This is a genomic window from Flavobacterium sp. LC2016-01 (assembly GCF_009711135.1).
Classification (GTDB): Bacteria; Bacteroidota; Bacteroidia; order Flavobacteriales; family Flavobacteriaceae; genus Flavobacterium.
This window is the reverse complement of record NZ_WMIC01000006.1, coordinates 346,029-403,699: the sequence shown is the minus strand read 5'-3', so window position 1 is coordinate 403,699 and position 57,671 is coordinate 346,029. Positions and strand designations below refer to the sequence as shown.

The following is a 57,671-nucleotide window of genomic DNA, read 5'->3' as shown; positions in this document are numbered from 1 at the left end:
CCTTGAATACATTAAAGCCAATGCTAAAAAATTAGGTTTATCAACTGAGCTTTTTCAAAAATATAATATCCACTTGCACGTTCCTGAAGGAGCAACTCCAAAAGACGGACCAAGCGCAGGTATTGCAATGCTAACTTCTTTGGTTTCTCTATTAACTCAAAAGAAAGTGAAGAAAAGTCTTGCGATGACGGGAGAAATAACGTTGCGCGGAAAAGTTTTGCCTGTGGGCGGTATTAAAGAGAAAATCTTAGCAGCAAAAAGAGCAGGAATTAAAGAGATCATTTTATGTCACGACAATAAAAGTGATATCGATGAAATTAAAGCTGAATACTTAGAAGGACTTACTTTTCATTATGTAAAAGAAATGAGTGAGGTTCTGGCCTTAGCTCTTACAGACCAAAGCGTAAAGAATGCTAAACAATTGAAATAAATTTCGATTAAAAAACTTAATATTTAATTCCAAATTCCAATTTTATTATTGGAGTTTGGAATTTTTTTATTGGAATTTATTTACGTTTTAATTTTATTTTTGCTGTTATATAATTTTATATTTGTATTTGCGTTATTCCCATATAGGAATCGCCCCAAAAGCATGTTCAAACGATTTGTTTTATTTTTAATGTTGTTAATTTGTTCGATATCTTTCGGGCAAGTTGGAGGGCGCTACACCTATCAGTTTTTAAATTTAACGTCTTCGCCAAGGCAGGCAGCGTTAGGTGGAAAAAATATTACGATTTATGATGATGATGTGAATCAGGTGATGTTTAATCCGGCAGTATTAAATGAAGATATGGACAATCATCTTGCTATGAATTATGGCAGTTATTATGGAGAAGCTTCTTATGGAACTGCTTCGTATGCTTATACCTATGACAGACACATTCAGACATTTTATGCTGGTGTGAGTTATGTAAATTATGGCAGCTTTGAAGGTTATGATGAAAATGGCCAGGCAACATCAGATTTTACAGGGAGTGAAGGTGCTCTTACGCTCGGATACGCATACAATATTCCTTATACAGATGTTCATATTGGAGTAAATGGAAAGCTAATAACTTCGACTTTAGAAAGTTATAATTCAATTGGAGGAGCAATTGATGTGGGAATTATGTATCAAATTGAAAAAAATAATGTAAATTTGGCCCTAGTATTTCGTAATATTGGAACTCAATTTACAACTTACTCAGGAATAAAGGAGAATTTGCCCTTTGAAATTATTGCAGGTGTCTCACAAGAATTAGAACACGTACCGCTTCGCTGGCATCTTTCATTAGAAAATCTGCAGCAATGGAACATTTCTTTTTCGAACCCCGTTCGTGGAGAGACCAATATTGATGGATCAACAAGTGACGAGAAAATCTCGTTTGCAAATAATGCTTTAAGACACGTAGTTTTTGGTGTGGAACTTTTTCCACAAAGAGCATTTAATTTGCGTTTAGGATATAATTTTAGAAGAGGAGAAGAATTGCGAATTGATGAACAGCGTAATTTTTCTGGAGTTTCATTAGGATTTGGCTTAAGAATGAATAAATTAAAATTCAACTATTCTTATTCAAGGTATACATTGGCGGCTAATACAAGTCTTTTTGGTTTAACTTTAAATTTTCAGTAATAATATGAAAATATTTACTTTATTTTTGTTCATGACTGTGAGTGTTTTTACGGGAGCTAAACACTATTTCAATGAAGATGAATCTACGATAACCAATGTCGAGATCGAAAGAATCAACAGCAGAATAACAGACATAAAAAACTTAATTAATCAGGATAGCAAATACAATACTAAAATTGCTTTTTTGATTGATATGAAAGTTCCTTCTGGAAAAAACCGTTTTTTTGTCTATGATTTAGAAAAGAACGAAGTTATAGATCAAGGTCTTGTAGCTCACGGTTCTGGTTCTGAAACCGGTATTAAAGGCATGCTTAAATTCAGCAATATGCCAAATTCTAATTGCACTGCACTTGGAAGATATGCAATTGGAAAAACATATAAAGGAATTTTCGGGAAAGCTTATAGATTAGCAGGTTTAGACGAAACGAACAATAAAGCTTTAGAAAGAGCTATTGTTTTACATGCTTATTCTGCAGTTCCATTACAAGAACAGGATTATTACATTAGCAACAGCCACGGATGTCCAATGGTAAACGAAGAGTTTTTTAAAAGAATCCAAAAGTTAATTGATAATTCTAAGACGAATATCGTAATGGATATTTATTATTAAAAATAGGTATTAAATTTATAGTCCTTTATGGTTGTAAACAGTTTTGTTTTCGATTATAAAGGATTTTTTTTGTCTTGATTTTATATGAAAAAGATTTTTTTTACTGTACTTTTTATTTTTTTTGGTTTTATTATTTACAATCTTATCTGTAAAAAAGATCATGAAGACACCCAAATAGACAAAAGGATTGATTTTCAGGTAAAGGAAGTAAAAAAGCTGATCAAAAGTAATTCGAAATACAATAAGGATATCGCATTTTTTATTGACATGAAGATTAGATCGGGAAAAAATAGATTTTTTGTTTACGATTTAAAAAACAATAAAATTATAGATAAAGGTTTAGTGGCTCACGGTTCTGGTTCTGAAACCGGGGTTAAAGGAAAGCTTCAATTTAGCAACGTGCCAAATTCTCTTAGTACTTCATTAGGAAGTTACTGCATAGGAAATTCATATATAGGAAAGTTTGGGAAAGCCTATAAAATGTATGGTTTAGATAAAAGTAATAATAATGCATATAAAAGAGATATTGTTTTTCATTACTACTATGATGTTCCGTATAAAGAGAAAGATGGTTACATTTGCAACAGTTTTGGCTGTCCAATGGTCAACAGAAAGTATTTTGAAAGAATAGCAAAAATAATAGATCATTCAGAATCAAATATTTTGATGAAAATTTATTATTAAACAGCTATAAAGAATAAAATTTAAAACATAAAAAATTGAAAAAAATTACAATTGCTATCGACGGATTTTCATCAACAGGGAAAAGTACTTTGGCAAAACAATTGGCAAAAGAACTTGAATATGTGTATGTAGATACGGGAGCGATGTATCGTGCGGTTGCGTATTTTGCTATGCAGAACCAACTTATTACAACTGATTCTTTCGATAAAAAAGCATTGATTGAAACTTTGCCTAAAATTCAATTAGAATTTAAATTCAATGCCGATTTAGGTTTTGCAGAAATGTATTTAAATGGTGAAAATGTAGAGAAGCAGATTAGGACTATTGAGGTTTCTAATTTTGTAAGCAAAGTAGCAGAAGTTTCAGAGGTACGTTCTAAATTGGTAGAACAACAGCAGGAAATGGGAAAAAATAAAGCTATAGTGATGGACGGAAGAGATATTGGAACAGTAGTTTTTCCTGATGCCGAACTTAAAATATTTATGACTGCTAGTGCAGAAACACGCGCACAAAGACGTTTTGATGAATTACAGCAAAAAGGTGACGATGTTACCTACGAAGAAGTGTTGAAGAATGTTGTTGACCGTGATTACATAGACACGCATCGTGAAGATTCTCCTTTAGTAATTGCCGACGATGCAATTGAAATAGATAATTCCTACTTAAATAAAGAAGAACAGTTTGCTGCTGTTTTAGAGTTGATAAATGATGTTGTTAAAATAGATTAATTTTTTGTAGATATTATTTTTAATGGTAGTTTTACCGCTTCATTTTTACTAAAAAGACAATTTCACTATATGGGAATTAAAAACAGGTTAATCGTGATGAGCTTTCTTCAGTTTTTTGTTTGGGGAGCTTGGCTTATTACTATTGGGAATTATTGGTTTGGTACCAAAAATTGGGAAGGAACACAATTTGGTTTAGTATTTGGAACCATGGGAATTGCTTCTTTGTTCATGCCTACATTAACCGGAATTATTGCCGACAGATGGGTAAATGCTGAAAAATTATACGGAATTCTTCATATTCTTTATGCTGTAGTTTTGTTTGGAATTGCACAAGTAACGACTCCTGATAATTTTATTGTTGTGATGCTTTTGGCAATGTGCTGTTATATGCCAACAATTGCTTTAAGTAATTCTATTTCATATACTTCGTTGAAATTAAATAACAAAAATATTGTAAAAGATTTTCCTCCAATTCGTGTTTGGGGAACAATAGGTTTTATTGTTGCTATGTGGATTACGAATTTAAGCGGAAGCAAAGCAACTGAATATCAGTTTTATATTGCGGGAGTTGGTGCTTTAATTCTTGGAGTTTACGCTTTTACATTGCCAAAATGTGAACCACAGCGTTTAATAAAAGAAAATGCAACTTGGATTGAAACTTTTGGTTTAGAGTCTTTTAAATTGTTTGCAAACTACAAAATGGCTCTGTTTTTTGTTTTTTCTATGTTTTTAGGAGGAGCATTACAATTGACAAATGCTTATGGAGATGTGTTCTTGGATGAGTTTAAACACTTTCCTAAATATGCAGATTCTTTCGTTATAAGGTATTCTACCATTATTATGTCGATTTCTCAGGTTTCTGAGACGTTATTTATATTGGCAATTCCGTTTTTCTTAAAGCGTTTCGGAATTAAACAAGTTATGCTTATTAGTATGCTGGCTTGGGTTTTACGTTTCGGATTATTTGCTTTTGGAGATCCTGTAGGAGGATTATGGATGATTATCCTGTCTTGTATCGTTTACGGAATGGCATTTGATTTCTTCAATATTTCAGGTTCATTATTCGTAGAAAGCAATACTGATTCTAAAATTCGTTCTTCTGCACAAGGTTTGTTTATGATGATGACCAATGGAGTAGGAGCTGTTTTAGGTAGTTTAACTTCTGGTTGGGCGATTGATCGTTTCTTTACAAAATCATTTGCTAATACAACTGAGTTGGCTGGGTTTTTACAAACCGATACAACAAACTCTAAAATGTTAGAATTTGTAAAAGGTCAAGGGAATTCAATTTCTGCAGATGGAATTTTTTCAAATCCAATTATGATGAAAGACTGGCATACGATTTGGCTTTCATTTGCGGCTTACGCTTTAATAATTGCAATTGCTTTTGCTTTGCTGTTTAAGCATAAACATGATCCGAAGGAAATTGAGAATTTGAGTCACTAAGAATAAATAGTATAAAACAAACCCGATAAATTTTTATTTGTCGGGTTTGTTGTTTAAAAGAATGAAATTGAATCAAAAAACTTATTTTTGATTTAAAGATTAAATTTATGATTAGACAAATTTTAGCTGTAATAGCAGGTTATGCCATTTTTGTAGTTACATCATTGCTTTTGTTTCAAATTTCAGGAGTTAAGCCACATTCAGATGCTTCAGGATTATTTATGGTTTTGACATTTGTTTACGGGTCTGTCTTTTCTTTTTTAAGTGGGCTTGTTACTCAGCTTATTTCGAGAAGCAGAAATTTAAAAATTAATTATATTCTTTTTGTTATTATAGCTGGTTTTGCCACTTTTTCGCTTTTTAAATCGAGTGGTAGTTCCTGGACGCAATTGTTGGCGATTTTTGTTTTTGCGCCTGTTTCGGTTTTGGGTGGATATTTTTTGATCAAGAAAAAACGATAAAAAAATGAAATGTTTTAAAATTTTCTGTGTATTTATATTGTTTGCTCTTATAAGTTGCGAAAAGAAAATGGAAAATTTTATTCCAACAACAAAACTAGATGTAATTCTTAAAAATGATAATCTTGGTAAAGCTTATTATGATTTCAGGACAGAAAACCCTTATTTATCTTATTTACTTAAGGATCGAGCAAGTTTTAAAAAATTTGTGAGTGAAGTTGAGGCTAATAATTTGGTTTTGTTGACTGAATGTGAAAAACCAATGGTTCGTTGTTTTGCTTTTAAAGCATTAGTGGAGCAAAATTATCCTAAAATTAGAGAAATATTATTTAGACACAAGTTTGATAACCAAGAGGTGAATTATTTGGCAGGGCGATGTATTAGAATGGATATATCAATAAAAGATTATATGTTGCAACAACTTAGTCCGTTTTCAGGAAATGAATATTCTTTTAGTAGAAGCGAATATAAAGAAATTCAGAAAGAGTTTTGGGAAAAGTAAAAAAGTACTTTGTTCTTTTGGGAATATCATTAATTACACCCGACAGGTTTTAAAAACCTGTCGGGTTTCGTTTCCAAGGTTCTTATGAAAACAAAACTTTCTAGTCTAGCCCCGATAGAGCGGTTATCCTTTTATGGTGGGGTTCACCATAAAAGATAAGAGCGAAAGCGGGACTTTACGCCTTGAAAAACCCTAAATCGTCTGCTCTTGAACAATTGACTGATAATCATTTAGAATTGTTTTGCAATTACAAATATTTGTAGTAATTTTGCAAACCTTTTGGCAAAGAAGAGTTTCCTTTAGGTATCAACTATTTATGTAAAACAACTTCTGTTTTTTCTACTGCTTTATGAAACTCGAGGAAAACAGAATACAAATTTTTTATCAGCATGTCTGAACAATTAAAATCACAAGAAGAGTTTTTAGCAAATTTTAACTGGCATAACTTCCAAGAAGGAATTGATGCAGTAGATGAGAAAAACTTACAAGAATTCGAAGAACTAGTTTCAAAAACTTTCATCGCTACAGATCAAGAAGAAGTAGTTGAAGGTGTAGTTGTTAGAATTACAGATAGAGACGTTATCGTTGATATCAACGCAAAATCGGAAGGTGTTATTTCTTTAAACGAATTCCGTTACAACCCGAACTTAAAAGTTGGTGACAAAGTAGAAGTATTAATCGACATCCGTGAGGATAAAACAGGTCAATTAGTATTATCTCACAGAAAAGCACGTACTATTAAATCATGGGATAGAGTTATTTCTGCAAATGAAACAGGAGAAATCGTTAATGGTTTTGTAAAATGCAGAACTAAAGGTGGTATGATCGTTGACGTTTTCGGAATTGAAGCTTTCTTACCTGGTTCTCAAATTGATGTTAAGCCAATTAGAGACTACGATGTATATGTAAACAAAATGATGGAATTCAAAGTGGTAAAAATTAACCACGAATTCAAAAACGTTGTTGTATCTCATAAAGCGCTTATCGAAGCTGATATCGAAGTACAGAAAAAAGAAATCATCGGTCAATTACAAAAAGGACAAGTATTAGAAGGTGTTGTTAAAAACATTACTTCTTATGGTGTGTTCATTGACTTAGGTGGTGTTGACGGATTAATTCACATTACTGACCTTTCTTGGAGCAGAATCAACCACCCAAGTGAAGTTCTTGAATTAGACCAAAAATTAAACGTTGTAATCCTTGATTTCGATGATGAGAAAACAAGAATTCAATTAGGATTGAAACAATTAAACGCTCACCCATGGGATGCTTTAGATGCTAATTTAACTATTGGTGATAAAGTAAAAGGTAAAGTAGTTGTAATCGCTGATTACGGTGCATTTATCGAAGTTGCTGAAGGTGTTGAAGGTTTAATCCACGTTTCTGAAATGTCATGGTCAACTCACTTACGTTCTGCTCAGGACTTCGTGAAAGTTGGAGATGTTGTTGAGGCTGTTATCTTAACTTTAGATAGAGATGACCGTAAAATGTCATTAGGTATCAAACAATTGACTCAAGATCCATGGACTGACATTACTTCTAAATACCCAGTAGGTTCTAAACATACAGGTATCGTTAGAAACTTTACAAACTTTGGTATTTTCGTAGAATTAGAAGAAGGAATTGATGGATTAATCTACATTTCTGACCTTTCTTGGACTAAGAAAATCAAACACCCATCTGAATTTGTAAATGTTGGTGAAAAACTTGATGTAGTTGTATTAGAATTAGATGTTGAAGGACGTAAATTATCTTTAGGTCACAAACAAACTACTGCTAATCCTTGGGATCAATACGAAGATTCTTTCGCTGTAGGAACTATCCACAATGGTGAAATTTCTGAAATCGTTGACAAAGGAGCTACTGTAGAATTCGGAGATGATATCGTTGCTTTCATTCCTACTCGTCACCTTGAAAAAGAAGACGGAAAGAAATTGAAAAAAGGTGATACTGCTGATTTCAAAGTAATCGAATTCAACAAAGAATTCAAAAGAGTAGTTGCTTCTCACACTGCTATCTTCCGTGAAGAAGAAGAGAAAAATGTGAAAGCTGCAACTGAAAATACTTCATCTAACTCTACTACTAATGCACCAGCTGCAACTTTAGGAGATAACAATGATGTATTAGCTGCATTAAAAGCTAAAATGGAAAAAACTGAGAAAAAATAATTCTTAGATTTTTTATAAATAGAAAGTCCCACAGCAATGTGGGACTTTTTTTTGTTTCAGGTTTTCTTTGTTTCAAGTTTCACGTTTGTCAGTTCGAGCGGAGTCGAGAATCTTGTTATAATTGGAATTTGGAATTTTTAAAATTGTTATTTCTATTTAAATTAGAAGCTATTTCCTGCTCTTCGCTATATCTTTTCCTGGCTAAAGAAGCCAGAAAAAGGATGCCGCTTCGATCAGGGCTAGGGCACATGTTTTCAAAAGAAGATTTTGTGTCATTCTGAGGAACGAAGAACCACACAAGAATTTCCGCATGCAAGATCGTCAATCTTTGTCGAGTTACTGTTGTGATTCTTCGTTCCTCAGAATGACAAACATTTCGGAATTATTTTGAAGCTATTAATTTTGACTCTTCGGGACTAAATTCAGGTACAACTGAATAAGAATCTATATTGGCAATTTTCATTTCGTCTAACATGTCAACTAAATTTTTGAAGTTAGATTTTTTGGTTGGCTTTATAATTACTGAAATTCCTCTTCCAGGTTTTCCTAAAGCAGCAGAATATTCAAGCATACTTTTATTTCTTTTTAGTAATTCTTGGCGAATTCCATCTTTACCATATTTAATTTCTTTAGGAGCAATTATGGGAGAACTTAAAATTCCCATATAATATATTAGTTTATCATTTTCACCTAACATAACGGTTATCGATCTATTTTCCTCATAGTGTGGAATAGGGCAATCACAACAATCATTTCTACTCAAATCAATACTTTTTGGTTTAGACAATTCTCCAACAACCATAAAAAATATAATCAGTAAAAAAGAAACACTGACCATTGCGGTTAAATCAACTCTTGAATTTAATTTTTTGCTTCGAACTTTTTTGGGAAGGTTTTGCATAGAATTAGTTTTAAGTAAATAAGAAATTATTTTGAAGCTAATAATTTTGTTTCTTCAGGCGTAAATTCCGAATCAATATTATAAAAATCTATGTTTGCTATTTTTAATTCATCAAGAATTTCTATAAGATTTCCATAATTTGAATTTTTACTTGGTTTAATCATAACCACAACTCCTCTCCCTGGTTTGCCATGTTTAGCTGAATATTCGAGAGCCATTTTGTTTTTTTCTAACAACTCTTTTCTAATTCCATTTTTTCCATATTCCATTTTTTTAGAGGTATTAGCAGGAGTAGGTATTAATCCTGAATAAGAAATTATTCTATTATTTTTATCTAATAAAATTGTTAGACATCGGTTTTCTTCAACATAAGTTGGGAAACAATCATCACAATCAAGATCTGGTAAATTTAAATCCATCACTTTTGGTTTAGACAATTCTCCAACAACCATAAAAAATATAATCAGTAAAAAAGAAACGCTGACCATTGCGGTTAAATCAACTCTTGAATTTAGTTTTTTGCTTCTGATTTTTTTAGGTAGATTTTCCATAAACTTTTTAAATTAATCTAAGATGTTTATTTTGATGCTAATAATTTTGATTCTTCTGGAGTAAATTCATTTACAATTGCATACGTGTCAATATTTACAATTGCCATTTCATCTAAAATATCAATCAAATTTTTGAAGTTTGATTTTTTGCTTGGTTTTATAATTACAATTGGGCCATTTTTTGGTTTTCCCAGCGCTGCTGAGTATTCCAGAATTGTTTTCTTTTGACTAAAAAGTTCTTTTCGAATTCCGTCTTTCCCATAGTTTATTTCTTTTGGATCTTTAAGCGGATTAAATAAAAAACCAGTATATGTAATGATTTTATTATTCTCATCTAATAAAACTGTTATAGTACGTTCGTTGGAACCACTACCACAACTGATAAAATGACTCCATTCATCATCAACATATTTTTCTGGTAAACTTAAATCCATTGCTTGAGGCTTCGACAATTCCCCAACAACCATAAAAAATATAATGAGCAAAAAGGAAACGCTGACCATTGCGGTTAAATCAACTCTTGAATTTAATTTTTTACTTCTTATTTTTTGAGGTAGATTTTGCATAAGAATCTGATTTTGATTTTAAAGTTAATTAAAATTTTATTCAGAAAATCAATCTAGTTTAAATAAAAAGTATTTTTTAAAGACTAATCTATTTGTACGAAATAATTACAGATGCTGCATTAGATTCTAATTTAACCTTTTTACCAAAAGTCATCGCATGATTGTTTCGGATGTGTCCTGCTGGAAAATCGAAAATTACGGGGTAATCGTACTCTTTTACAGCATTTAAAATGATTTCCCGGTGCGTTCCTCCAAACAACATATTTTCTTCTGTTTTATAATCAAAATCACCAACAATAATTCCCTTTAAATCTTTCAAAAAGCCATTTCTTTTCAGCGTGTACATCATTCTGTCTACTCGGTATAAATCTTCACCAACATCTTCGATAAATAAAATTTTTCCTTTTGGGTCAATATCAGAATTACTGCCCAGCATCGACATAATAATGGATAAATTTCCGCCTATAAGAACTCCTTTACTCGTGCCTAATTTATTGAGTGGATTAGTAGGTATTTCATAACTCACATCTTGGCCAAACAGGGATTTATAAAGCGTTTCTTTAGCTTCGGGTGTTGCTCTTCTCATTCCTCCAGGCATTGTAGCGTGAATGGATGCAAACCCCAATCTATGAACTTGTTCATGAAGCGTAGTAATATCTGAATAACCAATAATCCATTTTGGGTTTTTCTCAAAAGCCGAAAAATTCAATTGATCAACAATTCTGACAGTTCCATATCCGCCTCTGGCACACCAGATTGCCTTGATGTTTTTATTGTCTAAAGCTTCTTGCAAATCATTTTGTCTTTCAAGGTCTGTTCCGGCAAAATGATTGTGTCTTTTGAAAAGATTTTCGCCTAATTTAATATTAAGTCCCCAACTTTTTGCGAGTTCAATTCCCTGATCAATTTCTGTCGAATCAGCCAGAAAGCCTGCTGGAGCGACGATCATTATGGAATCACCTTTTTTGAGATAAGGCGGGATTGTATATTCTTTAATTGATTTATCTGCTTCGGAAAGGTAATTTTCTTGATAATTCATTTTATAAGCTGGGGTTTTACATTGAATAAAAGTTAGTAAGACTAAAATAGAAAAAATCGTTTTTGTGTGGTTATTAATTATCATTTTGTGGTTAAATTATAAGTGTATTTAACTTTTTGGTTTTTATTTTTTCAGGCCGATTTTGCGTAATAAATATGTTTTGAATTTAATAATAAAAGATGCAAAATCCGCTTGGATCGTAAAAATATTCAAAAATATTTTTTACAATCAATGAGCTGTTTTACAGTGTATTTTGAGAATATTTTAATATTTTTTAAAATTATTTTGATTTTTCGTAAAACCAAAACAAATATAACGTCGTAAATGAGCTTATAACTTAAAATATTAATTATGAAAACTAGAAAATTTTTAGCCACAGCAATTTTAGCTTTAGCATTCGGATTTACATCATCAGCTCAAAAAACTGTAATGGTAGGTGGAGCAGCAATGTATCCTAACAAAAATATTATTGAAAATGCCGTTAATTCAAAAGATCATACTACACTTGTTGCAGCAGTACAAGCTGCAGATTTAGTAGAAACTTTAAAAGGCAAAGGTCCTTTTACAGTTTTTGCACCAACAAATGAAGCTTTTGACAAATTGCCAAAAGGAACTGTTGAAATGTTATTGAAACCTGAAAACAAAAAAGCACTTCAGAATGTTTTGACGTATCATGTTGTTGCTGGTAAATGGAATGCAGCTGCCATTGCAAAAGCAATTAAAGCCGGAAAAGGGAAAGCAACTATAAAAGCGGTAAATGGCGGAACATTAACAGCTTGGATGGACGGGAAAGATCTTTACATAAGCGACGAAAGCGGTAACAAAGCTAAAGTAACAATTGCAGATGTGAATCAGTCAAATGGTGTGATTCATGTTGTTGATACTGTGTTATTGCCAAAAAAATAATTTTCTCTGAAAGAATTCGCATAAAAAAAGCCCAGTATTTATTGGGCTTTTTTATTCGAATTTGTGTCTTAAAATGTATGTAAGTGATAAGGTATTAAGCGAGAAAAGGAAAGCTAAAGTTGTTCTCTCAATTCCTGCAAAGTTTATCAAAAAAAGAATATCTATTATGGCGATAAGAATTACTAGACTGTAATTTATTTGTTCTTTAATTAAAAGTATATTTTTCGTAAGAAAGAAAAAAAGAAGACTACAAATTAAAATGATAATTTGTGTTGACATTAAAAAAAGACCCATAATCACAGATGTCCTAAGGTCAAAAGCCCCAAGAGAGATAAACCAGGCTATTATCCAAATTAAAATAGAAATGAAATAAATTCCATTAATAGCTTTAATATATTGTAGAAAATCTCTATTCATTTTTAGATTTATCTTTTTGCTGTCAAAGTACTTCCTGCCGAAGCAATTACAACACATATGACGGCTAAAATCTCAGAGAATCTTAATTTTTCCTGTAAAAAGATAAAGGCACAAATAGAAGCGGCAGCAGGTTCCAGGCTCATTAAAATACTGAAAGTTCTTGGAGGAAGCTGACCTAAAGCTTTCATCTCTAAAGTAAACGGAATTGCACTCGATAAAAGTGCCAATGCAACACCCATCCCGAACAGTTTTGGAGTAAGATTGACTAATCCGTTTTCAAATAGTCCGAAAGGCAAAACTAAGATTGCAGCAAATAACATTCCTGTTGAGACGGCTTGACCGTCATTCATTATTTTTGAAATTTTTCCTCCAAAAACAATATAAGCGGCCCAAAGTGCTCCAGCCAGAAGTGCAAATAGTACGCCTAGAGAATCTATACGTTCGTTTGTCCAAGGCGCAATAAGTAAAATTCCTACTGCAGCAAGTAAAACCCAGCAATAATCGACTAAACGTTTTGAGCCGGCAATTGCAAGCAATAACGGGCCAACAAATTCTAAAGTTACAGCTAGACCAATTGGTATTCTTTCAATTGCGAAATAAAAAATCAGATTCATAGCTCCTAAAGACAATCCATACGGAATTACGATTTTCCATTGCGCTGGTGTGATTGCTTTTAAATTTGGCCTATAAGCCAGCAATAAAAGTAAAGCCGAAACTCCAATACGTATAGATGCTGTTCCCGCCGCACCAATCGCTGGGAAAAGTGTTTTAGCAATTGCTGCTCCGCACTGCACACTTATAATTGCTAGTAGAACTGCTGGAACAGGAGGAAGGCTGATTTCTCTATTTTTCATAAAAGTAAAAATGCAGAGAAATAATAAAGCTATTATTTTCTGCTAAATAAAGTAAATTAAGTTTTCGAAATTTATTATCCTAAAGCTTTTTTTGTCACAAAAGCACGATAGCCAATAATAGCCATTTGCCATTTTTTGGCTTTTGAAATGTCTAAACCTTGTTTGGTAAAACTTGGCAAGAGAATTTTATTCAATTTGGCTAAAATTTTATACATAGCAGATTTGTTTTTTCAAAGATATAAAAAAAGACTTTGTTTTTGAAGTAAAGTCTTTTGTGCATGAAACAGTGAAAATTCAGATTTTAAGAATCAGGTTATGATCACCTTCCGTTTCTCTGTTTATAGCATTTTTTGGTGCTTGAATCCAGCCGGTTTTATTAATGACAAACTTAAATAGATGTGTTTTGTTTTTTTCGAACTTGGATTTTGGAATGGTCAATTCAAAGGTATTTTTGCTTTTTTGAATCATTTGAAAATTTACATCATTCGGATTCCAATTGTCAAATGAACCAGCAATAGATACACTTTTAACCAAATCTGATTTTAAATTTTTATCATGTTCGTAACTAAAAACGATATTATCGTTAACGATTTTATAGCCATAAATGCCAGTTTGTTTTTTATTTTCTTCAAGCAAATCATTAGAAAGTTTTATGATTGCTTCTCCTAAAGCATTGGCGGTGTTATCATCACTTATATTTACAATAATCGAAAGTCCGAGTTGACGTTCAGGATAAATTACAAGAATATTTTGAGTGCCAAATGCCCCGCCGTGTTTCCAGCAATTTTTACCATCTTGATCTACTTGAATGTAATCCCAAAAATAACCATTCCAAGTTGTTGGACTATTTAAAAGATTTCGCTGTGATTCTTGAACGATTTTATTTTTAGTATTTAGTTCATAAACAATAAATTTAGTCAAATCACCTAAAGTAGACTTTAATCTTCCAGCAGCGCCCCATAAATTATCTGAAATTCGAGGCATTAAAACACCTTTTAAGTTATAACCATTTGCAATAACTATTTTTGGATCTAAATTTATTCCAGTTGATTTCATATCTAGCTTAGAAAGAATATTTTCTTTTAAAAGTGTTTCGTAACTTTTATTATAAACGTTTTCTAAGATATGTGCAGCTAAATTAAGGCTTCCATTACTGTATTTAAATTTAGTTCCAGGTAAGGTGTCTAATTTTATGGTTTTAAGATTCTCAAAGAAATTTTCACGAGTGTAAGCTTCATCTAATTTTTTAAATGCTAAATAACTGCTGTCGCTGCGGTTTTTTCTTAATTCTGCAGTATTGGGAAGATCTTTGTTAAATCCGGTTCTAAAAGAAACTAAATCTTCAATGGTAATTGGTTTTCCGTTATATTCTAAATTAGGATAAGAACCAGTAATGTATTTTCTAATGTCATCGTCGGGATTTAGCTTTCCGTCTAAAACCGCTTGAGACATTAATAATCCAGTAAATAATTTAGTAATTGATGCTACTTCAAAAACGGTATTATTGTTGGAGATATTTTCTTTTCCTTTATCAATTTCTCCGTAATGACGTGTATATATTTTTCCATTTTTAACGACTCCTATAGAAATAGAATTAGCTTTTGATTTTTCTAACAATATAGAAGCCGTTTTATCCATCAAAATAAAAATAGTTTTTTCATCGCTGTTTTGTTGCGCTAAAATGGAGAGACTGAAGAATAAAAAAAGAATTAAAATATTTTTTTTCATTTGAACTATTTTAAAAATTAGAACTTTTTATGAATAGAAAAACCAGTGACGAAACACTGGTTTTTGGATGTTAAATAAAGTAAACTAAGCTTTTCTGTTTTCTCTTTCTGCAGCTCTTCTATCTCTTTCTTGTTGTTTCATGTCTTTTGCATGCTGTTTCATTTGTTTGGCATGTTCTTTCATTTCTTTTTCATGCTGTTTCATGTCAAGTTCATATTGTCTCATGTCCAGCTCATATTGCTTCATGTTGTTTTCATATTCTTGAGAGTCGCTGCCAAACTTCATTTTTATGTCCATATTAAATTTGTCCATATTAGAAGTAAATTTCTGCATGGCAATTTCATATTGTTCCATTTGTTTTTCAAAAATAGCTTCACGTTTAGACATAATTTCGTCTACTGCATCACCATATGCCGACATAGCCTCTATGTTAGGCTGGAATTTTTCCATTTTTTTCTCAAATTCAGCCATTTCTTTTTCAAACTGAGCCATTGCAACTTTATCCTTTGCATCTCTTGGCGCTCTAGGAGGTTTAGGCATTTTAGACATGTCAATTCCAGGAGCTGGAGGCAGTGGTCCTGTTGGAAAAACCGGTGCGACAGGAGGAACTGGAGCAATCATTCCTGGAGCGCCTGGAGCGCTTGGTGCAGCGGGTGCAGCTGGGGCTTCCGGAGCATCAGCTTCGTTTTTAAAATCGGTAATAACCACATTTTGAGTTTTAACCATTGTTGGTGCTTCTGGTGTTTCGTCAGTAGTTAAAGTGATATTATTAGTGCCATTATCATTTGTATCTAATACAATGCTGCAGTCTTTTATTGCTTTTGTACTGTTTACTTGTATAATTTGTTTTTTGCCGTTTTCTTTAACAATCTGTATTTTGATACTTGTAATTTCGTTGCTGCTGTTTCTTTTTAAATCTGAAATTACAACATCAACATTATGCTCGGATTTAAGTTTTGCAGTTAAGTCTTTTAGTTCCTGATCTGTAGTTGATTTCGTAATTTTAAAAATTTGAGTATCTTCATTTTTTACTGGAGCAGTTTTTTCTGCCAAGGCTCTTTTTTCTTGTGCAATCGTTTTTATTTGGAATAAAAATACAAAAGCTGCAAGGGCCGGAATTACAGCGTAATATTTCCAGTAATTCCATTTTTTTGATTGATTTTTGTTTAACATGACAATTCGTTTTTTGATTAATGATTGATAAAAATGATTGGTGATTGCAACACAAGTTTCATGTGTTGTTATTTTTAAAAGCGTGTATTGATACGCTTTTTTGTCTGATAGTTTTTTTGAAGCTTCGTTATCAGCAATAAATTCTAAATTTTGCAGAATCGCTTTTTTGTAAAACCAGATAATTGGATTAAACCAAAAGAGAATGCAGAAAATTCTCGAAATTATTACATCAACAGTATGATTTTGATCGCTGTGTACTTTTTCGTGTTCTAAAATACTTTGCAATTCCGCCTCGCTGTACAGTGATGAATTGTAAACGATGTAATCAAAATAAGAAAAAGGAGCAATGTTTTCTGTAACATCAACAAACTTGAAATCTTCCTGCTGTTTTACATTTTTTCCTTTTAAAACCGAATTTAAACTGTAAAAATCAATAGCAAATTTTAGCATAAAAGCAGCAAATCCAATGGCATAAATAGCCAGTGAAACTAGATTCCAATTTATTTCAAAAGGTTCTTCTTCGACAGCTTGTAAATGATTGTACGATGTAACATAATCGTGGCCTACAGAAGAGGTTTGAACAACAGGCGAATAAATTATGGGAGCTGGGTCAACCCAAACTACTTTTGTATAAATCACAAATGGCAATACAACTGAAGTGATTAATCCGGCCAATAAAAAATATCGGTTACTGGTAAAAAAAGTCTCTTTGCGCAGTAAAAAATAGTAAGCAAAATAGAATAAAGCTATTAAACTGCCCGATTTGATGATAAAGGTGAAAAGTGCTTCCATAACGATTATTTTTCTTCTTTTGGATTTTCAATCATTGCTAAGATTTCGCGTAATTCGTTTGCCGAAATTTTTTCTTCTTTGGCAAAAAACGAAACCATACTTTTATAAGAGCTGTTGAAATAATTATCAATTGCAGTACTCATGAAGCCTTTTCGGTAATCTTCAATACTCACAATAGGATAATATTGATGCGTATTTCCAAAAGCGTTATGACTCACATATCCTTTTTCTTCAAGATTACGCACAATAGTCGAAAGCGTATTATAATGCGGTTGTTCTTCAGTAATTTCAGCCTGAATTTCTTTTACGAAAGCTTTTTTGAGCTTCCATAAAATGTGCATTATCTCTTCTTCTTTGTTGGTTAATTTTTGCATTATTTTGGTTTTGGCTGTTAAAAATAGTTGGTTAAACGTACGTATGTCCGATTATAATGAGTTAAAAATCTTAATTTGTAGGATGACCTTTTACCACTTTTCCTTGTAAATCCTCAAATTGACTTTTCCCAAATGTAGTTTTAGTTGTAATTTCGACTACGCCATTTTTTGCAATATCTCCATATTTGTCTTCAGCAGTCTTTCCAACCAAAGTTTTTATAGTGCTAATTTTAGTTTGATCCATATCGCTGATATCAAAATCAGAACTTGTAATAGTACCATTTAAAATAATTAAAGGCTTTTCTTCGATAATTAATTTATTAGAAGTATTACTATTTGTAAATATCATAACCCTATTACTTGATTTACTATTGTTATTTACGCTTACGCTGACAGATGTATTAGCGTTAACATTTACATTATCGTCAGTATTTGTGCTACTGCTTGTAGTAACGCTTGTATGAGTATTATCAGTAGTTTTAACATCACAGTTTATTTTAGAATTTTGAACATTTTTTACTTCAACTTTTCTTTCTTTATTGTCAATTTTTACCTGATTTTCTTGGTTTTCAGAAGCAAAATCGATTTTTTTAGTTCCGTTATCTTCTGTGGTAACAACAATTTGACAATCTTTAATGGCTTTATTTCCTCTTACCATGAAAGTTTGAACTTTTTCAGAACCTTTTTTTATTTCAACTTTAATAGCAGTAAGTTCATTGTTTGCGTTTCTTTCAACATCAGATATTATAGCATCAAAATCATGTTTTGTCTTTAATTTCTCGGCAATTTCTTTTAATTCCTGTTCAGTAGTTACTTTAGTAATTTTATAAATGTCTGTAGAATTACTTTCTTTCGAAATTTCTTTTTTGTTGGCTTGCTGTCTTTCTTTTGCAATTACTTCAACTTGAAATAACAAAACAAAAGCAGCAAGTACTGGAATTACAACATAGTATTTCCAAGAATTCCTTTTTCGTGATTGATTCTTGTTTAGCATAACAATTCGTTTTTTGATTAATGATTGATAAAAATGATTGGTAATGGCAATACAGCTTTCGTGAGTTGTGATTTTTAAAAGTGTGTATTGATACGCCCTTTTATCTGATAATTTTTTTGCTGCTTCTTTGTCAGCAATAAATTCCAGATTTTGAGCGATTGCTTTTTTGTAAAGCCAGATAACTGGATTAAACCAAAACAGCAGACAAAAAATGCGGGCTACCAAAATATCTGCAGTATGATTTTGATCGCTGTGCACTTTTTCGTGCTCGATAATATTCTCTAATTCTGATGAAGTGTACATTGATGAGTTGTAAACTATATATTCAAAATAGGAGAAAGGAGCAATATTTTCGGTGGTGTCAATGAATTTGAAATCAGCTTGTTGCTGTACTTTTTTTCCTTTCAAAATAGATTGGAGACTGTAAAAATCTAACGCAAATTTTATCAGCAAGACTAAAAATCCGAGGCCATAAACGGATAAGAGAATATAGTTCCAATTAATTACAAAAACTTCATTTGTAACGTTTTGAGAAATTGTTACTTGAGCTAAGTCGAAATTTGAAACTGGAGCAGGGTTGACTAAAATTGTTTTGGTATAAACCCAAAGCGGCAACAAAGCTGACGTTCCTAAACCTGCCAGTAAAAACCATCTATTGGTATTGAAAAATGTTTCCTTGCGAAGTAAAAAATGATAAACACAATAAAACATTACAACTAAACCTGCTGATTTTGCAATATATATGAAAAGTGCTTCCATAAACGACTATTTTTCTTCCTTTGGATTTTCGATCATAGCCAAGATCTCACGCAATTCTGCTGCCGAAATTTTTTCTTCTTTAGCAAAAAATGAAACCATGTTTTTATAAGAGCTATTGAAGTAATTATCAATAGCGGTTTTCATATACTTTTTGCTGTACGCCTCTAAAGTGATTATTGGGTAGTATTGATGCGTATTTCCAAAAGCATTGTGCGCTACAAAACCTTTTTCCTCAAGATTGCGGACAATAGTCGAAAGTGTATTGTAATGCGGCTGGTCTTCAGTAATTTCTGCCTGAATCTCTTTTACAAAAGCTTTTCTAAGCTTCCATAAAATTTGCATAATTTCTTCTTCTTTGTTGGTTAACTTTTGCATGTTTCCTAATTTTAATTCAAACCTACAACTATTTTTCTAGTTACACAACTATAAAACTAGTTATTTAACTATTTTTTAAGTTTGAATTGAGGTTTAGGCGCGTGAAATTATTTCAATTTAAAGTTAATAAATTGAATTTAAATGAGTTAGGTAAAGATAGACTTTATGATTTTTTTTGAGTATGTACCAATTTATTAAGCCAAAAACAGCAAAGTAATGCTATTAAACCCAGTGTTCCCATAATCAACCAATTGATTTGGTAGTTATAATGCGCAATAATTTCCAGTCCCGTTTTAGAACTGACAATATGAGCCAGACTGAAACTCATGGTGTAAAAGCCCATATATTGGCCTTCCTGACCTTTTGGTGCGCGACTTAATGCTACTGCATTCACAAACGGGAAAGAGAAAATCTCTCCAAATGTTAGCAATACAATACTGATTACAAGAATTCCAACCCAGGAATCAAACAGTAAAATAAAGTAGCCAGCGGCAATAAAAAAGGAACCGTAAGCAATATTTTTAATTTTATTCACTCCTTTTCGCTCCAGAGTACTTACAATGGGCATTTCTAATAGAAATACTAATAAACCATTTATAGATAAAAGCATACCAGTTTGAAATTCGGTAAGTCCAAACTTCTCATTATGATATAAAGGCAAAGTTGAAAATATTTGCAGAAAAACCATAAATGTAACAAAACTGATAAAAAGCAGTAACCAAAAAGGTTTGTCTTTATAGATGGATTTTGGCAAATCTGATGAAACGATATTTTCTTTATTTATTGATGTTTTCTTTTTTTCTTTAATATAAAATGCGAAAATTGAAATTGCAATCATACAAGTAATACCGTCAACCCAAAATAGGCCTTGATATCCCATTCCTATAATTATTAATCCGCCTAATGCCGGACCAGCAGTGAAGCCAAGATTTACTGCTAAGCGTACTAAAGACAATGCACGAACTCTGTTTTCTGGTTTTGCGTATACACTTAGTGACACAAACATGGCAGGACGAAACATATCTGAAATGGCCATTATTATAAACATGGCAAAACATAATCCCCAAAATGTTGTGACAAATTGCAATAAGATAAATAGAATTCCGCTAGTAAAAAGACTGAAAATCATGATTTTGTAAAATCCAATTTTGTCACTCAATTTTCCTCCTAACCAGGAACCTAACATAGAACCTAATCCAAAGGAAACCATAATCCAGCCCACTTCGCCATAAGTAAATTGTAAATCTTCTTTTAAATATTTAGATAAAAAGGGCAAAACCATTGTTCCTGCTCTATTGATAAAAGTAATTAAGGCAAGAATCCAAACTTCGTGAGTGAAACCCTTAAAATTATTAATGTAGCGACCTAAGGCAGTTTTAAGCATTGTAGAATTATTCTTATTTGCAACAAAGTTAGGAAACTTTGTCACGTATTGCGGTTGTTGCTTTGTTACTTTTAAACTATTTTTGCCTAAAATTTCTAAGATGAAAAAAGTAATTGTACTTATTGTATTGATGATTTTAAATTTTGGCTACAGCCAAAAGAAATTTAGTTATGGTGAAGTTGCAAATTTCCAGACGAAGATCAATTCTGAATATGCTGAAGCTAAGACTAGTCCATTGATGGAAGAGGATTTGAAGACTTTTAAATCTTTAGATTTTTATCCGATTAATGGGAAATATTTTGTAGTTGCAAAATTTGAAAAAGCGAAGAATGAAAAAGTTTTCGAAATGAAAACTACCGGAACAAGAACACCAAAATACATAAAATACGGAACGCTGTCTTTTACTTTAGAAGGAAAAGCACTTAAATTGAATGTTTACAGAAGTATTGATCTTTCGAAACAAGAACAATATAAGGATCATTTATTTTTGCCTTTTTCAGACTTAACGTGTGGCAAAGAAAGCTATATCGGAGGAAGATATATCGATTTAAAAATTCCGAAAGGAAATACAATTGCAATCGATTTTAATCAGGCTTATAATCCGTATTGTGCTTATAATCACAAATATTCTTGTCCGCTTGTTCCTTTAGAAAATGACTTGAATATGGAAATCAAAGCAGGGGTTAAGACTTTTCATTAATGGATTTTTTTAATTTTCATACACATCAGTTTACAAACCAATCTGGTATTCTAGAGTTGGTGAATCAATATCCGTTGGAGTTTGATGAATCGATTCCGTTTTATTCTATCGGAATTCATCCGTGGCATATTAAGGAAAATCAAATTGATGCCGAATTAAAAATTATTGAAGAAAAACTTCAAACGGAAAATTGCCTTGCAATTGGCGAATGCGGTTTAGATAAACGTATTGAAGTACCGTTAAACCTACAGATTGAGGTTTTTGAAAAGCAATTGGCTTTGGCCGAAAAATATAAAAAGCCGGTTGTAATTCATTGTGTAGCAGCTTTTCAGGAAGTTATTGAAATTAAGAAGAAATTAAAAATTTCGGTACCAATGATCATTCATGGTTATTCTAAAAATAATCAGCTGGCAGAACAATTGATTGCTGCAGGATTCTATATTTCATTTGGGAAATATTTATTGAAAAATCCAGATTTAAAAACTGTTTTTCAGAAGGTTCCAAATGATCGTTTTTTTCTGGAAACAGATACAATTGAAGAAGATATTCAGCAGGTTTATGATTTAGCGTCAGAATATAAAAATATAACAATTAAGGAATTACAATATATTATCTCAAGTAATTATAAAAGAGTATTTGAGAAGTAAATAGTGAAGAGTAAATAGTAATTAGTGAATAGTTTTTCAGCCTGACAAGCGTACAGTATAAAACTTGAAACTTGAAACCTGAAACAAAAGAAAAATAAAAACAAAAGAATATAATATGGCAGAGTGGACAGAAAGAGCCGAGCTTTTATTTACAAAAGAAGGATTAGAAAACTTGCGTAATGCAAATGTTTTAGTAGTAGGATTAGGAGGAGTAGGATCATTTGCTGCTGAATTTTTAGCTAGAGCAGGAGTAGGAAACATGACAATAGTAGATGGTGATGTTGTTGATATTACAAACATTAACAGACAATTGCCTGCTTTGCATTCTACTGTTGGTGAGCCAAAAATTACTATTGTTGGTGACCGTTTAATGGATATTAATCCAGAATTGAAATTAACTCGCGTGAAAGAATTTTTATCTCCAGAACGTGCTTTTGAAATTGTTTCTCCAGAGTTTGATTATGTTTTAGATTGTATTGACAGTATTACTCCGAAATTGAATTTAATTATTGCTGCAAAACGCAAAAGAGTTAAAATTATAAGCAGCATGGGAGCAGGAGGAAAGATGCTGGCATCTAAAGTAAAAGTTGCAGATATTTCGAAAACCATAAACTGCTATTTTTCAAAAACAATCCGCAAAAGATTAAAAGCAGCAAAAATTAATAAATTAAAAGTCGTTTTTTCATCTGAGATTCAGGATGAAAAAAGTTTAAAATTAACAGACGGAAAAAATTTCAAAAAATCTTTCTACGGTACAAATAGCTACATGCCAGGATTATTTGGACTTCATGCCGCTGAAACAGTGATTAGATATTTGATTTCGAAAGAATAAAAAGTTTGTTTCAAGTTTCAGGTTTAAAGTTTCAAGTTAAACCTACTGCAAAGAACCTGAAACCTGAAACTTTAAACTTGAAACAAAAAAACTTAGCAACTTAGAATCTTAGTAACTCAGCAACTTTAAAAAAATGATTAAAACAGTAATTTTTGATATGGACGGCGTAATTGTCGACACAGAACCCGTTCATCGTTATGCTTATTACAAACAATTTTCGGAATTAAATATTGAAGTTTCAGAGGAAATGTACACTTCGTTTACGGGATTTTCGACTCGAAATACTTTTCAGACACTTAAAGGATTTTTCCCAGTAATTGAACATGAAGTTGAAGATTTAATTCAGAGAAAGAGAAACATTTTTAATGACGCTTTTGATACAAAAGCAGATTTGTTTTTGTTAGATGGAGTTGAAGATTTGATTAAAGATTTATATGCTAACGGAATCCAGATTATTTTGGCTTCATCAGCATCAAAAGTTACTATTGAGCGCGTTTTCACTAGATTCAATTTACATCAATATTTTTCACATATTGTGAGCGGTGAAGATTTTCCACAGTCAAAACCAAATCCAGCGATTTTTATTCATGCAGCTTCGTTGTCAATTGCTCCAAAAGAAGAATGTATTATTATAGAAGATAGCACAAATGGGGTGAAAGCGGCTAAAGCAGCCGGAATTTACTGTGTTGGATATAGAAGCGAGAATTCAAATTTGCAAGATCTTGCGGATGCCGATTTAGTAATAAATCATTTCAATGAGTTGAATGCTCAAAAAATATCACAGATTGCAGTCTGAATTAAGTTAAATTTAACATTCGTTAGCTAATTGAATTTGTAAATTTGAACAAAACAAATAAAACTCTAAAATGAAAAAAATACTTATTGCATTTGCTATTTTATTAGCGCCTTTTGCTTCAGAAGCACAGATAAAAACACCACAGGCAAGTCCAAAAGCTTATATTAAACAAACTGTTGGTTTAACTGATGTTGAAGTAACGTATTCTAGACCGGGTGCAAGAGGCAGAGCGGTTTTCGGGAATTTAGTTCCGTTTGGTAAGTTATGGAGAACAGGAGCCAATGAAAATACAATTATCAATTTCAGTGATGATGTTGTAATTGATGGTAAAACTTTGAAAAAAGGGAAATATTCAATTTATACAATTCCTAAAATTGAAAGCTGGGAGATTATTTTTTACTTGTCAACTGACAACTGGGGATTGCCAGAAAACTGGAGCGATGCTTATGTAGCACTAAGAACTACAGTAAAAGAAGAGGCATTGCCAACTCCGGTTGAAACTTTTACAATTGGTATTAATGGTTTAGATCCAAATTTTGCTTATTTAGAAATGGCTTGGGAAAATTCTCATGTAGCACTTAAATTTGAAGTTCCAACTGCAAAAACAGCAACAGCAAGTATCGAAAAAACTTTGGCTGGACCAACATCAAACGATTATTATGCAGCAGCACAGTACTTATTTTCATCTAACGGAAATATCGAAACTGCAAGAACTTATGTTGACAAATCTTTGGATATGGTAACAGAAAAACCTTATTTTATCTTGAGACTGAAATCAATTATTCAGGCAAAACAAGGAGATAAAAAAGGAGCAGTTGAAACAGCAAAAGCTTCATTAGCAGCAGCTGAAACAGCAAACAATCAAGATTACGTAAAAATGAACAAAGACAGTATCGCTGAGTGGAGCAGATAGTTTGTTTTTAAATTCCAATATTAAAAATCCAAATTCCAAATCGTAGGAATTTGGATTTTTTTTTTATAAATATTCTTGAAGACCAGTTTGTCATTTCGAGGAACGAGAAATCTTCGCAGGTAACTCCGTAACGAAAATCCAATCTTTGTTGAGCTTCTTGCGAAGATTTCTCGTTCCTCGAAATGACAAGATTGTGTAAAATTTTGGAATTTCTAATTCAAACTAGGCGGTTCAGGAATCTTGATATTTCTCTTAATTTTCTTTACTATCAAAAGATAAAAAGTGATTCCGCCCAAAATGATCAGCAACGCAATTTCAAGCTGGCCAAGACTATTATTGTCATTATACATTGCATTGGCTGCAGCTAATTTTGCTTTTCCTTCCTTAATTTGAATTTCGGATAAAGATTCTAGTGTTTTTAAAGCCTGCTCGCTCGAATAGGCAATTTTATTCCAGTTTTTATTTTCAACTTGATTATTAATTTCTTTACAAGAAGCTAAGAAAGCATCAAAATGTTCTTTTTCTTTATTTGTTAAAACTGTTTTGGCATATAAATCGTCAATGTTGTGAATTATATCAAGTGTATGAATAATTTCATCTTTTTTGATAGGATCACTTAAATCCAGTTTTTCAGCTTCAGATTTTATAAAGTGAAGTTCTTTAGAATATTGAAAAATATAGTGCGCTACTACTAATCGGTCGTTGTAAATCGCGTTAATATTTTCGTTTACCTTTTTAGAATTCTGAAGCGTATTAAAGTTGTTCAGAATAATAATCAGCATCACAATCAGCAAAATAAATGCAGCCTTCGTTTTATTGCTATATTTTTTCAAATCTTTCATGGCGATGCGTTTTAGAAAATTAGAGAATATTTTTTACGGAATCATTCTGTTTTTTGTCAACTCTAGACTTTTCACAGATCCCAAAGCCGCTATTTTTATAGTTTTCGATCCTTTCGTAATATAAAAGTAATAAAGACTGTTGTTATTAATTAAATAAACTTGCTCAGATTCACCACTATTAAAATTGAGAGTATGTTTATGTTTTAATTTGTTATTTTTAATGTCGTGTGATACAGCATAACCGCCAGCGATTCCATAACCAATAAAAAAAGAAACCAGCACTATAGCAAGCGATTTTACAGAAATACTATTAAAATAACTTTTGACTTCTGTTTCAGATAGTCCTTCTACAGATTCTAATTCAAATGCCTTCTTCACAAATTTTCTGTTGCGGTGTTTTTCTAAAATTTTAGGCAGATACGAATGAAATACAAATAAGGAAAGTATTGAAATCAAAATTATAGGGTGTGATGTGAATTCAGCAATAGGACTAATTAAAATGTCCATGATGGTTGAATATTTCAAAATATTAATTCCTATTTGATAGTAGAAAACACTTTCTTTTAATATTCCCATTATGACAAGGAAAAGATAACCGAAAGGAAGCAATTTTTGAAGATCGTCTGAAATTTTCATTTGCAGTTTTTTAGTTTGTTTTATGGTGGCATTTAAACTTACTAAAATAGTATTTTTTACTTACAAATGAAGAAGATTTGCAGTATGAAATATTGCATTTATGATTTTTAGGAGCTTTATCCTGCTGTCCGCTATATTCCCGATTTATAAAAACTACGGCTAAAAAGCCTTGTTTTTATAAATCGGGAGATGCCGCTTCCATCAGGGCTAGGGCATCTCGGTTTTAAGAACTATTATTTTAATTGAGATTGTTTAATTAATAATTCAGTCTGTTTATTTACAATTTCTGCAGCTCTTATTAAATAAGGCGGATTTGTACATTCTCCATAACTAATATAAACGAGATGATTATCATCTGTTAAATTCTGATTTTTTGCTTTTTCATCTAAAGAACTATCCAAGCCCCTAATCAAGTATACTGGATTTCCTTCTCTAAATAATTGAGTTGCAATTCCAATTAATCTCTTTTCACCAACAAGCTGTATTTCTTCTTCTTCCAATGACAATAAATAGCTGCATGAAAAAAGGGAGCAAAATTTTATACTTTTTAGAGCAGGATGTTTTTCAAATAGTTCATCACCTTGATTTAAATTCTCAAAGCATTTTGTATAAAGTTGTGCACCGATGGAATTGTCTACTTCTTCGCTTGTGTCTAAAATACTTTGGCTTTCAACAGAAATGCTAAAAAGAAGAAAAATCGTGAGAATAATTTTTTGTACCATAACTTTATTATTATTTGTTAAGGTTTTCAGAAAAAACACTGCTTCAGTCTAAATTTTTTGCCTTCTTTATAACCAATTGGTAAAGTTGGACTTTTTACGCCAAACGGTGCTGATCCATCATTTTTATAATAATAATCTTCTTTGTTGTTAGAGTATCTTCCGGCACAAGCAAGATGAAGGATTGTGTTTTTTCGATTTGATTCGAGAACACTTATATCAATCCAAATCGGTACTTTATTCTTTCTATATAACAAATCCACAACTTCGTTATCAGTTAAATTTGATTTTATGCTACCATCATCTTCAGGATAGATATCAAATTTACTAGCATCTCCAGACATATTAGCAGAAGTAAAAAGTAAATTATACTTAAAATCTGTAGCCAATTTATCTTTGACATAGTTTTCGGCAAACTTAAGTGCCATAAAACTTGCTCCTTTTAGATGAAATAAAAATTCTTCTCTTGTCATTCGTAATATATCAAATGATTTAGTAAATCTAATGTTGAAATATTTTATATATAACTAAGAAGGGTTAAAGTTTAATTTTTAACCCTTATTTTTTTGCGTCAAAAATTAAATTATTCTAAAATCACATCCTCAGAATCTGGTTTTCCTCTGAAAAATAAAAACTGCATTAACAATGACAATACAATAGTAAGATTAGCTCCAATGAAATTTAGCCATAAATATCCAAGTTTTTCTTGATCGCTTGGGTAAATGTAAATAGTGAAATAATAAATGATAAAAATAGTTAACTGACTTATTATTGCACTGTAAAACATTGGTTTTGCTTGAACGCGTTTTAGATAAAAACCAACTAAAAATATTCCTAAAACAGTTCCGTAAAATATGGAACCAATAATATTTACAAGCTGAATCAAGTTTTCAAATAAAGTTCCTACGCAAGCAAAAAGAATCGCCACAATTCCCCAGAAAAGCGTAAAAAATTTCGTCGCCATCAAATAATGTTTATCTGATTTTTCGCCTTTTACATTTCGTTTGTAAATATCAATTGCTGTTGTCGAAGCCAAAGCATTTAGACCTGAAGCAGTTGATGACATCGCAGCAGAAATAATTACAGCGAGCAATAAGCCAATAAGTCCTTTTGGCAAATAATGCAGAATGAAGTGAAAGAAAACATAATCTTTATCATTTGTTTCGCTGTTGCTGTCGGCTTTAGAAATAATTTCTTTCGCCTTGTCGCGCAAATCTTTTTCTTTGTTTGATAAAGCAACTAATTCTTTTCTTAAAATAGGATTGTCATAATCTTGATTTAACTGATCGATATAAAGCAAATTGATTACTTTTTTATCTTCAGAAAGTTTATCAAGTTTCTTTTCCAGCACATGATATTCTTCTTTAAAAGCCGATTTTTCTATAACAATTTTATTATTCGGATTGAAATTTAGTGGCACCGGATTGAATTGGAAGAAAACAAAAACCATAACTCCAGTCAGTAAAATAAAAAACTGCATTGGTACTTTTAAAAGTCCGTTCATGATTAATCCCATTTGACTTTCCTTAACCGATTTTCCTGATAAATAACGTCCAACCTGCGATTGATCTGTTCCAAAGTAAGATAAAGCCAAGAAAAATCCGCCGGTAATACCGCTCCAAAAGGTATATTTTTCTTCAGGATCAAATGAGAAATTTACAATATTCATTTTATCATTTGCTCCCGCAATATGCATCGCACTTGTAAAAGTCATGTCATTTGGAAGATAATGCAAGATCAAGAAAAAGGTAATAAACATCCCCGAAATAATGACAAACATTTGCTGTTTCTGCGTTACGTTTACAGCTTTTGTTCCGCCAGAAAACGTGTAAATAATTACCAGAACACCAATTATAATATTCATGATAGTCAAATTCCACCCCAATATTGCCGATAAAATAATAGCTGGCGCATAAATCGTAAGTCCAGTTCCTAAACCTCTTTGAACCAAAAAGAGAACAGCAGCGAGAGAACGCGTTTTTACATCAAATCGCTTTTCAAGAAATTCATATGCAGTAAAAACTTTATTTTTATGATAAAGCGGAATAAACGTTATACAAATAACAATCATTGCAATGGGCAATCCAAAATAAAACTGCACAAAACCCATTCCGTCATGATAAGCCTGGCCGGGTGTGGACAAGAAAGTAATCGCACTTGCCTGAGTCGCCATTACCGAAAGCCCCACAGTGTACCAAGGCGTTTCGTTATTTCCTAAAATGAAATCTTCAACATTTTTACTCCCTTTGGTTTTCCAAGAACCATATCCAACAATGAATAAAAGTGTAACAATAAGTACGATCCAATCAAATAGTTGCATAGGTTATGAATATAATTGCATGATTAAGAAGAAAATAAGGATGTAAATAGCATTAGCCACCAAAACATAGGTGTAGCTTTTTTTCCATTTTTTTGTTTTTTTGGCTTCCATTTTACGAATGTTTTATTGCTTAAGTTCTTGTTTAGGAGCTTCTATTGGCTGTTTCAGCGAAATAATATTCGACAATAATCGGTATGCACCGGCTACACCTTCAGGCAATTCTCTAAAAAAACTTAAACCTGTGTAAATATAGTATCCTTTTCCATATGGCGCTACTAACAAAGCACCATCTTTTGGCGATTCGCCTTTGTCGTGCGATGAAATAATAGGAGTGAAGGCAGGATCATATTGATCTGGATAGTATAAACCTTGTTCTTGCGTCCAACCTTGAAAATCTTTTTCAGAAATTTTATTTGGTGTATTTAAAACCGGATGATTTGGTGCTAAAAACGTGATTTTAGCATTTTCTTCGGTCACACGGTCATTGGATACTTTTAAAGGATATGGCGCAATTTGATCAGTTACCATTTTGCCATAGGTATTGTATTGCACAATCATGTTTTTACCGCCTTTTACAAAATCAAAAAGTATTTTTTGCTTGTTAGCCAAAGCATTTACAGTATTATATGCACGGATTCCAGTAATTACTGTACTGAAAGAATCCAAACGTTCTGGTGTAATTTCTTCCGGCTTCAAAATAGTAACTCTATAACCCATTTGTGCCAAGCTTTCTGGAACTTCGTCGCCTGCGCCCATAATATAGGCAATAGCGTCACCAGAAGTTTTTAAATCAATTCGGATACATTTTGATTCGGCTGGTTTTAAAACCATTTGTTTTGTAATATGGCTGTATTCTATAATCGTTTCGTCTTTGTCAAAACGCTTATTGTCTACGATTGCAATGGCTTTTGCTACAGTTTCTTCTGGATTTAACGGAGGCGTCACTTCAAAATAAAAGATTTGCTCGTTTCCTTTTTTATCCAAAGAAAACGGAATTTCCTTTGGTGAAATTACCCAGCTTTTAGGCAATTCTAATTGAAGATTTCCTTTTATTCCGTCTTTTCCGGCACGAACTTTTACCGGAATCATTTTGCTTTTTGTGTCTTTGAAGATCAAAACTTTTTCTAAGATCGAAGTGGTTATTTCAGGCACAATATCAAGAAAATTATACATTTCGCCTTTCACTCCGTCATTATATTTATAAACAACCGTGCGCTCAAACGGGATTTCAACACCATTTATTTTCACATTAAAAGCAACTTTTACTTCTCTGATAATATCAGGAATTCCAATGTTTTCCTGATTCGAAACCGTGTACATTCCAACAGTTGCTTTTTCTTTAAGCCAATACGGCTGTGTATATTCAATTGTACTCGGAAGCTGTAATTGAAGGCTGATTTTTTGATCGTTATTATTCTTTAAAACACTGTTTTGAGCAGTTGTTTTATTGTCCGGCAATGTAGTAACGCTGGTTAACTGCATTTCGACAGCGCATCTGTTAATGGCTTCAAGACTTAGTCTAATTGTACTTCCTGGCGTTGCTTCCTGCTCAGAGGCAACTGCTTCAAGATATAAACCTGAACATGAAGCAATAATATTTTTAATTGCTGTGGCTTTTAATGGTTTCCAATGCTCATCATCTAAAGCTTCAATCATTGTATAAGCTTTTACCAAATCTGGAATACTCGCTGACGGATTGCTGAAATCGTATTTTGAGATGATTTTTGAAATTAAATCGCCAATTTGTTTTCCATTTTTAACACGATTCCAAGAGGTGTCAATTCCATCAAATAAATTATCTCTTTCTGCAGGAGTTTCTCCATTGATAAGCTCAAGATATTCAGTTTCTTCACCGCGTGCGCCAGTACTTCCAAAACCTTGTGACTGATGACGGCTTCGGCTTAAAGCAGCAATTTCTTGGTTGGATTTTCCAATTCCGGTATAATAAACTCCGGTTTCTAATTTTGTAAACTTTGATTTATTGGCAGCATCAAATTTTTCCTGGCTTCCATAAAACCACCATGATGGATTAAAAAACTGACGTTTTACTTGCCAAGGCGCAACATATTTTAATTGTTCTGGATATATTTTTGGATCATTTGTCAACTTAAAACTTTCTACACTCAGCATTGCTGATGATGTATGATGTCCGTGAGTTGTACCTGGCGAACGATGATCAAATCGATTTATGATTACATCTGGCTGAAATTTTCTGATTGTCCAGACTACATCTGCAAGAACTTTGTTTTTATCCCAGATTTCTAAAGTTTCACTTGGATTTTTTGAAAAACCAAAATCATTCGCACGTGAAAAAAACTGTTCTCCGCCGTCAATTTTTCGGGCTTCAATTAATTCCTGCGTTCGTATTACACCCAACAATTCACGAAGCTGCGGACCAATTAAATTTTGTCCTCCATCACCTCGGGTCAATGACAAATATCCAGTTCGGGCATTCATTTCGTTTGCCATATAAGAAATCAAACGCGTATTTTCGTCATCAGGATGTGCTGCAACATATAAAACAGAACCTAAAAAGTTTAATTTTTTGATTTGATTATAAATCTCTACAGAACTCGGTTTTTGTGGCTGTTGTGCAAATGAAATTGAAATGCCTGTTAGTAAAATAATCAGTAACTGAATTTTTCGCATAGCGTGGTTAGGTGTTTTTGAAAGTGCATCAAAAATAGTAATTATATTTTTGAAGACTATTTAAATGAATTGTTAATGTTTGGTTATTGATTTCCTTTTTTAAGAAAAACTACTCCACAAAAAAAATGCCATCAAATGATCTCTGATGGCATTTTTTTTAAAGAATTGATTTAACGAATTAAATCATGTGGTATTTTCTTAGGATTACAGAAAAATTATTTCAATTTGTTTTCTGTGTCATTATATGTTCCAGTGATAGTAACACCGCTGTTTTTAGTCACTTTTCCGTAAATTGTGATAGACGAATTGTTTCCAATAAAATTAATTTTTGCACCGCTGTTCAATCTTAGGTCGCCCCAGATAACTACAGAACCTTCAATTTGCAATAAAGCGTTACTATTGATAATAAGTTCTGTCGGGTTTGACTGCTGGTATTTTCCTTGAGCCAAAGTTCCAGTCATATTAAAAGTTCCGCCGCTGTTTAAAATCAAAGTATTTTGAACAGATATTGATCCGCAGTGTGTTAAAACACCTCCAGAATTAACAATAATAGAGTTAATTGCAGTAGAACCATTATATGATTTTACTTCGTTAGAATTTAAGATTAAATCCTTTCCTTGGTTGTAAGTTCCGTATGAAGAGCAATTTGCGAAAGTTGTGTTTGGTTTTTCCATCTTAATGATTTTTAAACCGCCTTTTCCGCTTGCAACATAAATATAATTTCCACTAGATTTTACGTAGTTTGATGAACCCGTGATTCCAACAGTTCCAACTAAACCAAGCGTAGTTCCAGACTTGTAAACATTTAAGCCAGCTGCACCGTTTGCAACAAACGCATAACCATCGTTTACAGAAACAGCGTTAGTAACATTATCTCCTCCAGCAGCAGCTAATCCAATGGTTTGTAATTTAGAACCGCTGTTGATATCATAAACTCCTAAACCATTATATCCTTCAGATACTAATAATTTTGTACCGTCAAAATCTACGGTTCTTTTTGCACCACTAACATCATTGCTTGTTGCAAATGATTTTTGAAGCGCAAGAGATGATTCATTATAAATATTTACCCCTTTTGTTCCGCTTAAAGTAACAATTTTGTCACCGCTTAGCGCGACAGTACGTAAATCTTGAACAGCAACTTTTGAAGTTACTTCCTTAGTCGTATTGCTTATTTTGAATAAACTTCCTGTATCACCAGTAACAGCAAAATAAGATGATGTGTTTGCAGCAACATCAGTAGTAACTTTGCTTTCAAGTTTAGTTACCGTGTATTTATCTGTAAGCATTCCAGAGCTTAACTGCATATTGATTACAATTGCAGGATTTGTTAAAGTTGCATCTTTATCAATATCTTTTGCTCCGGCAATAATTAAATTTCCGTTAGAGTAGGTAAGCGACGTAATATCTGTATTAGCAATTAATGCTGATGTAAGTAATTTTGGCTTGTAAGGATCTGTAACATCAATAACGTCAATTGCACCAGAGTAAACATCACCCATCATAGTGTATGCGACATAAGCATAGTTTCCGTTTACAGCAACATGATTTGCTTGTAAAGTTCTTCCATTACTGTCTGTTGGCGGATTTACTTCGGCAATTTGAACTAAAGGTAAATCAGTTGTAGCTTGAGTTGCTAATCCTTTTGCAGTTGAAGTGTTAGTGATTGATAAAACTCCAGAGTTAGTATAATCAAGCCTTTTGCTTAAAGAAGTAGCATCACTATTAATTGTAATACCATTTTCTGTCGCTTGATTTCCAGAATTGTCATCATTGTTGTCACATGAAATAAAAAGTGACGTAGTTAATAAGGCGAATAGAAAGAATTTATTTTTCATAATCAACTGTGATTTAAAATATTGTGCAAATATAAGGTGCATTAATATTAAAATAAGACATTTGTTATAAATATAATCGATTTGGAGATAATTTTTAAACATTATGCAATAAATTAACATAAACCAACAATACTATGCATGCATAAAAAAAGAGTATCAATACTATTGATACTCTTTTGTGTTGATTACTAGTTATTTAGTAATTATCTTCTGCCGTGTCCGTGGTGATCATCGTGATCATCATGATCGTGTCTGTCATGTTTATCATGATGTTTTCTATCATCATGTCTGTAATCTCTGTGGTCATGACGATCATTGTATCCGTAAACCGGTCTTGGTCTGTATGGTCTTTGAGGTTCTCCATGGTACCCTTTGTAATATCTTACTCTGTGACGGTCGAAATAAGTATAAGGTGTTCTTCCGTGGTAATCAGTTAAAACTACTTTATAACCTCCGTATAAATCATAGTTTCTGTATTGTCTTGGCAAATAGGTAGTTCGAACCCATCTTCCGCCTCCAAAATAAATAAACTGAGAAGCTCTCACATCATAATATGCTTCAATATCAGGCAAATAATAATATTCCATTTCTGAATACCCTGCAGGTCCCCAAGCTGGTGGTGTTCCAATATTTACATTAATCGATACTTGAGCTTGTGTGGCATTTGCAACCAAAAGAAATAATCCGGCGATTGCTATTTTTAGTGTTTTCATTTTTTCTAAAGTTTTAATGTTACTCTTGTTTAGTAATATTCATATACTGTGCCAAAAATAAAAACCGAATGCATTTCGTCGGATAAAAATAGCAGTTCAACGAGTGTTAGGGCGCTAGAATATTGGTAATTATTTGATAATGAATATGTTTTTAAAATTTTAAAAAATAATAAAAAAATGAAAATATTTTGTTTTACTTGTAATCTACAATTCTTGGTTTTGACAGCTCAAAATTCATTAAGCCAAAATCAGTAGTTTCAAAAGTGTTGGTTTTGAAAACGTTATCTCCTTCAAAAGGAATACTAGGATAATATGACAACGATAACTGAAAAGAACTGAATACTAAATAGTCATTACTCACAATTACACCAAGTGTAAATTTAGAATACGCTTTATTGTGAGACATTGCATTATTTGGACTTCCTAAAACGGCAACTGAGTAATTGAAAAAGGGATTTAAACGAAAACCTAAGACTGCATTTGGCGAATAAGTTTGCGTCTGTAATGATAAAACCATTTTATTGGTACCGTAAATAGCGCTGTTAAAACCAGCAAGCCCATTTGCTTCATTTATATTTAACTGGTCACCAATAATATCTTCTCGATTAACGCCAATAACTATTTTTGGGTTCACAAACTGTCTTAGTTTCCAGGCTCCAATGCTATAGAGCTTAGTAAAATAGTTGGTTTCTATTGAAAACGCCGTTTCATAAGTTTTTGAATCGTGGAAAAAAGTTCCGGCCTCAAAATTGGCACTAAGAAATCCGAGGCGATAATAATTTCCAAAGGAAAACTGACCGCCAACATACGGCCTCCACATTTGATTTTTATATTGATAACCTAAGGTTACACCATAAATCCGGCCAATAGGAACGTCTTCGGTTTGTCCGTTTCTAAAAATATAATTGTCCTTAATAAATTTACGGGTGTTTAATCCAATTCCAGATAAAATTAATTTCTGATCTGAATAAAAATTGGTTGGATCGTAGAGTTCTGTTGGCGTTTCGCTGTAGTTTACATTCAAAAAACGTCCTGATACAATTAGATTGGTGATTCCTTTATCATCATCTTCAAAAACTTTGGATGCTTTTCCAGCCCAAAAATCTTGAAAATTATATTTAAAAGGCTGATAGGCATAAGACATATCAGGAGCCTGAAGCGTATCTTTTCTAAAATTCTGTCCCACATAAACTCCGCCAGCCCATTTGGTTAAAGGCGAGTAGAACAGGCGCTCAATATTGATACTTTTAGTATAATTATTATCGAGATCCATTTTGTAATTTAGTGTAGTTCCAATGTAGGTATTTTTGATATTCGGAATCGTATAGGTAACATCATTTCCGTTTGCGCCATCATCAAAACGATTCGTAAAACGATATTCTAATTGCTGACCGCTTCCAAAAAAATCTTTTTCTTTAAATCCAACAGAAACTTGATTGCTTGAAATTGCAAATCTCGGAATAGTACTCCATGAATCTAAAACCCTGATAGTAACATCAACAGAATCTGAAGCCATACCTGCTAATTGATGCGTTATTCGAACTGCCGTTACATATTTTTGGGCTCGTATCAAACGCTCCGTTTCCTGAACTTTATAACTGTCATAAACACTGTTTCTTTTAAATAAGAGCAGATTGTAAATGGCGATTTTTTTTGTTTTTAAATGAAGACGGTTTCCAGTTCTTTCGCCCCAATTCTTTGGTTCTTGCGTTGTATCTACAACCGAGTGCCCAAAAGGATCTAGCGTCACAATGTTTATTTTTCTAATAATTTTGCCATTGTAATTTGCTGTGTCACTTTGTACAAGAAGTTCTTCCTTCTTTTTTGGTTTATTTGTTTTAAAAAAGAGTTTGTGAAGTGCTTTGGTAAAATTGTTTTTTTTAGAATAATTTCTAATCTTATTGTAAACTTCTGTAGTATCTTTTTTTTGAGCAGGATCTTTTTTTGTCTTATCTGATTGCCCATGAATGCTTTGTAAAAAAAAGCAAAACAAAATGAAAACGACTATTTTTTTGTTTGGAGACATTCAGATACTTTTTCGCTTATTTTAATACGGTTTGCAATATGAATATAGTTTAAATAATAAAGCTATTTTTAAAATTAACTGGTTTTTAACTGACAGCTTTTGCTCTGCGGATTCGCCAAGTAAATTTTCTAGGCATATGATTGCCCATTAAATAACCCCAAGCTTCCATTGATTCAATTCTGTCGAAAATAATTTTTAATATCGCCAAAAGCGGAATTGCCAGAAACATTCCCGAAATTCCTGCTGCCGCTCCGCCAACAATTATCCCGATAATAGAAACAAAGGCATTTATTTCGACTTTAGAATTAATGATCAACGGAACCAGTAAATTATTATCGATAAGCTGCACAATAATATTTACTACGAGAATTCCAAGTATAATTGAGGTTTCGCCAGATCCTGTCAATGAAGCTAAAACCGTTATAATTCCGGCAATTAATATTCCGATATAGGGAATAAGATTTAGAAGACCAGTTATTAATCCTAGTAAAATGAAGTATTTTATTCCAATAATCCAAAGCCCCAAACTTGTCAAAACCGAGACTATTATCATTTCTAAAATAAGACTAACAATGTAATTGTTTATCGAAACTTTAATTTGGGACAAAATATCTTTTAAAGCAGAGTGGTTTTCTTGGTTGATTAATTTGGCCAAAAAAAGAATAAAATGGTCTTTATAAATTAGAAAAAGGAAAGTATAAATTGGAATGATAGTGCAGTCTAACAAAAGATCAGTTATGGAAAGAATTGCCGAACCAATTGTTGCGTTTCCATTTTTTACAGAATCTTTGGTAACGGTATCTAAGTATTTTTTCTGTTCGCCAATACTGATATGAAATCTTTCTTTGACAAATTTGTGAATATCTGATAAAAAAACACTGGCATTCTTTTTAATTGTTTCAAAGTCATTTGCCATGTCTGTTACTTCGTAGGAAATAAAAACCAATATCCCAATAATGCAGGCGGCAAAAAACAAAACACAGATTATTGCTGCAAGATGTCTTGGAAACTTTAATTTGTTTTTTAAAAACGTAAATAGGGGCAATAATAAAACAGCAAATAAAAATGCCATAAGTACTGGTGTGATCACGTCTTTGGCAATACAAAAAATATAAGCAAACGAAATCAAACTGATTAATACGCAGGAAAGTTTTGCATAAAATGGCAATTTTATAAACTGAGTCATTTTGTGTGGAATTTAGAATAAACGTTAATTGGTTAAACAAATATTAGATTTTAAATCAATAATATCGTTTTAGGTTTTCCTATTAAGTTTATAAAATTCCCATTCAAAATTTAGTCAAAAAACTCTTTGTCCTCGTATTGGACAGGCATTATAGAAATGCCTTTTTGCAGTAAAAGGTTGTTTGGAAAAATGATTCTTTCGCCTTCTTTTGTTCTTAAGTTCACATGAAAAGCACTGATATCTTCAATTTCTGCTTCAATAGGGAAGTCCTTGTCATGAATTTTTATCGTATCTCCAATTCTGAACGGGAATGAAAAAAACAAAATCATTCCAGAAGTAATATTGCTCAAAATGGACCACTGTGCAAACATAGCCACACCAATTACAGTTGCAATTGAAGATACATAAAAAAATATATCTTTAGTATCAACACCCCAAATTACAACCAGGCAAATTGCAACCAAAATGTTCATTAACAAATGAATGTATTTGATAACTAAATTTGTTCTGTGTTCTAATAATTGACTGCTGCTGGCGTAACGTCTTATTAATTTTGAAACGATCATTCGCATCGCTATCAAAATCAGCAGTAAAATTAGGGTACTAATTATTTCCTGGCTATATTCTTTAAAAGAAAACATAAAAGTAAATTTTATACTAATGTACTCAAATATTCGTAAACTTTAGCTGTTGGAAGTCCCATGACATTGGTATAAGAGCCTTCCACTTTGGCTACGGCCATAAAACCAAACCATTCCTGAATGCCATAAGCACCGGCTTTATCATAAGGTTTGTAATTATTGATGTAATATAAAATCGCTTCGTCTGATAAAGCATTGAAAGTTACTTTTGTTACATCATTTATTACGGTCGAAGTATTTTCTGTTCTAAAACAAACAGATGTAAATACTTCGTGTGTTGTATTTGACATTGATTTGATCATTTCAAAAGCTTCTTCGGCATTTTTAGGTTTTCCTAAAGCTTTATTCTGATGCCAGACAATGGTATCGCTTGTTATTAAAATTTCATTTTCTTTGAGTTCGCCATCAAAAGCGCTGGCTTTTAAAGCTGCCAGATAATCTGTTATTTCAGCGGCTTCTAATTCTGGCGGATAAACTTCTTCAATCTCTTTTAATCTAATTTCGAAATCCAGATCCAAATCTTTAAAAAATTGCTGTCTTCTAGGAGATCCTGATGCCAGAATTAAAGTATATTTTTTTAGTTTTTCTTTAAGCATTGTACTTGATATTAAGAGTAATTACAAGAATTGATAAAATTCCGAAAAGCAAAATCAGTTTTAAAACTGTACTCAAATGATGAAACTCTTTTTGAGATTTTGCGCTGAATATTTTGACAATGAAATACAGCAAAGGCGCGAGAACAAAAGCAAAACCGTATAATGTGGCAATATAAAGCTTATTTGCCATGAAATAAGTATTGATATAAAGCAACGACAGTATAAACGGAATAATTGCAAATCCTAAAGCAATTTTTGCAGCTCTGCCAATTCCAATTGCAATAGGCAACGTATTCATTCCTTGATTATAATCACCATTTACATCTTCAATATCTTTAACAATTTCCCTGATAAAATTGATCATAAAAGCAAATAAGGCGTAATCAATTAAAATGGAAAAAAGGCTTGCCATTTGTGCTTTATTTTCAGGATTTATTGCTGGAAACAAATCAAAAACACCAATAATAATAACGCTTAATGCCAATAAAAGCGCCACAATAAAATTGCCCAAAATCATGATTTGCTTTAAACTGGTAGAATAAAAATACAGCAGCGAAGCAATTAAAATGAAGATAGTCGCAAAACTTGGCCTCAAAATTACATTTGACAAGTAAAAACCAATTGCAACACCTGTAATATTTAATCCGATATAAATATTATAGGCTCTGGTTTCAGAGATTCCTTTCCCAATAATAACATTATTTGGTTTATTGATTGAATCTGTTGCCACATCAAAAATATCGTTAACAACATATCCGGCTGCCGCCAATAAAACAGTGCTTAAAACTAATAATGCATATTGCCAATCGGCCAATGCAAGCGGAATATTTTGCTGTTTTAAAAAAGCATAACGAAAGAAAACCTGCATAAAAGCAAGCATCAGTAAATTTTGATAACGAACGAGTTTTAAGTATTTCATTTTTTGAGGTTCAAAGGTTTTGTGGTTCAGAGGGGCAAAGGTTTTTTACAAATAATAATAATTTACAATTAACAATTCATAATTTACAATTAACTAATCGTGTTTTCCATTAAAATATTCCATCCATTTTCCCTGCACTTTCATTACTTGTTCAATTACATCACGTGCAGCACCGCGTCCGCCTTTTACGTGCGAAATATAGCGGCAGATATTTTTAATTTCAGGACTTGCATCTTGAGGACATGTTGGCAATCCAACTAATTTCATAACATGAAAATCAGGAATATCATCACCCATATACAACACTTGTTCTGGGTTTATATTGTTACTATTTGTATAGTCTTTAAATGTTTGCACTTTATCAGGAGTTCCTAAGTGTACATCTGTAATGCCTAAATTATTTAGACGAATACGCACACCTTCATTGCTTCCGCCAGAAATAATACAAACATTGTAACCGCTTTCAATCGCTGCTTTCATCGCATAACCGTCACGAATATTCATTGTGCGAAGCATTTCTCCTTCATTGGTTACAAAAACGGAACTGTCTGTAAGTACACCGTCAACATCAAAAACAAATGTTGTGATGTCATTCATTATTTCTTTATAACTTTTTGCCATTATTTTGTATAGATTGTGTTAGAATTTTATAAATATTTTTTTGATTTTCATTTGTTAAATAGTCCAAATGCGCTTGAATAGTTTTGGTATCATTGCGTTTTGCCGGACCAGTTTGGGCATCAGTTGGATCTAAAGTGCCGATTTTTTCTGCAGTTTCATGAATCAGCGGTTTTAAAACTTCAAAAGGAACATTGTGTTCATCGCAAATTTCCTGACCGATCTGATATAGATGATTCGTGAAATTATTTACAAAAACAGCTGCAACGTGAAGTGCTTTTCGCTGTTCTGAATTTATTGCAAAAACGGCATTTGAAATACGCTCTGCTGTTTTTTCAAGAAGATCAAAATCAGATGAATTTTCAGCTTCTAAACACATTGGAATTGCAGAAAAATCAACTGCTTTGTTTTTAGAAAAAGTCTGCAGGGGATAAAAAACGCCTCGTCTGTTTTTAAAGTTCAAAGTAGTAATTGGAGCTGCGCCAGAAGTGTGAACAACAAGCCGATTTTCAAATGGAAATTGCTCCGAAACTTCTGCAATTGCATTGTCTGAAACTGCAATAATGTACAAATCCGCAGGTTTTAAAGAAGCAAAATCGGTTATAATTTTACGTTCATCAACAAGAGGAAGCAAAGCTTCTTTTTTTCTCGAAAATACCTGCATAATTTCGACAGCTTCACTTTTCGCAAAAGCTTTGATTAAATGCTGTGCCACATTTCCGGAACCAATTATTGATAGTTGAATCATAGCACAAAATTAACACTATTTTTTTTAAATGCCATTTGGTTTTAATTCCTTTGTTTGTTCTACTAAACCAATCAAACGCTGATTTTACTGATTTGCTTCATAAAAACGCGGATTTAAACAGATTTTTAAATTATAAAAAAAATCCGTTTAAATCCGCGTCTTCGCGATAGCGAATCGGTTTCATCTGCGTTCCATTAGATTTATTGTTCGAAAATTATCCGCTGATTTATGCCAATTGATTAATCTTTTTTAGAACTTCACAGCTCCTTTTGAAACAGTTTCTCCAACAGAAATCTTTTTAGATAAATCAAAATTTGGATTTGAAACAAACTCTATATTTTGGCTTACTTCGCCGTTAATAGAAATTGCTTTTTCTGAATTTGAATTGAATTCAATGTTTTTGAAAGTCATATTTTTTCCATTATAAATCTCGAAAACTTCTGGTTTCTGAATATCTAATTTGGCATTGCTGATTCTAATTCCGTTTGCGTCAATTATCGTAAAACCATTTTCAGCTTTTGCCGTTAAGTTTGAAATTTCAATATTTTCAAGATTCATTTCTGGCAATCCTTGTAAAAACACCGCTTGATAAGCTCCGGCGATGGTAATATTTTTAATCGAAATGTTCTTGAATTGTGGTGTTTCTACATTCACTGGCATCATTTTGTTGGCTACTTTAGTACCGCCTTCAGCTAATGTTTCGGCAATAGATTTTCCTCCATAATATAAATCGAAAGAAATAGCCTGCGATGGAATGTCGGTCATATAAATATTTGAAATAAAGATGTTTTCAACAATACCGCCACGTCCGCGCGTGCTTTTAAATCGAAGACCAACATCAGTTCCCATAAAAGTACAATTAGAAACATGAAGATTTTTTACACCACCAGACATTTCGCTTCCTACCGTTACACCGCCGTGACCATGATAAACAATATTATTTTTTACAATGATATTCTCGCACGGAATACCGCGATCACGGCCGTCTTTGTCTTTTCCAGATTTTATGCAGATGGCGTCATCGCCAACATCAAAACTTGAATTTTCGATTAATACATTTTTGCATGATTCCACATCAAGGCCATCTCCGTTTTGAGAATACCAAGGATTTCGAACCGTAACATTTCGTACAATTAGATCTTCAATCATTAAAGGATGAATGTTCCAAGCTGGTGAATTTTGAAATACCGGACCGTCAAAAAGAACCCTTTTACTGTTTTGAATGCTTACCATTACCGGACGCAGAAAATCATGAATTTCTTCAAATTGTTCTTTTGTTTTTAAGTCAAGGCGTACATTTTGATCCGCCCCAACAGAAGCTTTCATGAAAGTTTCAGATGGATACCAGCTTTCTTTTTTGTCATTTAAAACACCGCCCGAAGCCACAAATTTCTTCCATTGGCTTTCTGTTAATTTACTCTTTTTTACCTGTCTCCAAACTTCTCCAGAACCATCCCAAACACCATTACCTGTAAAGGCAACATTTTCAAGGTTTTTGCCGTAAATAGGAGAGATGCATCGCCATGTATTTAAGCCTTCAAAACTGGTTTCAATAATTGGATACAAACTTTTATCAGTCGAAAATTTAATTAAAGCGCCAGTTTCTGCATGAAGTTCAATGTTGCTTTTTAAAATAATCGGACCTGTAAGCCAGATCCCTGGAGGAATAATTACTTTTCCACCGCCTTTTTTCGAAACAGCTTCTATAGCATCGGCGAAAGCCTTTGTGTTTAAAACATATCCGCCATTTACTGCACCAAAATCTTTTAGATTAACGCTGTTTTTTGGAATAACAGGCTCTTTTACTTTTTGCATTTTAAACTCAATATCACTGTAAAAATTAGTTGATTTTGCATTTTGCGCAACAATTTTGTACGGCAATCCACAAACTAAAAGTGCAAGAGAAAGGACAATGTTAATAGTTTTGGTTTTCATTTTTAATTATTTTATATAGAGATAGTTAATAGCTAAATATTTAATTTTAAGTTCTTTTTTTGCGAAAGAAGAAAATCAGGGCTTTGAAAATATATAAATTGAAAATGTAATCGATTACACAAAACTATAAAAAAATATCAATAATCAAAGAAATTATTGATCATTAGAGATTTGTAGTAATTAACCTATTTCAAATTTACAATTCATTACATAAAGGCCTCTTTTTTTAGTTTTTATTAACAAATCTCAAATATTGGAACTCAACATTTTTAAGTACTTTTGTGGCACTTTTATACAATGTAATTCCTCAAAAATGGATAAAAAAATATTCTCTTTTTTGTTTTCTACACGCTTAATGGCCGTTCTTTTTTTAACATTCGCAATTGCAATGGGTGTTGGAACTTTTATCGAAAGTAAATACAACACCGATACAGCCAGAATTTTAATTTACAATACTTGGTGGTTTGAGGCGATAATGGCCGTTTTTATGCTTAATTTCTTAGGAAACATCAAACGTTATCAATTACTTAAAAAGGAAAAATGGGCGACTTTTATTTTGCACATTGCCTTTGTTTTTATTCTTTTAGGAGCTTTTATTACACGCTATATCAGTTATGAAGGGATGATGCCTATTCGCGAAGGCGCGGCAGAAAATCAAATTTTTTCGGATAAAACATTCATCACAGTTTTTGCTGACGGAGAATATAAAGGTGAGCCTAGAAGAAGAGTTTTTGATAAAAACCTTTTGCTGTCACCAGTTACCAATAACAATTTTACACTTTCAGGAAAATTTGACGAAACTCCTTTTGAGGTTAGTTACGTGAACTACATCATGGGAGCGAAAGAAACTATAAAACCAGATCCTAAAGGAACGCTGTATTTAAAATTAGTTGAAGCCGGAGCGGGCGGACGTGAAGAACATTATCTGAAAGAAGGTGAGGTTCAAAATATTCACAACGTTTTATTTTCTTTGAATAAACATACTGACGGCGCAATCAATATTACTACGACAGGAGAAAAATATACAATTCAAACGCCGTTTGCAGGTGAATTTATGCGAATGGCAGACAAATTAAAAGGAACAGTTACAAAAGATGATGTACAGCCTTTAATGATGCGTTCTTTATACAGCATTGGCGATATTCGTATTGTTTTTCCAGATCCTGCGGTAAAAGGAGTTGTTGATTATGAATCAAGTAATGATTTTAAAGCAAAGTCGCATACTGATGCTTTGATTGTAAAAATTAAAGCTGACGGTCAGGAAAAAGAAGTTCGTTTAATGGGTTCTAAAGGAAGCGTTGGCGAGCCTCAAACAGTAAAAATTGGAAAAATAGAATACAGTTTATTTTACGGAAGCAAAGCATATATTTTGCCTTTTAAAGTTAGATTAAATGATTTTATTGCGAAAAAATATCCAGGAACTGAGAAAAGTTATTCGTCATTTGAAAGTAAAGTAACCGTTCAGGATTCTGCAGAAACTTTTGATGCCGACATATATATGAATCACGTTTTAGATTATAAAGGCTACCGTTTTTTCCAATCTTCATTTGATCCAGATGAAAAAGGAACTGTTTTGTCTGTAAACCATGATTTTTGGGGAACTTCGATTACTTATTTAGGATATTTTATGTTATTCTTTGGTTTGATGGCTATTATGTTTACCAAGCATTCCCGTTTTGCAGACTTGAAGCGTAAATTAGAAACGGTAAAAAAGAAAAAGGAAAAACTGATTACGATTTTGGTTTTAATGATTAGTTTGAGTGGTTTTGCACAACAAAATCCTCATGTACATTCACATCAAGACGGTCATAATCATAGTGCTGATCCAAATGATCACGCCAATCACGTAGTGGCACCACCAAGCCAAAAACAGTTGGATTCGTTATTGACAATCTATAAAGCTCCAGAAGCGCATGCTGCTAAATTTGGTCGTTTGATTATTCAGGATGCTGGAGGAAGAATGAAGCCAATTAATACGTTTTCATCTGAATTGCTTAGAAAAGTTAGTCACAGCGATACCTATAACGGAATGAATTCTGATCAGGTATTTTTATCTATGACTCAATATGCGCAAGTTTGGATTCAGGTTCCGCTTATTTATATTAAGATGGGAAATGACAGTATCCGTAAAATCATCGGAATTGATCCAAAAGATCAATATGCTCCATTTGTAAAATTCTTCGATGAAAACGGAAATTATAAATTGTCACCTTATTTAGATGATGCTTATAAAGCAGGAAACCCGAATCAGTTCGAGAAAGATTATATTGAAACAGATAAAAAAGTAAACTTGATGGAATCTGCTTTAAGCGGAAGCATTTTGAAAATTTTCCCTGTTCCAAATGATCCAAACAATAAATGGGTTTCTTTCTTAGAACGCGAAAACAGCGGTTTTAAAGGAATGGATTCTACGTATGTAAAACAAATTCTTCCTTTATATTTCAGTGCATTAAATAACGGTTCTATTTCTAAAAATTGGGATACTGCTGATCAATTGGTAGAAAGTATTAATGGTTTCCAAAAGAAATTTGGAGCAAAAGTTCGTCCAAGCGAACAGAAAATTGATGCTGAAATTGCTTATAACAAATACGATGTTCTTCAAAAATTACCGTATTGGTATCTAACCGCAGCAATATTTATGCTTGCTTTTACGATTATCAATATTTTCTTTGAGAAAAAATGGCTTCGCATTACAGTAAATGCTTTTCATATTATAGTTGGATTGTTATTTGCGATTCACACATTAGCATTAATAGCACGTTGGTATATTTCCGGTCACGCTCCTTGGAGTAATGCTTACGAAGCTATTGTATATGTGGCTTGGTCAACAATGTTCTTTGGATTGGCTTTTGACAGAAAATCAAAATTAACGGTTGCTTCATCTGCCTTCGTTACTGCTATGATTTTAATGGCAGCATACATGAACTGGATTGATCCGGAAATTGCAAACTTACAGCCTGTTTTGAATTCATATTGGTTAATGATTCACGTTGCCGTTATTGTAGCTAGTTATGGTCCGACTGCATTAGGAATGATTTTAGGTTTTGTAGCATTAGTATTGATTTTCTTTACAACGGAGAAAAACAAAGCTAAAATGGAACTGAACATTAAAGAGATAACTTATATCAACGAAATGGCCGTAACTATTGGTTTGATCATGCTGACTATTGGAAACTTTTTAGGCGGTCAATGGGCAAACGAAAGCTGGGGTCGTTATTGGGGATGGGATCCAAAAGAAACTTGGGCTTTAATCTCGATTATGATTTATGCATTTGTAATTCACGCTCGTTTTGTTCCTGCTTTACGCGGAAAATGGTTCTTCAATTTAATGACTATGTTCGCGTTTATTTCAATTTTATTTACGTATTACGGAGTAAACTTCCATTTAGTTGGTTTACACTCTTACGCAAGCGGAGAGGCGCATTCTTTAAACTGGGTGTATTACTCAATGGCAACAATTGCAGTAATTGGTGCTGTAACATATCCGAAGTATCGCAAATATTATAAAAGCAAAAAAGTAAAGAAAAAATAATTTATCTAGGTAATTATTAATTCACATAAAAAAGGTTCAGTAAACACTGAACCTTTTTTTTATATTATAAACTTAATTCAAATAGCTAGATTTACAATTTTCCCATAATAGCCATAACAATTGCCATGATTATGAAAAAGCAAATTAGAAAAATTATGTGGCTTAATATGCTTAAAAAGAATGCTTTTGTTTTTGACATCCCATTAAAAAACTGAATATTCGTCCAGAATATCAATATAAGTCCGATGAAATAAGTTGCCGATGAAAATTTTTGAATTTCGGGCGTACCATTTAAATAAAGCAATATTGGAAATGTCAAAATTTGCACAAAGAGTCTTTGAGACGCTTTAAAAGTATTTAAGACAAAAAATTCAACAAAATTATAACCTTGTTTTCTAAAGACAATGTAAGTTCCAATTGTATAAACGGGAATTGTAGCAATAGTTACCCACGAAAAATGCGTTGCCATCCATTCATTGAATTCATGATAATCTAAAGTTTTATCAGATGAATCTGGAAATGTATTAATATGAAAATAATGATAAAGCACTCCATAAAGTGTTGCCAAAACAACAACCAATGAAAGTGGTTTAAAATGCCTGACACGTTTTCCTTCAATAAATTCGCGTACCGTATGTCCCGGTCTTGTAAAAAGCTGTTTTAAAGAATATGCAATTCCTTTATCAAAATGCAATAAACCATGCTGAATATCATGCCATAAAAAATGAATGTTTATTTTATGTGTTGCAGCGGGCTGTCCGCAATTACTGCAATAATGCCCTTTGAAAACGTGATGACAATTTTTACAGATAATTTCCATTAGGATAATTTAATTAGATTGAACTTTCTTAAAACCATTCGGAAACATAATAGCTAATAAAACTACAATTAGTAAAAAGTTGTATTCAACGCCGTTTCTTCCTCCGCCTACAACAAACCAGCCTTCTTTAAAATGGACTAAAATAATCCCCATCAATAAAACAAAAATGGTTACAAAACCTGCAAGCTTCACATATTTATTAAGAAGCAGAAGTATTGCTGCGACAATGTGCGATAATTTAATGCTCCAAGCCAAAAAAACACCAAATGGAGCAAAACCAATTTGGTTTAAATATAAATTCCCGAAGTCATTAATACCGTTGTTAAAAATCCCGAAGACAGAATGCGTGAGAAGGATAATAGAAACTGCGATTCTTAAGAGTAAATTTCCGTTCATGATGTGGTATTTGGTTATAAATCAATTAAAAATAATAAAAAAGCGCATATTATTTCAATATGCGCTTCCTGTTTTTATGCAACGTTTAATTTTAAACTTTTCCTAAAGTGTACAATTGTGTCATTGTTGGTGTTAAACTTCCGCCGGCAGGCTCAAGTGTAATCCCAAAAGCTTCTGCTTCATTTGTACGGTCAACAGCAAATATTTTTTGAGAATTTCCTTCGAAATCGCTCAATAAACCAATGCTTGTTGGCGTCAATACCGGACTTAATTTCAATGCCCAAACTTGATAAACCATTCCTTTTGGAGGTTTTGGAAGACCAGCGGCATCAATATAAGTCGTTTTAGTGTCTTTGTTCCAATATACTTTTGCAAAAGAAGTTGGAGAAACTGCCTGACCGCCAAGCGTTACACCAGTGTTTTTAATATCTCTTACAATGGTTAAACTTTTCTCGATTTCTTTATTTTGCTGTCCTAAATAAGCATAATCTCTTTCAATTTTGCTTTTTTCAGTTCCAACAGTAGCAATGGCTTCTTTTGTCTTTGTCAATTCTAAAGTCTGATAACCTAAGCCCAGTAATAAAAGTACTGCTGCTGCCCAGCCAACATATTGTGACCAGTTTGACGCCGGTTTCATATCGACTACTTTACCATGTTTAAGCTCTAATCTCGCTTTAATTTTTTCAAAATTAGCTACTGAATGGAAAGGAGAGAAGCTTGATGATAAAGCAACAATAGCTTTTTCTATAGAAATAATTTCCTGTTCCATTTCTGGACTTTTCTTGGCCGCTTCGGCAATTTCCAAATTTTCCGTTTCGGTCAATAAACCGTAAACATATAGCTCTAAAATCCCTGATTCAATATATTCTTGTGCTTCCATTATATTTTTAGATAATTTCTTAAATCGTTAATACAGTTTCTGTTTTGTGTCTTGATAGTTCCCAGTGGCATTGCCAATTCTTCTGAAGCTTCTTGCTGGGTATATCCTTTAAAAAATAGCAGATCAAGAATTTCGATACATTTTGGTTTCAGTTTTTTTACAAACTCTTGAATACCTATTGTATCAATTTTATTGACAAGCTTATTACTGTCATCTAACAGATTTACGAAATTATCGGAAGAAAGGTTTTTTTGACTGTTATTAAAATTTTTGGATCTTAAAGTATCAATAGAAGTATTCCTAGCGATATTAAGGATCCAGGTGTAAAATCGGCCTTTGCTTTCGTTATACGAATCGATGTTTTTCCAGATTTTTACAAAAACTTCCTGTAAAACATCTTCGGCTTCTTCACGATTTTTGACTAGTACGTTAATGACTGAAAATAAACTTTTCGAGTACATATCGTACAAATGGGTAAAAGCTCTTTCGTCTTTTTTGTAAATTAAAACTAACAATTCTTCTTGACTCATAGATTTGGATTTTAAAGCTTAAACAAATAATTAATTTGACACTATTTTATTACCTGAGATAAAGATAATTTATTTTTTTGTGAAAATTGTATTTTTTTTAACAGGCAAAAACCTAACAAACATAAGGGTTTGAAAAAAATATCAACTTTTTTTTAATTTTTTTTCGATTTTTTAAAACCAAACACAATCCATTTACGTAAATGCTATTATAAAAGAAAATCTGGAGGCAGAATAATAGCAAAAACCTCGATTTAACAGGGGAATTTAGAATTTAGCTTTCTGAAAATTCTAAAATCTATTGAGAAAAATAAATTTTAGCAGTGGTTGAAAACGTAAATAAAATCTCAATAAATAAAAAAAAGGATCATGAATAAGATAAATATTTTAAAAATATTGATTGTGGCTCTTACGAATGTTTTGGCTTTGACAAATTTCAGTAAGAATGATTTAAAAAATGATTTACAGAATATTCATCATGAAGTTCTGATGAATACAATTTAGTGATTAAAGATTTAATAGTTGGTGTCCTCGGACTTCCAAAAACGAAAATTTATTTAGAACTGTATTTTCAATTTACAAAGAGTTAAAGAATCCATACACGCCATTAAAATATTAGAAGAAAATACGAATTAGGGGTTAAAATTAATTTTCACCACAACCGAGAGGCATCAACTATAATTTAAATAAATACATAATATAACACCGAGTCCAAAAACAAAGGAAGAAACTCTTTTACAAGGTCTCACTTTAATTTATGAAAACGCAATAAGGCATAATAATTAATTCATGGTTTGATTTGTTTGTATGGGGGGAAGCCTAACGTCTGATTAACGTTAGGCTTCATTTTTTTAACGAATCTTTAATAAAAAATAAAATTGCCAAAGCCTTTTTGTAAAATAGATTTTAACTAATTTTATAAAAAATTAAACAATGAAAAAAATAGTATTTTTAGCTTGCAGTGTGGCTTTTTTATTTGCTTCACAAGTTCAGGCTCAAACGAGTAATAAAAAATCTAAAACAGAGAAAGCTATGGCAAAAGAAACCATTTATCAGTTCAAGGTTGAAGATTTATCAGGAAAAACTTTTGATTTTGCTTCTTTAAAAGGAAAAAAAGTAATGATTGTCAATACAGCTTCAAAGTGTGGTTTAACGCCACAGTATAAAGATCTTGAAGCGGTTTACAAAGAATACAAAGACAAAGGTTTTGTAATAGTAGGTTTCCCAGCGAATAATTTTGCATCGCAAGAGCCAGGAACAAACGAAGAAATTGCTACTTTTTGTCAACTTAATTATGGTGTGACTTTCCCTATGATGGACAAAGTTTCTGTAAAAGGCGATGATATGTGCGAGGTTTATAAATTCTTGACACAAAAAGCTAAAAACGGTTTGCAAGATTCTGAAGTAGAATGGAATTTTCAAAAATACTTAATTAATGAAAAAGGAGAATTAGTTAAAGTAATTAAGCCTAAAACATTAGTTACAGAGCCAGAAGTTATCAATTGGATTAAAAGTTAATTATAAGGCCGAAACCAATAAATCCACAAATTTGAAGAAATTCAAGTTTGTGGATTTTTTTTATTCATATGTCAGACTGAGCGAAGTCGAAGTCTCAGTTGCTGAATCACTTTGCGGGACTTCGACTTCGCTCAGTCTGACAAAAAATTGCGAACCTTGCGTAAGTCTTTACGCCTATTGAGGTTAAACCAATATCAACTGCATAAAAACCAAGTCCAGCCAATGATCAAATTTATAACCTACTTCACGAATGGTTCCAGTTGCCACAAAGCCAAATCTTTCATGAAAAGCGATACTTCCTGCATTATCTACGTCAATTGCACCAATCATAACATGATAACCTTGTTCTTTTGCCAAACGAATCAATTCGGTCAATAGTTTTGATCCGATGCCTTTTCCAATCACATTATCAACCACATAAACAGAATGTTCAACGGTATATTGATATCCAATTTTTTCTCTAAACTGGCCATAACTTCCAAAACCTACAACTTCGCCATTTAAATCAGCAACAACAATTGGCAGATTTTTAGCTTTTTTATCTTCGAACCATTTGGTCTGTACATCAAGAGTTTGTATATCATAACTGTAATTTGCTGTTGTATGCAAAATTGAATGATTTACTATTTCGAGAATTTTTTCTAAATCATTTTCAGTCGCTGGTCTGAGTTTTACTTCCATGGTAATATAATAGGGTTTATTTTGTATTTAGTTCAGCTAATAAAGCGTCAACGTCTTTAGTACTCCAAGTCATTTCGGTACAAATAACTTTGGCATCATTTGCATACTGCAAAGCCAATTTTTTGTCTTTTATTTTATTGTACAATCTAGCTAATAAAAGGTTTCCGTCATAAGAATCATTTAATTCTATCGAATGTTTTACCCAGAAAATGGATTTTTTAAGACTTTCGGCATCATTAATATGCTTTAAATAAGTCTGTCCGATATCTTTTAAAAAACTAGCGTCGTTCCAAACTAATTTTTGAGTGTTTTCCAGAGTTGTTTTTTTATAAAACTGCCATTTTTCAGTTCGTTCTGCCAATGTAAGGTCAAATTTAAAAACCAGTGAATCTGTTTTTTGCAAACGGATCGATTTTGCAACTTCTCTTTGTTTATAGTAGTTTACAGTGTCTAAATTATCCACATATGGTCGAAGTAATTCGGTTACAATACTTTCAATTTTGCGGTCTACACGATTTTGTGAAGTCACGGCAGCAAATTCTTTCTGGTGTTTTAAAACGAATTGAAATTCTCTTGATTTTATATCGGTAACACCATTGGCAATAATTCTCCAGTTTGTTTCGCTTATTAATTGAGCATCAGATTGTGTGTTCAGGTAAACATGCGTTGGAGCTGATAAATCAGTTCTGTCTTTTCCTTTTTTTAGTGTATTTAAATAAGTGAAAAATTTATCAGAATTGCTGGGATCCGACATGAATTCTTTCTCCAAATACGGCAGTTGCATTCTGGAATTCAAAGCATATTTTACTTCGGTCATGAACTCTGGCGTTTTCATTTCACCCTTTAAAGCATACAAAAGCGTTTCATTTCCATCTAAAAACAAAAATGTTGGCAAAGATTTGGTGTTATATTTATTTTTAAGTGCAATTCCTTCCTCTTTTTCAATGTTTTTCCAGATGCAAACGTAGTTTTCTTTCAAAAATGCCATGACATCAGGATTGCTGAAAACTTCTTTCTTCATTTGATTGCAATGCGGACACCAATCGGCGTAAAGCATAATAAAAAGTGGTTTTCCTTCTGATTTTGCTTTTTCTAATGCCGTTTTATAAGGAATATCATCTGGAACAAACTGATTTTGAGATTTTACAGTTTGTAGCGAAAGAAAAAGGACAATTAGATATAAGAAACGCATGTGGAGTATATTTTTATTAAAAATTCACTATTACAAATATATTCCCTTTTTCCAAAAAGTGCCTTAATATCTTCCTATTTATGAGTTAAATCAAACATGAAGTTTGTAACTTTGTAATAGTAAAAAAGAAAATCGAGATTTTTAGATTTTCTTAAAAAAGTAATACGCCAAAGGAATGATTTACCCCAAAATACCGCTTGCACAAAGCATTATCGAAATTTGTTTAGCAAAAGGAATCACTAATATTATAATTTCTCCAGGTTCACGAAACGCACCTTTAACTATAGGATTTGCTCAAAATCCGAATTTTAAATGTTACAGCATTGCTGATGAGCGTTGTGCCGCATTTTTTGCATTAGGGATTACGCAGCAGACCAAACAGCCTACGGCAATTGTTTGTACTTCAGGATCAGCTTTGTTAAATTATTATCCAGCTGTTGCTGAAGCTTTTTACAGTCAGATTCCGTTAATCGTAATTTCTGCAGACCGCCCACAAAGCAAAATTGATATTGGAGACGGACAAACCATTCGTCAGCAAAATGTTTATGAAAATCATTCGGTTTTTAATGCAAATTTGACCGAAGAAGCTTCTGATGAAAATGATTTGAAAATCAATAAAGCTATAGAAACTGCCATTCAGCAAAAAGGTCCGGTTCATATTAACGCACCTTTCGAAGAACCATTATATGAAACGGTTGACAAACTCTCTGTTCATCCAAAAATTACAACTTTAGAAGAAGAAATTCCGACCAAAATTATTGATAACAGTGAAGAAATTGCTTCCATTTGGAATTCGGCTAAAAGAAAACTAATTCTTATTGGAGGAATAAATGAAGTAAACTCTATAGAACAGAAAATTCTGGAAAATTTTGCCAACGATCCATCAATTGTTGTACTTACAGAAACTACTTCGAATTTGCATCATCCGAGTTTTATTAACAGCATAGATACTTTAATTACACCATTTGACGATTCTGATTTTAAAGAGTTAGAAGCAAAAGTTTTAATCACTTTTGGTGGCATGATTGTATCAAAACGTATTAAAGCTTTTTTGAGAAAGTACAAACCAAAACACCATTGGCATATAGATACTTTGCGTGCATATGATACATTTAATGCTTTAAGTAAACATTTTGTAATGGAGCCAAATGATTTTTTTAAAGATCTGCTTCCAAAAACAGAATTTGTGGCTAGTAATTATTTTAAGAAAATCGATAAAATTTACAGCCTAAGAAATGAAAGAAAAGAAGAATATTTAAAGAAAATTCCATTTTCAGATTTTAAAGTTTTTGAAAAAGTTATTAAATCTTTGCCCAAAAATAGTCAGCTGCAAATCAGCAACAGTTCTGCAATACGATACGCGCAATTGATTGATATCGACAATTCGATTGAAGTTTTTTGCAATCGCGGAACCAGCGGTATTGACGGAAGTACATCGACAGCGATTGGCGCGGCTGTGGCAAATACAAAACAGAACATTTTTGTAACAGGTGATATTAGTTTTCTATATGACAGTAATGCTTTGTGGAATTCTTATATTCCTAAAAACTTTAAAATTATTTTAATTAATAATGGAGGAGGAGGAATCTTCAGAATTTTGCCAGGGCATGAAGAAAAACCTGTTTTTAATACTTATTTTGAAACTTCACATCATTTAACAGCCGAACATTTGGCTAAAATGTATCAATTTAAATATTTGCAAGCTTCTGACAATGAATCTCTTGAAAAAGGTATTTCTGAGTTATATGCTGCTAATGATACACCAGTTATTCTCGAAATTTTTACACCAACGGCTCAAAACGATGTTATTTTGAAGCAATATTTTAAAGAATTGAATTGAAAATTTTGTAAGTTAAATTGTGTTAAAATTTACTAACTAAATGTTTTTAGTTTTAAATTGGCTGCATTAATTGTAACCAATATTAAAATTATGAGCGCAAGAGAAGAATTAATTAAAAAGTATGCCGCAGACTTAAAAGATAAATGCGGGGTAACACCAAACATGGATTTGCTTACAAAAGTCACGATAGGCTGCGGTCCATCAATTTACAATGCAGATGCATCTACAGTAGCTGGGTCACAGCCATCTGAATTAGAGACTGTAAAAAACAATTTCTTGATTAAGAAGCTAGGATTGGCAAATACTCCAGCTTTAGATGAAGGAATTAAAGCTGTGATGGAAAAATACGGACATGCTAATAAGCATAAATACAGAGCAGTTGTATATTATTTATTGACATTGCACTTTAAAAAAGAAAGTGTTTATAAATAGAAATTAAAAAAGCGCCTTAGTGGCGCTTTTTACTTATATCATTGCAATATATTATTTAATAGGGATTGGGAAAACCGGTAAGCTTGCATGCCCTAAAGCATCTACTGTTTGTACAGCAAAAAAGTAATTGTCTTTAGAATAAGGAATTTCAACTTGAGTATCTTTTACAAAAAAAGTTTTTTCCCAGTGTGAAGAAGAAGTTTCTCTCATTAAAATCTGATAACCGTATTGCGCTTTTCCTTCTGGTGCTGACCAAATTAAAGTAGATGAATTAGAAAGTTTTTTAACTTCTACTCCAACATTTTCAGGCGCTTTTGGCGATGAAGCAAGATTTGCTAAAGTCGCTAAGTTTGAACAGGTATTTTTTCTCAAATAATCAAAATCCATAAATTCTGGCAAATCGCCATATTTGATATTATTTTCAGTTCTTAAATCTTGATGCTGATGATCGAAATTTTCATTCATTTCGCAAAAACGGACAGCGGTAAAACCGTTTTGGCTAAAAGGCGTATGATCACCGCCACGCAAAAAGCGGTCATTTCTGTAAACTAATTTTACTTTTAATTGATCAACGTATTGTTCTGTAACCGTTTTAATATATCGGGCCAAAAGTCTAGATGGACTATCATTATCTCGGCTTATAGCTTTACGCATTTTTGCTTCTTCTTCAGTTTCTAAATACGGAATGGTCTCACTGAAAACACGAATTTGAGTATTGTCTCTTAAATTAGTACCGCTTGATAAACTGTTTCCAATCATATCATTATTAAGCATTGCGACAATATTCCAGTTTTGTTCCTTTGCTTTTTCGGCAAGGTGGCGCGCTCCAATCAAGCCTTGCTCTTCGCCAGTTACGGCAACAAATATAATGGTAGCAGGAAATGATCTTTTGCTCATTACTTTTGCCAGCTCAATAACGGCTGCAACGCCAGAACCATCATCATTTGCTCCAGGTGCATTCGCTTTTATATTCATAACATCTGTAACGCGTGAATCAAGATGTCCGCTAATAATTAGGACGCGATTATCTGTTGGGTCGGTTCCTTTTAAAGTTGCCATTACATTCCCAATCTGGCTGTCAACATTGATTCGTTTTCCGTCGGCTTTAACGGTGAAATAATCAATTTCAGAAGTTAATCTTCCATTAGATTCCAAAGCAAATTTATCAAACTCAGATTTAACCCATTGCTGTGCTGCACCAATTCCTTTTGTTTTGTTTTTAGGGTCACTTAAAGTGTGTCGAGTTCCAAACGAAACCAGCTTGTTAATGGTAACTTCAAGATTTTCGGCTTTAATTTCACTGATCATTTTCTTTATTTCTGGATCTTCAGAGACTTGTGAAATAGAGGCTTGAGTGAAAAGAAGAAATGCAAAAGCAGTATAAATAAGAGTCTTTTTCATTGATTTGGGATTAATTATAGGTTTTCAAATTTAACCAAAAGCATCAAACTACAATAAAATGTCAGCTTCTTTTTTTTATCGGGCATATTTTTCGGATTACCATTTTCAAACTTCGTACATTTGCACTTTAGAACTTTATGAATATGATTGAAATAGGAAAATACAACGCACTTACTATATTACGTGATACTAAAGTGGGCTTATTTTTAGGAAATCCTGAAAAAGACCCTGAAGGAATTCACGATGTTTTGCTTCCAAATAAATATGTTCCAAATGAATTTGAAATAGGTGAAGAGCTTATTGTTTTTGTTTATTTGGATCACGAGCAGCGTCCAGTTGCAACAACACTTGAACCTTATATTTTACTGAATGAATTTGCTCTTTTAAGAGTAAATTACACCAATCAGGTTGGAGCTTTTATGGATTGGGGAATGGAAAAAGACATTCTGGTTCCATTTAAAGAGCAGGCGCGCCCAATGGAAAAAGGTAAACGTTACTTGGTTTATCTTTATAAAGATGAAAAAACCAATCGTTTGGTAGCTTCAAGTAAACTAAACCAATTTTTAAATAACGATCAGCTTACAGTTGAAAAAGGCGAAGAAGTTGATTTGATCGTTTCACATATTACCGAATTAGGGATCAATGTAATCATCAACGAGCAGCACAAAGGTCTTTTATATAAAGACGAAGTTTATGATGATGCAATACGAACTGGAGACAGAATGCGTGGTTATATTAAAAATATTCGCCCTGATAATAAAATAGATGTTGCATTGCAAGCTCAAGGTTATCAGAGTATTGAGCCAAATGCAGAGAAAATTTTAGACGAATTAAGAGCCAATCGCGGTTTCTTGCGTTTAAATGATAATTCGCATCCAGAAGATATTAAAACCGTCTTAAAAATGAGTAAAAAGACTTTTAAAAAGGCTGTAGGAGCTTTATACAAAGAAAAACTTATTGAAATAAAAGAAGACGGAATATATTTGGTAAAAGAATCTTAGGATTCTAAAATTCCAATATTTTAAATTCCAATTAGTATTAAATGCTCATTGGAATTTGGAATTTTTTTATTGAAATTTAATTTTTTATAACAAGAAAGGCCACTCATTACAAGCAGCCTCTCTCTTTTTATTCTAGTTTTAAAAAAAATTGTAATT

General features: G+C 32.4%; 56 protein-coding genes (1 of these 56 only partly in view). 21 read left to right on the top strand and 35 right to left on the bottom strand.

Features of this window, described 5'->3' with window-relative positions; translation table 11 throughout:
• The 9 genes from lon to rpsA all read left to right on the top strand — a co-directional run.
• A protein-coding gene (gene lon / locus GKZ88_RS14845) for an endopeptidase La (protein WP_155103136.1) crosses the window boundary here: on the top strand, positions 1-430 show its final stretch. The gene continues 2,024 nt to the left of window position 1, outside the view; the window shows 430 of its 2,454 coding nt (coding positions 2,025-2,454); its start codon lies beyond the left edge, outside the window; its stop codon occupies positions 428-430.
• Between the two features lie 162 nt (positions 431-592).
• Positions 593-1,612, top strand: coding sequence for a type IX secretion system protein PorQ (gene porQ / locus GKZ88_RS14840; protein WP_155103135.1), 1,020 nt, complete (start codon positions 593-595; stop codon positions 1,610-1,612).
• Between the two features lie 4 nt (positions 1,613-1,616).
• Positions 1,617-2,222 (top strand): murein L,D-transpeptidase catalytic domain-containing protein, encoded by a 606-nt coding sequence (locus GKZ88_RS14835; protein ID WP_155103134.1) that lies wholly within the window; start codon positions 1,617-1,619, stop codon positions 2,220-2,222.
• An 84-nt stretch (positions 2,223-2,306) separates the two neighbouring features.
• Complete coding sequence (locus GKZ88_RS14830; RefSeq protein WP_155103133.1) at positions 2,307-2,906, top strand: murein L,D-transpeptidase catalytic domain-containing protein; 600 nt, start codon at positions 2,307-2,309, stop codon at positions 2,904-2,906.
• 35 nt (positions 2,907-2,941) lie between these two features.
• Positions 2,942-3,634, top strand: coding sequence for a (d)CMP kinase (cmk, locus tag GKZ88_RS14825; RefSeq protein ID WP_155103132.1), 693 nt, complete (start codon positions 2,942-2,944; stop codon positions 3,632-3,634).
• Between the two features lie 69 nt (positions 3,635-3,703).
• On the top strand, positions 3,704-5,080 hold the full coding sequence (locus GKZ88_RS14820) for a nucleoside permease (protein ID WP_155103131.1): 1,377 nt from the start codon (positions 3,704-3,706) through the stop codon (positions 5,078-5,080).
• 107 nt (positions 5,081-5,187) lie between these two features.
• Positions 5,188-5,541 (top strand): hypothetical protein, encoded by a 354-nt coding sequence (locus tag GKZ88_RS14815; protein WP_155103130.1) that lies wholly within the window; start codon positions 5,188-5,190, stop codon positions 5,539-5,541.
• 67 nt (positions 5,542-5,608) lie between these two features.
• Entirely contained in the window at positions 5,609-6,040 is a 432-nt protein-coding gene (locus tag GKZ88_RS14810) for a hypothetical protein (RefSeq protein WP_155103129.1), read from the top strand.
• Between the two features lie 389 nt (positions 6,041-6,429).
• Positions 6,430-8,208, top strand: coding sequence for a 30S ribosomal protein S1 (rpsA, locus tag GKZ88_RS14805; protein WP_029270489.1), 1,779 nt, complete (start codon positions 6,430-6,432; stop codon positions 8,206-8,208).
• A gap of 382 nt (positions 8,209-8,590) precedes the next feature.
• On the opposite strand, the gene GKZ88_RS14800 is transcribed toward rpsA, so the two are convergent.
• The 4 genes from GKZ88_RS14800 to GKZ88_RS14785 all read right to left on the bottom strand — a co-directional run bounded on the left by GKZ88_RS14800 (position 8,591) and on the right by GKZ88_RS14785 (position 11,265).
• On the bottom strand, positions 8,591-9,109 hold the full coding sequence (locus GKZ88_RS14800) for a biopolymer transporter ExbD (protein ID WP_155103128.1): 519 nt from the start codon (positions 9,107-9,109) through the stop codon (positions 8,591-8,593).
• A gap of 26 nt (positions 9,110-9,135) precedes the next feature.
• Positions 9,136-9,660, bottom strand: a complete 525-nt coding sequence (locus GKZ88_RS14795; RefSeq protein WP_155103127.1) for a biopolymer transporter ExbD — start codon at positions 9,658-9,660, stop codon at positions 9,136-9,138.
• 26 nt (positions 9,661-9,686) lie between these two features.
• A complete protein-coding gene (locus GKZ88_RS14790) occupies positions 9,687-10,226 on the bottom strand; it encodes a biopolymer transporter ExbD (RefSeq protein ID WP_155103126.1) in 540 nt (179 codons plus the stop codon).
• 88 nt (positions 10,227-10,314) lie between these two features.
• Complete coding sequence (locus GKZ88_RS14785; RefSeq protein ID WP_155103125.1) at positions 10,315-11,265, bottom strand: LD-carboxypeptidase; 951 nt, start codon at positions 11,263-11,265, stop codon at positions 10,315-10,317.
• Positions 11,266-11,616: 351 nt separating this feature from the next.
• Between GKZ88_RS14785 and GKZ88_RS14780 the strand changes: the two genes are divergently transcribed.
• Positions 11,617-12,171, top strand: coding sequence for a fasciclin domain-containing protein (locus GKZ88_RS14780; RefSeq protein ID WP_155103124.1), 555 nt, complete (start codon positions 11,617-11,619; stop codon positions 12,169-12,171).
• A gap of 425 nt (positions 12,172-12,596) precedes the next feature.
• Here GKZ88_RS14780 and GKZ88_RS14775 read toward each other — a convergent pair whose 3' ends face one another.
• The 8 genes from GKZ88_RS14775 to GKZ88_RS14740 form a co-directional block, all read right to left on the bottom strand.
• Positions 12,597-13,442, bottom strand: coding sequence for a DMT family transporter (locus GKZ88_RS14775; RefSeq protein WP_155103123.1), 846 nt, complete (start codon positions 13,440-13,442; stop codon positions 12,597-12,599).
• Between the two features lie 74 nt (positions 13,443-13,516).
• Positions 13,517-13,657 (bottom strand): SsrA-binding protein, encoded by a 141-nt coding sequence (locus GKZ88_RS14770; RefSeq protein WP_144336356.1) that lies wholly within the window; start codon positions 13,655-13,657, stop codon positions 13,517-13,519.
• A 79-nt stretch (positions 13,658-13,736) separates the two neighbouring features.
• Positions 13,737-15,170: a serine hydrolase gene (locus GKZ88_RS14765; RefSeq protein ID WP_155103122.1), complete on the bottom strand. Its 1,434-nt coding sequence runs from the start codon at positions 15,168-15,170 to the stop codon at positions 13,737-13,739.
• 84 nt (positions 15,171-15,254) lie between these two features.
• Entirely contained in the window at positions 15,255-17,135 is a 1,881-nt protein-coding gene (locus tag GKZ88_RS14760; protein ID WP_155103121.1) for a M56 family metallopeptidase, read from the bottom strand.
• Between the two features lie 5 nt (positions 17,136-17,140).
• Positions 17,141-17,509 carry a BlaI/MecI/CopY family transcriptional regulator gene (locus tag GKZ88_RS14755; RefSeq protein WP_155103120.1) on the bottom strand — a complete coding sequence of 123 codons (369 nt, stop codon included), beginning with the start codon at positions 17,507-17,509 and terminating at the stop codon, positions 17,141-17,143.
• 70 nt (positions 17,510-17,579) lie between these two features.
• Complete coding sequence (locus GKZ88_RS14750; protein ID WP_155103119.1) at positions 17,580-19,262, bottom strand: M56 family metallopeptidase; 1,683 nt, start codon at positions 19,260-19,262, stop codon at positions 17,580-17,582.
• Between the two features lie 6 nt (positions 19,263-19,268).
• Positions 19,269-19,637 (bottom strand): BlaI/MecI/CopY family transcriptional regulator, encoded by a 369-nt coding sequence (locus GKZ88_RS14745; RefSeq protein WP_155103118.1) that lies wholly within the window; start codon positions 19,635-19,637, stop codon positions 19,269-19,271.
• A 163-nt stretch (positions 19,638-19,800) separates the two neighbouring features.
• A complete protein-coding gene (locus GKZ88_RS14740; protein ID WP_155103117.1) occupies positions 19,801-21,021 on the bottom strand; it encodes an MFS transporter in 1,221 nt (406 codons plus the stop codon).
• 100 nt (positions 21,022-21,121) lie between these two features.
• Here GKZ88_RS14740 and GKZ88_RS14735 point away from each other — a divergent pair, with 100 nt between their 5' ends.
• The 5 genes from GKZ88_RS14735 (at position 21,122) to GKZ88_RS14715 (ending at position 24,909) form a co-directional block, all read left to right on the top strand.
• Positions 21,122-21,721, top strand: a complete 600-nt coding sequence (locus tag GKZ88_RS14735; RefSeq protein ID WP_155103116.1) for a DUF1684 domain-containing protein — start codon at positions 21,122-21,124, stop codon at positions 21,719-21,721.
• Complete coding sequence (locus GKZ88_RS14730) at positions 21,721-22,368, top strand: TatD family hydrolase (protein ID WP_155103115.1); 648 nt, start codon at positions 21,721-21,723, stop codon at positions 22,366-22,368. The genes GKZ88_RS14735 and GKZ88_RS14730 overlap by 1 nt, the downstream gene beginning before the upstream one ends.
• A 115-nt stretch (positions 22,369-22,483) precedes the next feature.
• On the top strand, positions 22,484-23,200 hold the full coding sequence (locus GKZ88_RS14725) for a tRNA threonylcarbamoyladenosine dehydratase (RefSeq protein WP_155103114.1): 717 nt from the start codon (positions 22,484-22,486) through the stop codon (positions 23,198-23,200).
• A gap of 133 nt (positions 23,201-23,333) precedes the next feature.
• Positions 23,334-23,996, top strand: coding sequence for an HAD family hydrolase (locus GKZ88_RS14720; protein ID WP_155103113.1), 663 nt, complete (start codon positions 23,334-23,336; stop codon positions 23,994-23,996).
• A 70-nt stretch (positions 23,997-24,066) separates the two neighbouring features.
• Positions 24,067-24,909, top strand: coding sequence for a DUF2911 domain-containing protein (locus tag GKZ88_RS14715; RefSeq protein WP_155103112.1), 843 nt, complete (start codon positions 24,067-24,069; stop codon positions 24,907-24,909).
• Between the two features lie 212 nt (positions 24,910-25,121).
• Here the strand turns inward: GKZ88_RS14715 and GKZ88_RS14710 are convergent, their stop codons facing one another.
• From GKZ88_RS14710 to GKZ88_RS14635, 16 genes are all read right to left on the bottom strand, one after another.
• The gene (locus GKZ88_RS14710) at positions 25,122-25,751 is read right to left on the bottom strand and encodes an MCP four helix bundle domain-containing protein (protein ID WP_155103111.1); all 630 of its coding nucleotides are present in this window, start codon (positions 25,749-25,751) and stop codon (positions 25,122-25,124) included.
• 33 nt (positions 25,752-25,784) lie between these two features.
• On the bottom strand, positions 25,785-26,387 hold the full coding sequence (locus tag GKZ88_RS14705; RefSeq protein WP_155103110.1) for a hypothetical protein: 603 nt from the start codon (positions 26,385-26,387) through the stop codon (positions 25,785-25,787).
• A gap of 233 nt (positions 26,388-26,620) precedes the next feature.
• Positions 26,621-27,109 carry a hypothetical protein gene (locus GKZ88_RS14700; RefSeq protein ID WP_155103109.1) on the bottom strand — a complete coding sequence of 163 codons (489 nt, stop codon included), beginning with the start codon at positions 27,107-27,109 and terminating at the stop codon, positions 26,621-26,623.
• A gap of 26 nt (positions 27,110-27,135) precedes the next feature.
• On the bottom strand, positions 27,136-27,579 hold the full coding sequence (locus GKZ88_RS14695) for a hypothetical protein (protein WP_155103108.1): 444 nt from the start codon (positions 27,577-27,579) through the stop codon (positions 27,136-27,138).
• A 110-nt stretch (positions 27,580-27,689) separates the two neighbouring features.
• Entirely contained in the window at positions 27,690-29,426 is a 1,737-nt protein-coding gene (locus tag GKZ88_RS14690; protein ID WP_155103107.1) for a sodium:solute symporter, read from the bottom strand.
• A 123-nt stretch (positions 29,427-29,549) separates the two neighbouring features.
• On the bottom strand, positions 29,550-32,075 hold the full coding sequence (locus GKZ88_RS14685) for a PIG-L family deacetylase (protein ID WP_155103106.1): 2,526 nt from the start codon (positions 32,073-32,075) through the stop codon (positions 29,550-29,552).
• Between the two features lie 215 nt (positions 32,076-32,290).
• Positions 32,291-33,913 (bottom strand): hypothetical protein, encoded by a 1,623-nt coding sequence (locus GKZ88_RS14680; RefSeq protein WP_155103105.1) that lies wholly within the window; start codon positions 33,911-33,913, stop codon positions 32,291-32,293.
• A 203-nt stretch (positions 33,914-34,116) separates the two neighbouring features.
• Positions 34,117-34,626, bottom strand: a complete 510-nt coding sequence (locus GKZ88_RS14675) for a hypothetical protein (RefSeq protein WP_155103104.1) — start codon at positions 34,624-34,626, stop codon at positions 34,117-34,119.
• Positions 34,627-34,819: 193 nt separating this feature from the next.
• Positions 34,820-36,652 (bottom strand): hypothetical protein, encoded by a 1,833-nt coding sequence (locus tag GKZ88_RS14670; RefSeq protein ID WP_155103103.1) that lies wholly within the window; start codon positions 36,650-36,652, stop codon positions 34,820-34,822.
• Between the two features lie 85 nt (positions 36,653-36,737).
• Positions 36,738-37,838 (bottom strand): AI-2E family transporter, encoded by a 1,101-nt coding sequence (locus GKZ88_RS14665; RefSeq protein WP_155103102.1) that lies wholly within the window; start codon positions 37,836-37,838, stop codon positions 36,738-36,740.
• Between the two features lie 110 nt (positions 37,839-37,948).
• Positions 37,949-38,479 carry a mechanosensitive ion channel domain-containing protein gene (locus GKZ88_RS14660; protein ID WP_155103101.1) on the bottom strand — a complete coding sequence of 177 codons (531 nt, stop codon included), beginning with the start codon at positions 38,477-38,479 and terminating at the stop codon, positions 37,949-37,951.
• Positions 38,480-38,490: 11 nt separating this feature from the next.
• Complete coding sequence (locus GKZ88_RS14655) at positions 38,491-39,075, bottom strand: Maf-like protein (protein ID WP_155103100.1); 585 nt, start codon at positions 39,073-39,075, stop codon at positions 38,491-38,493.
• Positions 39,068-39,994: a geranylgeranylglycerol-phosphate geranylgeranyltransferase gene (locus GKZ88_RS14650; protein ID WP_155103099.1), complete on the bottom strand. Its 927-nt coding sequence runs from the start codon at positions 39,992-39,994 to the stop codon at positions 39,068-39,070. The genes GKZ88_RS14655 and GKZ88_RS14650 overlap by 8 nt, the downstream gene beginning before the upstream one ends.
• A gap of 93 nt (positions 39,995-40,087) precedes the next feature.
• Positions 40,088-40,615, bottom strand: coding sequence for an HAD-IIIA family hydrolase (locus tag GKZ88_RS14645; protein ID WP_155103098.1), 528 nt, complete (start codon positions 40,613-40,615; stop codon positions 40,088-40,090).
• Positions 40,599-41,360 carry a Rossmann-like and DUF2520 domain-containing protein gene (locus tag GKZ88_RS14640; protein WP_155103097.1) on the bottom strand — a complete coding sequence of 254 codons (762 nt, stop codon included), beginning with the start codon at positions 41,358-41,360 and terminating at the stop codon, positions 40,599-40,601. Before GKZ88_RS14640 ends, GKZ88_RS14645 begins: the two co-directional genes overlap by 17 nt.
• Before the next feature lie 249 nt (positions 41,361-41,609).
• Entirely contained in the window at positions 41,610-43,295 is a 1,686-nt protein-coding gene (locus tag GKZ88_RS14635) for a glycoside hydrolase family 28 protein (protein WP_155103096.1), read from the bottom strand.
• A 313-nt stretch (positions 43,296-43,608) separates the two neighbouring features.
• On the opposite strand from GKZ88_RS14635, the gene ccsA reads away from it, so the two are divergent.
• Positions 43,609-46,827: a cytochrome c biogenesis protein CcsA gene (ccsA, locus tag GKZ88_RS14630; RefSeq protein ID WP_155103095.1), complete on the top strand. Its 3,219-nt coding sequence runs from the start codon at positions 43,609-43,611 to the stop codon at positions 46,825-46,827.
• Between the two features lie 91 nt (positions 46,828-46,918).
• On the opposite strand, the gene GKZ88_RS14625 is transcribed toward ccsA, so the two are convergent.
• From GKZ88_RS14625 to GKZ88_RS14610, 4 genes are all read right to left on the bottom strand, one after another.
• On the bottom strand, positions 46,919-47,647 hold the full coding sequence (locus GKZ88_RS14625; protein ID WP_155103094.1) for a DUF3667 domain-containing protein: 729 nt from the start codon (positions 47,645-47,647) through the stop codon (positions 46,919-46,921).
• A gap of 9 nt (positions 47,648-47,656) precedes the next feature.
• Positions 47,657-48,043: a DoxX family protein gene (locus tag GKZ88_RS14620; RefSeq protein ID WP_155103093.1), complete on the bottom strand. Its 387-nt coding sequence runs from the start codon at positions 48,041-48,043 to the stop codon at positions 47,657-47,659.
• Between the two features lie 91 nt (positions 48,044-48,134).
• A complete protein-coding gene (locus GKZ88_RS14615) occupies positions 48,135-48,923 on the bottom strand; it encodes an anti-sigma factor (protein ID WP_155103092.1) in 789 nt (262 codons plus the stop codon).
• Positions 48,923-49,453: a sigma-70 family RNA polymerase sigma factor gene (locus GKZ88_RS14610; protein WP_155103091.1), complete on the bottom strand. Its 531-nt coding sequence runs from the start codon at positions 49,451-49,453 to the stop codon at positions 48,923-48,925. Before GKZ88_RS14610 ends, GKZ88_RS14615 begins: the two co-directional genes overlap by 1 nt.
• Before the next feature lie 366 nt (positions 49,454-49,819).
• Here GKZ88_RS14610 and GKZ88_RS22610 point away from each other — a divergent pair, with 366 nt between their 5' ends.
• Positions 49,820-49,954: a hypothetical protein gene (locus GKZ88_RS22610; RefSeq protein WP_255474714.1), complete on the top strand. Its 135-nt coding sequence runs from the start codon at positions 49,820-49,822 to the stop codon at positions 49,952-49,954.
• A gap of 429 nt (positions 49,955-50,383) precedes the next feature.
• Positions 50,384-50,968, top strand: a complete 585-nt coding sequence (locus GKZ88_RS14605; RefSeq protein WP_155103090.1) for a glutathione peroxidase — start codon at positions 50,384-50,386, stop codon at positions 50,966-50,968.
• 183 nt (positions 50,969-51,151) lie between these two features.
• On the opposite strand, the gene GKZ88_RS14600 is transcribed toward GKZ88_RS14605, so the two are convergent.
• A complete protein-coding gene (locus tag GKZ88_RS14600) occupies positions 51,152-51,649 on the bottom strand; it encodes a GNAT family N-acetyltransferase (protein ID WP_155103089.1) in 498 nt (165 codons plus the stop codon).
• A gap of 16 nt (positions 51,650-51,665) precedes the next feature.
• On the bottom strand, positions 51,666-52,841 hold the full coding sequence (locus GKZ88_RS14595; RefSeq protein ID WP_155103088.1) for a thioredoxin fold domain-containing protein: 1,176 nt from the start codon (positions 52,839-52,841) through the stop codon (positions 51,666-51,668).
• Positions 52,842-53,016: 175 nt separating this feature from the next.
• Here GKZ88_RS14595 and menD point away from each other — a divergent pair, with 175 nt between their 5' ends.
• Positions 53,017-54,681: a 2-succinyl-5-enolpyruvyl-6-hydroxy-3-cyclohexene-1-carboxylic-acid synthase gene (gene menD / locus GKZ88_RS14590; protein ID WP_155103087.1), complete on the top strand. Its 1,665-nt coding sequence runs from the start codon at positions 53,017-53,019 to the stop codon at positions 54,679-54,681.
• A 90-nt stretch (positions 54,682-54,771) separates the two neighbouring features.
• On the top strand, positions 54,772-55,113 hold the full coding sequence (locus GKZ88_RS14585; RefSeq protein WP_155103086.1) for a DUF2853 family protein: 342 nt from the start codon (positions 54,772-54,774) through the stop codon (positions 55,111-55,113).
• A gap of 51 nt (positions 55,114-55,164) precedes the next feature.
• Here GKZ88_RS14585 and GKZ88_RS14580 read toward each other — a convergent pair whose 3' ends face one another.
• Positions 55,165-56,514 (bottom strand): M28 family metallopeptidase, encoded by a 1,350-nt coding sequence (locus GKZ88_RS14580; protein WP_155103085.1) that lies wholly within the window; start codon positions 56,512-56,514, stop codon positions 55,165-55,167.
• A 143-nt stretch (positions 56,515-56,657) separates the two neighbouring features.
• On the opposite strand from GKZ88_RS14580, the gene GKZ88_RS14575 reads away from it, so the two are divergent.
• Positions 56,658-57,515 carry a S1-like domain-containing RNA-binding protein gene (locus tag GKZ88_RS14575; RefSeq protein ID WP_155103084.1) on the top strand — a complete coding sequence of 286 codons (858 nt, stop codon included), beginning with the start codon at positions 56,658-56,660 and terminating at the stop codon, positions 57,513-57,515.
• Positions 57,516-57,671: the final 156 nt, after the last annotated feature.

Coding starts and splice junctions, on each gene's coding strand:
- GKZ88_RS14785 (WP_155103125.1), bottom strand. CDS start 11,265: ATGAATTATCAAGAAAATTACCTTTCCGAAGCAGATAAATCAATTAAA.
- GKZ88_RS14830 (WP_155103133.1), top strand. CDS start 2,307: ATGAAAAAGATTTTTTTTACTGTACTTTTTATTTTTTTTGGTTTTATT.
- rpsA (WP_029270489.1), top strand. CDS start 6,430: ATGTCTGAACAATTAAAATCACAAGAAGAGTTTTTAGCAAATTTTAAC.
- GKZ88_RS14675 (WP_155103104.1), bottom strand. CDS start 34,626: ATGAAAACACTAAAAATAGCAATCGCCGGATTATTTCTTTTGGTTGCA.
- GKZ88_RS14605 (WP_155103090.1), top strand. CDS start 50,384: ATGAAAAAAATAGTATTTTTAGCTTGCAGTGTGGCTTTTTTATTTGCT.
- GKZ88_RS14715 (WP_155103112.1), top strand. CDS start 24,067: ATGAAAAAAATACTTATTGCATTTGCTATTTTATTAGCGCCTTTTGCT.
- GKZ88_RS14810 (WP_155103129.1), top strand. CDS start 5,609: ATGGAAAATTTTATTCCAACAACAAAACTAGATGTAATTCTTAAAAAT.
- GKZ88_RS22610 (WP_255474714.1), top strand. CDS start 49,820: ATGAATAAGATAAATATTTTAAAAATATTGATTGTGGCTCTTACGAAT.
- GKZ88_RS14575 (WP_155103084.1), top strand. CDS start 56,658: ATGATTGAAATAGGAAAATACAACGCACTTACTATATTACGTGATACT.
- GKZ88_RS14770 (WP_144336356.1), bottom strand. CDS start 13,657: ATGTATAAAATTTTAGCCAAATTGAATAAAATTCTCTTGCCAAGTTTT.
- GKZ88_RS14705 (WP_155103110.1), bottom strand. CDS start 26,387: ATGAAAATTTCAGACGATCTTCAAAAATTGCTTCCTTTCGGTTATCTT.
- GKZ88_RS14670 (WP_155103103.1), bottom strand. CDS start 36,652: ATGTCTCCAAACAAAAAAATAGTCGTTTTCATTTTGTTTTGCTTTTTT.
- menD (WP_155103087.1), top strand. CDS start 53,017: ATGATTTACCCCAAAATACCGCTTGCACAAAGCATTATCGAAATTTGT.
- ccsA (WP_155103095.1), top strand. CDS start 43,609: ATGGATAAAAAAATATTCTCTTTTTTGTTTTCTACACGCTTAATGGCC.
- GKZ88_RS14695 (WP_155103108.1), bottom strand. CDS start 27,579: ATGACAAGAGAAGAATTTTTATTTCATCTAAAAGGAGCAAGTTTTATG.
- GKZ88_RS14665 (WP_155103102.1), bottom strand. CDS start 37,838: ATGACTCAGTTTATAAAATTGCCATTTTATGCAAAACTTTCCTGCGTA.
- GKZ88_RS14700 (WP_155103109.1), bottom strand. CDS start 27,109: ATGGTACAAAAAATTATTCTCACGATTTTTCTTCTTTTTAGCATTTCT.
- GKZ88_RS14820 (WP_155103131.1), top strand. CDS start 3,704: ATGGGAATTAAAAACAGGTTAATCGTGATGAGCTTTCTTCAGTTTTTT.
- porQ (WP_155103135.1), top strand. CDS start 593: ATGTTCAAACGATTTGTTTTATTTTTAATGTTGTTAATTTGTTCGATA.
- GKZ88_RS14755 (WP_155103120.1), bottom strand. CDS start 17,509: ATGCAAAAATTAACCAACAAAGAAGAAGAGATAATGCACATTTTATGG.
- GKZ88_RS14685 (WP_155103106.1), bottom strand. CDS start 32,075: ATGCGAAAAATTCAGTTACTGATTATTTTACTAACAGGCATTTCAATT.
- GKZ88_RS14835 (WP_155103134.1), top strand. CDS start 1,617: ATGAAAATATTTACTTTATTTTTGTTCATGACTGTGAGTGTTTTTACG.
- GKZ88_RS14655 (WP_155103100.1), bottom strand. CDS start 39,075: ATGCTTAAAGAAAAACTAAAAAAATATACTTTAATTCTGGCATCAGGA.
- GKZ88_RS14625 (WP_155103094.1), bottom strand. CDS start 47,647: ATGGAAATTATCTGTAAAAATTGTCATCACGTTTTCAAAGGGCATTAT.
- GKZ88_RS14800 (WP_155103128.1), bottom strand. CDS start 9,109: ATGCAAAACCTTCCCAAAAAAGTTCGAAGCAAAAAATTAAATTCAAGA.
- GKZ88_RS14640 (WP_155103097.1), bottom strand. CDS start 41,360: ATGATTCAACTATCAATAATTGGTTCCGGAAATGTGGCACAGCATTTA.
- GKZ88_RS14615 (WP_155103092.1), bottom strand. CDS start 48,923: ATGGAAGCACAAGAATATATTGAATCAGGGATTTTAGAGCTATATGTT.
- GKZ88_RS14610 (WP_155103091.1), bottom strand. CDS start 49,453: ATGAGTCAAGAAGAATTGTTAGTTTTAATTTACAAAAAAGACGAAAGA.
- GKZ88_RS14725 (WP_155103114.1), top strand. CDS start 22,484: ATGGCAGAGTGGACAGAAAGAGCCGAGCTTTTATTTACAAAAGAAGGA.
- GKZ88_RS14775 (WP_155103123.1), bottom strand. CDS start 13,442: ATGAAAAATAGAGAAATCAGCCTTCCTCCTGTTCCAGCAGTTCTACTA.
- GKZ88_RS14710 (WP_155103111.1), bottom strand. CDS start 25,751: ATGAAAGATTTGAAAAAATATAGCAATAAAACGAAGGCTGCATTTATT.
- GKZ88_RS14645 (WP_155103098.1), bottom strand. CDS start 40,615: ATGGCAAAAAGTTATAAAGAAATAATGAATGACATCACAACATTTGTT.
- GKZ88_RS14745 (WP_155103118.1), bottom strand. CDS start 19,637: ATGCAAAAGTTAACCAACAAAGAAGAAGAAATTATGCAAATTTTATGG.
- GKZ88_RS14780 (WP_155103124.1), top strand. CDS start 11,617: ATGAAAACTAGAAAATTTTTAGCCACAGCAATTTTAGCTTTAGCATTC.
- GKZ88_RS14585 (WP_155103086.1), top strand. CDS start 54,772: ATGAGCGCAAGAGAAGAATTAATTAAAAAGTATGCCGCAGACTTAAAA.
- GKZ88_RS14600 (WP_155103089.1), bottom strand. CDS start 51,649: ATGGAAGTAAAACTCAGACCAGCGACTGAAAATGATTTAGAAAAAATT.
- GKZ88_RS14795 (WP_155103127.1), bottom strand. CDS start 9,660: ATGGAAAATCTACCTAAAAAAATCAGAAGCAAAAAACTAAATTCAAGA.
- GKZ88_RS14735 (WP_155103116.1), top strand. CDS start 21,122: ATGAAAAAAGTAATTGTACTTATTGTATTGATGATTTTAAATTTTGGC.
- GKZ88_RS14760 (WP_155103121.1), bottom strand. CDS start 17,135: ATGGAAGCACTTTTCACCTTTATCATCAAATCGGGCAGTTTAATAGCT.
- GKZ88_RS14635 (WP_155103096.1), bottom strand. CDS start 43,295: ATGAAAACCAAAACTATTAACATTGTCCTTTCTCTTGCACTTTTAGTT.
- GKZ88_RS14790 (WP_155103126.1), bottom strand. CDS start 10,226: ATGCAAAATCTACCTCAAAAAATAAGAAGTAAAAAATTAAATTCAAGA.
- GKZ88_RS14730 (WP_155103115.1), top strand. CDS start 21,721: ATGGATTTTTTTAATTTTCATACACATCAGTTTACAAACCAATCTGGT.
- GKZ88_RS14660 (WP_155103101.1), bottom strand. CDS start 38,479: ATGTTTTCTTTTAAAGAATATAGCCAGGAAATAATTAGTACCCTAATT.
- GKZ88_RS14815 (WP_155103130.1), top strand. CDS start 5,188: ATGATTAGACAAATTTTAGCTGTAATAGCAGGTTATGCCATTTTTGTA.
- GKZ88_RS14650 (WP_155103099.1), bottom strand. CDS start 39,994: ATGAAATACTTAAAACTCGTTCGTTATCAAAATTTACTGATGCTTGCT.
- GKZ88_RS14750 (WP_155103119.1), bottom strand. CDS start 19,262: ATGGAAGCACTTTTCATATATATTGCAAAATCAGCAGGTTTAGTTGTA.
- GKZ88_RS14620 (WP_155103093.1), bottom strand. CDS start 48,043: ATGAACGGAAATTTACTCTTAAGAATCGCAGTTTCTATTATCCTTCTC.
- GKZ88_RS14690 (WP_155103107.1), bottom strand. CDS start 29,426: ATGCAACTATTTGATTGGATCGTACTTATTGTTACACTTTTATTCATT.
- GKZ88_RS14765 (WP_155103122.1), bottom strand. CDS start 15,170: ATGAAAAAAAATATTTTAATTCTTTTTTTATTCTTCAGTCTCTCCATT.
- GKZ88_RS14580 (WP_155103085.1), bottom strand. CDS start 56,514: ATGAAAAAGACTCTTATTTATACTGCTTTTGCATTTCTTCTTTTCACT.
- GKZ88_RS14595 (WP_155103088.1), bottom strand. CDS start 52,841: ATGCGTTTCTTATATCTAATTGTCCTTTTTCTTTCGCTACAAACTGTA.
- GKZ88_RS14680 (WP_155103105.1), bottom strand. CDS start 33,913: ATGAAAAATAAATTCTTTCTATTCGCCTTATTAACTACGTCACTTTTT.
- GKZ88_RS14720 (WP_155103113.1), top strand. CDS start 23,334: ATGATTAAAACAGTAATTTTTGATATGGACGGCGTAATTGTCGACACA.
- GKZ88_RS14740 (WP_155103117.1), bottom strand. CDS start 21,021: ATGCTTAAAACTGCCTTAGGTCGCTACATTAATAATTTTAAGGGTTTC.